At 27.7% G+C, this 57,671-nt stretch carries 52 protein-coding genes and 1 other annotated feature (2 of these 53 running past the window's edge); of the genes, 41 read left to right on the top strand and 11 right to left on the bottom strand.

The genetic code is table 11. From position 1 onward, the window contains the following. Positions 1-1,244: the 5' portion of a branched-chain amino acid transport system II carrier protein gene (gene brnQ, locus HCG76_RS00580; protein ID WP_221698405.1), read on the bottom strand. The gene continues 97 nt to the left of window position 1, outside the view; 1,244 of the gene's 1,341 nt are visible here — the first part of the coding sequence; its start codon is at positions 1,242-1,244; the stop codon falls past the left edge of the window. 184 nt (positions 1,245-1,428) lie between these two features. Then, positions 1,429-1,684: a binding site (T-box leader), on the bottom strand. 143 nt (positions 1,685-1,827) lie between these two features. On the opposite strand from brnQ, the gene HCG76_RS00585 reads away from it, so the two are divergent. From HCG76_RS00585 to HCG76_RS00595, 3 genes are all read left to right on the top strand, one after another. Continuing rightward, positions 1,828-2,577 carry a nuclease-related domain-containing protein gene (locus HCG76_RS00585; protein ID WP_221698539.1) on the top strand — a complete coding sequence of 250 codons (750 nt, stop codon included), beginning with the start codon at positions 1,828-1,830 and terminating at the stop codon, positions 2,575-2,577. A 17-nt stretch (positions 2,578-2,594) separates the two neighbouring features. Beyond that, complete coding sequence (locus HCG76_RS00590) at positions 2,595-3,536, top strand: ribonuclease Z (protein WP_221698406.1); 942 nt, start codon at positions 2,595-2,597, stop codon at positions 3,534-3,536. A gap of 324 nt (positions 3,537-3,860) precedes the next feature. Beyond that, complete coding sequence (locus HCG76_RS00595; protein WP_221698407.1) at positions 3,861-4,793, top strand: hypothetical protein; 933 nt, start codon at positions 3,861-3,863, stop codon at positions 4,791-4,793. A 119-nt stretch (positions 4,794-4,912) separates the two neighbouring features. On the opposite strand, the gene HCG76_RS00600 is transcribed toward HCG76_RS00595, so the two are convergent. Then, positions 4,913-6,295 (bottom strand): GTP pyrophosphokinase, encoded by a 1,383-nt coding sequence (locus HCG76_RS00600; protein ID WP_221698408.1) that lies wholly within the window; start codon positions 6,293-6,295, stop codon positions 4,913-4,915. A 163-nt stretch (positions 6,296-6,458) separates the two neighbouring features. Here HCG76_RS00600 and HCG76_RS00605 point away from each other — a divergent pair, with 163 nt between their 5' ends. The 3 genes from HCG76_RS00605 to HCG76_RS00615 all read left to right on the top strand — a co-directional run bounded on the left by HCG76_RS00605 (position 6,459) and on the right by HCG76_RS00615 (position 12,705). Next, positions 6,459-10,805 (top strand): PolC-type DNA polymerase III, encoded by a 4,347-nt coding sequence (locus HCG76_RS00605; protein ID WP_221698409.1) that lies wholly within the window; start codon positions 6,459-6,461, stop codon positions 10,803-10,805. Between the two features lie 109 nt (positions 10,806-10,914). Further along, positions 10,915-11,826 (top strand): AEC family transporter, encoded by a 912-nt coding sequence (locus tag HCG76_RS00610; RefSeq protein WP_221698410.1) that lies wholly within the window; start codon positions 10,915-10,917, stop codon positions 11,824-11,826. Between the two features lie 75 nt (positions 11,827-11,901). Next, the gene (locus tag HCG76_RS00615; protein ID WP_221698411.1) at positions 11,902-12,705 is read left to right on the top strand and encodes a class I SAM-dependent methyltransferase; all 804 of its coding nucleotides are present in this window, start codon (positions 11,902-11,904) and stop codon (positions 12,703-12,705) included. Between the two features lie 40 nt (positions 12,706-12,745). Here HCG76_RS00615 and HCG76_RS00620 read toward each other — a convergent pair whose 3' ends face one another. The 4 genes from HCG76_RS00620 to plsY all read right to left on the bottom strand — a co-directional run bounded on the left by HCG76_RS00620 (position 12,746) and on the right by plsY (position 14,632). Next, the gene (locus HCG76_RS00620; protein ID WP_221698412.1) at positions 12,746-12,895 is read right to left on the bottom strand and encodes a hypothetical protein; all 150 of its coding nucleotides are present in this window, start codon (positions 12,893-12,895) and stop codon (positions 12,746-12,748) included. 83 nt (positions 12,896-12,978) lie between these two features. After that, on the bottom strand, positions 12,979-13,401 hold the full coding sequence (locus HCG76_RS00625) for a zinc-ribbon domain-containing protein (RefSeq protein WP_221698413.1): 423 nt from the start codon (positions 13,399-13,401) through the stop codon (positions 12,979-12,981). Positions 13,402-13,721: 320 nt separating this feature from the next. Further along, on the bottom strand, positions 13,722-13,985 hold the full coding sequence (locus HCG76_RS00630; RefSeq protein ID WP_221698414.1) for a DUF1294 domain-containing protein: 264 nt from the start codon (positions 13,983-13,985) through the stop codon (positions 13,722-13,724). Between the two features lie 56 nt (positions 13,986-14,041). Beyond that, positions 14,042-14,632 (bottom strand): glycerol-3-phosphate 1-O-acyltransferase PlsY, encoded by a 591-nt coding sequence (plsY, locus tag HCG76_RS00635; RefSeq protein ID WP_221698415.1) that lies wholly within the window; start codon positions 14,630-14,632, stop codon positions 14,042-14,044. Positions 14,633-15,300: 668 nt separating this feature from the next. Here plsY and HCG76_RS00640 point away from each other — a divergent pair. The 27 genes from HCG76_RS00640 (at position 15,301) to HCG76_RS00770 (ending at position 42,441) form a co-directional block, all read left to right on the top strand. Next, positions 15,301-16,344, top strand: coding sequence for an ABC transporter ATP-binding protein (locus HCG76_RS00640; RefSeq protein ID WP_221698416.1), 1,044 nt, complete (start codon positions 15,301-15,303; stop codon positions 16,342-16,344). Beyond that, on the top strand, positions 16,338-17,210 hold the full coding sequence (locus HCG76_RS00645; RefSeq protein ID WP_221698417.1) for a carbohydrate ABC transporter permease: 873 nt from the start codon (positions 16,338-16,340) through the stop codon (positions 17,208-17,210). The genes HCG76_RS00640 and HCG76_RS00645 overlap by 7 nt, the downstream gene beginning before the upstream one ends. Before the next feature lie 11 nt (positions 17,211-17,221). Further along, complete coding sequence (locus HCG76_RS00650; protein WP_221698418.1) at positions 17,222-18,049, top strand: carbohydrate ABC transporter permease; 828 nt, start codon at positions 17,222-17,224, stop codon at positions 18,047-18,049. A 179-nt stretch (positions 18,050-18,228) separates the two neighbouring features. Further along, on the top strand, positions 18,229-19,557 hold the full coding sequence (locus HCG76_RS00655; RefSeq protein WP_221698419.1) for an extracellular solute-binding protein: 1,329 nt from the start codon (positions 18,229-18,231) through the stop codon (positions 19,555-19,557). 123 nt (positions 19,558-19,680) lie between these two features. After that, positions 19,681-20,643: a DHH family phosphoesterase gene (locus HCG76_RS00660; RefSeq protein ID WP_221698420.1), complete on the top strand. Its 963-nt coding sequence runs from the start codon at positions 19,681-19,683 to the stop codon at positions 20,641-20,643. Positions 20,644-20,827: 184 nt separating this feature from the next. After that, complete coding sequence (locus tag HCG76_RS00665; protein ID WP_221698421.1) at positions 20,828-21,994, top strand: iron-containing alcohol dehydrogenase; 1,167 nt, start codon at positions 20,828-20,830, stop codon at positions 21,992-21,994. A 158-nt stretch (positions 21,995-22,152) separates the two neighbouring features. Further along, the gene (locus HCG76_RS00670) at positions 22,153-23,043 is read left to right on the top strand and encodes a sulfide/dihydroorotate dehydrogenase-like FAD/NAD-binding protein (RefSeq protein WP_221698422.1); all 891 of its coding nucleotides are present in this window, start codon (positions 22,153-22,155) and stop codon (positions 23,041-23,043) included. After that, positions 23,043-24,440 carry an NADPH-dependent glutamate synthase gene (gltA, locus tag HCG76_RS00675; RefSeq protein WP_221698423.1) on the top strand — a complete coding sequence of 466 codons (1,398 nt, stop codon included), beginning with the start codon at positions 23,043-23,045 and terminating at the stop codon, positions 24,438-24,440. The genes HCG76_RS00670 and gltA overlap by 1 nt, the downstream gene beginning before the upstream one ends. Before the next feature lie 238 nt (positions 24,441-24,678). Beyond that, complete coding sequence (gene lexA, locus HCG76_RS00680) at positions 24,679-26,112, top strand: transcriptional repressor LexA (protein WP_221698424.1); 1,434 nt, start codon at positions 24,679-24,681, stop codon at positions 26,110-26,112. A 20-nt stretch (positions 26,113-26,132) separates the two neighbouring features. After that, entirely contained in the window at positions 26,133-27,320 is a 1,188-nt protein-coding gene (locus HCG76_RS00685) for a pyridoxal phosphate-dependent aminotransferase (protein ID WP_221698425.1), read from the top strand. Between the two features lie 236 nt (positions 27,321-27,556). Then, on the top strand, positions 27,557-28,015 hold the full coding sequence (gene rimP, locus HCG76_RS00690; protein WP_221698426.1) for a ribosome maturation factor RimP: 459 nt from the start codon (positions 27,557-27,559) through the stop codon (positions 28,013-28,015). 17 nt (positions 28,016-28,032) lie between these two features. After that, positions 28,033-29,091, top strand: coding sequence for a transcription termination factor NusA (nusA, locus tag HCG76_RS00695; protein WP_221698427.1), 1,059 nt, complete (start codon positions 28,033-28,035; stop codon positions 29,089-29,091). Positions 29,092-29,104: 13 nt separating this feature from the next. Continuing rightward, positions 29,105-29,371 carry an RNase P modulator RnpM gene (gene rnpM / locus HCG76_RS00700; protein ID WP_221698428.1) on the top strand — a complete coding sequence of 89 codons (267 nt, stop codon included), beginning with the start codon at positions 29,105-29,107 and terminating at the stop codon, positions 29,369-29,371. After that, positions 29,364-29,678: a ribosomal L7Ae/L30e/S12e/Gadd45 family protein gene (locus tag HCG76_RS00705; protein WP_195987779.1), complete on the top strand. Its 315-nt coding sequence runs from the start codon at positions 29,364-29,366 to the stop codon at positions 29,676-29,678. The genes rnpM and HCG76_RS00705 overlap by 8 nt, the downstream gene beginning before the upstream one ends. Positions 29,679-29,693: 15 nt before the next feature. Then, positions 29,694-31,757, top strand: coding sequence for a translation initiation factor IF-2 (gene infB, locus HCG76_RS00710; protein ID WP_221698429.1), 2,064 nt, complete (start codon positions 29,694-29,696; stop codon positions 31,755-31,757). 12 nt (positions 31,758-31,769) lie between these two features. Then, on the top strand, positions 31,770-32,120 hold the full coding sequence (gene rbfA, locus HCG76_RS00715; RefSeq protein WP_221698430.1) for a 30S ribosome-binding factor RbfA: 351 nt from the start codon (positions 31,770-31,772) through the stop codon (positions 32,118-32,120). 1 nt (position 32,121) lies between these two features. Next, positions 32,122-33,093, top strand: coding sequence for a DHH family phosphoesterase (locus tag HCG76_RS00720; RefSeq protein WP_221698431.1), 972 nt, complete (start codon positions 32,122-32,124; stop codon positions 33,091-33,093). A gap of 3 nt (positions 33,094-33,096) precedes the next feature. Next, the gene (gene truB / locus HCG76_RS00725; protein WP_221698432.1) at positions 33,097-33,975 is read left to right on the top strand and encodes a tRNA pseudouridine(55) synthase TruB; all 879 of its coding nucleotides are present in this window, start codon (positions 33,097-33,099) and stop codon (positions 33,973-33,975) included. A 10-nt stretch (positions 33,976-33,985) separates the two neighbouring features. Further along, positions 33,986-34,924, top strand: a complete 939-nt coding sequence (locus tag HCG76_RS00730) for a bifunctional riboflavin kinase/FAD synthetase (protein ID WP_221698433.1) — start codon at positions 33,986-33,988, stop codon at positions 34,922-34,924. A 165-nt stretch (positions 34,925-35,089) separates the two neighbouring features. Next, positions 35,090-35,353, top strand: a complete 264-nt coding sequence (gene rpsO, locus HCG76_RS00735) for a 30S ribosomal protein S15 (RefSeq protein WP_133014141.1) — start codon at positions 35,090-35,092, stop codon at positions 35,351-35,353. An 84-nt stretch (positions 35,354-35,437) separates the two neighbouring features. After that, positions 35,438-37,537 carry a polyribonucleotide nucleotidyltransferase gene (locus HCG76_RS00740; RefSeq protein WP_221698434.1) on the top strand — a complete coding sequence of 700 codons (2,100 nt, stop codon included), beginning with the start codon at positions 35,438-35,440 and terminating at the stop codon, positions 37,535-37,537. A 110-nt stretch (positions 37,538-37,647) separates the two neighbouring features. Next, the gene (locus tag HCG76_RS00745; protein ID WP_221698435.1) at positions 37,648-38,952 is read left to right on the top strand and encodes a M16 family metallopeptidase; all 1,305 of its coding nucleotides are present in this window, start codon (positions 37,648-37,650) and stop codon (positions 38,950-38,952) included. Positions 38,953-39,077: 125 nt separating this feature from the next. Next, positions 39,078-39,383 (top strand): YlmC/YmxH family sporulation protein, encoded by a 306-nt coding sequence (locus tag HCG76_RS00750; protein WP_221698436.1) that lies wholly within the window; start codon positions 39,078-39,080, stop codon positions 39,381-39,383. A gap of 21 nt (positions 39,384-39,404) precedes the next feature. Further along, complete coding sequence (gene dapG, locus HCG76_RS00755; RefSeq protein WP_221698437.1) at positions 39,405-40,607, top strand: aspartate kinase; 1,203 nt, start codon at positions 39,405-39,407, stop codon at positions 40,605-40,607. Between the two features lie 156 nt (positions 40,608-40,763). Continuing rightward, positions 40,764-41,039 (top strand): hypothetical protein, encoded by a 276-nt coding sequence (locus HCG76_RS00760; protein ID WP_221698438.1) that lies wholly within the window; start codon positions 40,764-40,766, stop codon positions 41,037-41,039. Positions 41,040-41,137: 98 nt separating this feature from the next. Then, positions 41,138-41,587 carry a DUF2383 domain-containing protein gene (locus HCG76_RS00765; RefSeq protein ID WP_221698439.1) on the top strand — a complete coding sequence of 150 codons (450 nt, stop codon included), beginning with the start codon at positions 41,138-41,140 and terminating at the stop codon, positions 41,585-41,587. Between the two features lie 62 nt (positions 41,588-41,649). Next, on the top strand, positions 41,650-42,441 hold the full coding sequence (locus tag HCG76_RS00770; protein WP_221698440.1) for a hypothetical protein: 792 nt from the start codon (positions 41,650-41,652) through the stop codon (positions 42,439-42,441). A 19-nt stretch (positions 42,442-42,460) separates the two neighbouring features. Here the strand turns inward: HCG76_RS00770 and HCG76_RS00775 are convergent, their stop codons facing one another. From HCG76_RS00775 to HCG76_RS00785, 3 genes are all read right to left on the bottom strand, one after another. After that, positions 42,461-43,369 (bottom strand): DUF5685 family protein, encoded by a 909-nt coding sequence (locus HCG76_RS00775; RefSeq protein ID WP_221698441.1) that lies wholly within the window; start codon positions 43,367-43,369, stop codon positions 42,461-42,463. Positions 43,370-43,411: 42 nt separating this feature from the next. Next, positions 43,412-44,233 carry a J domain-containing protein gene (locus tag HCG76_RS00780; RefSeq protein WP_221698442.1) on the bottom strand — a complete coding sequence of 274 codons (822 nt, stop codon included), beginning with the start codon at positions 44,231-44,233 and terminating at the stop codon, positions 43,412-43,414. Positions 44,234-44,325: 92 nt separating this feature from the next. Further along, positions 44,326-44,763 carry a molecular chaperone DnaJ gene (locus HCG76_RS00785; RefSeq protein ID WP_221698443.1) on the bottom strand — a complete coding sequence of 146 codons (438 nt, stop codon included), beginning with the start codon at positions 44,761-44,763 and terminating at the stop codon, positions 44,326-44,328. 186 nt (positions 44,764-44,949) lie between these two features. On the opposite strand from HCG76_RS00785, the gene HCG76_RS00790 reads away from it, so the two are divergent. Both HCG76_RS00790 and HCG76_RS00795 read left to right on the top strand, forming a co-directional pair. Further along, complete coding sequence (locus HCG76_RS00790; RefSeq protein ID WP_221698444.1) at positions 44,950-45,303, top strand: arsenate reductase family protein; 354 nt, start codon at positions 44,950-44,952, stop codon at positions 45,301-45,303. Positions 45,304-45,497: 194 nt separating this feature from the next. Then, on the top strand, positions 45,498-48,743 hold the full coding sequence (locus HCG76_RS00795; RefSeq protein WP_221698445.1) for a DEAD/DEAH box helicase: 3,246 nt from the start codon (positions 45,498-45,500) through the stop codon (positions 48,741-48,743). Between the two features lie 53 nt (positions 48,744-48,796). Here the strand turns inward: HCG76_RS00795 and HCG76_RS00800 are convergent, their stop codons facing one another. Then, complete coding sequence (locus tag HCG76_RS00800; RefSeq protein ID WP_221698446.1) at positions 48,797-48,964, bottom strand: hypothetical protein; 168 nt, start codon at positions 48,962-48,964, stop codon at positions 48,797-48,799. A 35-nt stretch (positions 48,965-48,999) separates the two neighbouring features. Then, positions 49,000-50,823 (bottom strand): glutamine--fructose-6-phosphate transaminase (isomerizing), encoded by a 1,824-nt coding sequence (gene glmS / locus HCG76_RS00805; RefSeq protein WP_221698447.1) that lies wholly within the window; start codon positions 50,821-50,823, stop codon positions 49,000-49,002. A gap of 817 nt (positions 50,824-51,640) precedes the next feature. Between glmS and HCG76_RS00810 the strand changes: the two genes are divergently transcribed. The 6 genes from HCG76_RS00810 to HCG76_RS00835 all read left to right on the top strand — a co-directional run. Then, the gene (locus HCG76_RS00810) at positions 51,641-52,246 is read left to right on the top strand and encodes a 50S ribosomal protein L25 (protein ID WP_221698448.1); all 606 of its coding nucleotides are present in this window, start codon (positions 51,641-51,643) and stop codon (positions 52,244-52,246) included. A 129-nt stretch (positions 52,247-52,375) separates the two neighbouring features. Next, complete coding sequence (locus tag HCG76_RS00815; protein ID WP_221698449.1) at positions 52,376-54,103, top strand: phospho-sugar mutase; 1,728 nt, start codon at positions 52,376-52,378, stop codon at positions 54,101-54,103. A 117-nt stretch (positions 54,104-54,220) separates the two neighbouring features. Next, entirely contained in the window at positions 54,221-55,312 is a 1,092-nt protein-coding gene (locus HCG76_RS00820) for a tetratricopeptide repeat protein (protein ID WP_221698450.1), read from the top strand. A 16-nt stretch (positions 55,313-55,328) separates the two neighbouring features. Further along, positions 55,329-56,075 carry a WecB/TagA/CpsF family glycosyltransferase gene (locus HCG76_RS00825; protein ID WP_221698451.1) on the top strand — a complete coding sequence of 249 codons (747 nt, stop codon included), beginning with the start codon at positions 55,329-55,331 and terminating at the stop codon, positions 56,073-56,075. A gap of 135 nt (positions 56,076-56,210) precedes the next feature. Next, on the top strand, positions 56,211-57,320 hold the full coding sequence (locus HCG76_RS00830; RefSeq protein ID WP_221698452.1) for a glycosyltransferase: 1,110 nt from the start codon (positions 56,211-56,213) through the stop codon (positions 57,318-57,320). A 46-nt stretch (positions 57,321-57,366) separates the two neighbouring features. Next, positions 57,367-57,671 carry the 5' portion of a lipopolysaccharide biosynthesis protein gene (locus HCG76_RS00835; RefSeq protein WP_221698453.1) on the top strand. Its footprint extends 1,198 nt past the window's final position, so 305 of the gene's 1,503 nt are visible here — the first part of the coding sequence; its start codon is at positions 57,367-57,369; its stop codon lies off the right edge, out of view.

Consider the following 57,671-nt stretch of genomic DNA (forward strand, 5'->3'; position numbering starts at 1 on the left):
CAAGAAAGTCCTTGAGAATAAAGTGGTAGTTTAGATAATAAATTATTTAAAAATTCTACATTTAATCCAACTTGCACTAAAGCATCTAAAACACTGATAACTCCTGTAAACAAAATAGTTAGTCCATATATAATTGAATTATCTTTGATATATTTATTTAAGATTCCAAGAACTATAAGCATTATTGCAACTGGATAAATTGCATTTAATACAGGTACTGAAATAGATAATATTTTATTTAAGCCCATATTAGCTAAAGTCATACTTGAAAGTGCTAAAATTCCAACCCAACTTTTATAGGAAATTTTTGAAGTTAAAGTACTAAAATATTGACTACAAGAAGTTATAAGACCAACTGATGTAGTTAAACAAGCTAAAGTAAATACAACTGCTAGTAAAACTAGACCAGGACCTCCAAAAATATGAGACATTACATTTGTTAAAGTTTCAGCACCATTTGAAGTAGAGCCATATATACTTCCACTAGTAGCACCAAGATGAGCAAGCATTGAATAAATTACAATTAATAATAATCCTGCAATTGAACCTGCTTTTATTGATGATGATATTACATATTTTTCATTAGTTATTCCACGAGATTTTATAGCAAGTGAAATTACAATACCAAAGTTTAATGCAGCAATAGTGTCCATAGTTAAGTATCCTTCCAAGAAACCTTTTAAAAATGGATTAGAAGAATATTCTACGGCAGAATCTCCATAAGATCCTAATGGCTTAAAGAATGAAGATATAAAAATTACAGCAATTAAAGTAAGTAGAGCAGGAGTCAATACTTTACCCATTCTATCTACTAATTTCGATGGAGATAAAGCAAGCCAATAAGCTACAGAGAAAAATACTAAAGTAAATAGAAATAGTGCTAAAGTTTTTGATACTCCTTCTGGAAGATAAGGTGATACTGCCATTTCAAAAGGTAAGCTTCCAGCTCTTGGTATTCCAAGTCCAGGACCAATTGATAAATATATTAAAGCAGTGAAAACTACTGCAAATAACGGATTAACTCTTTTAGATAGATTATATAATCCATCAGATTTAGCAACAGCAACAACACCTAAGATAGGAAAACCTACTGCTGTTATAAAGAATCCAGCCATAGCAACCCAAGTTGCATTTCCAGCAGACTGTCCTAAAAATGGTGGGAAGATTAAATTTCCAGCACCAAAGAATAATGAGAAAAGCATTAAGCTTACTAATAATAAATCTTTTTTAGATAAGTTTTTCATAATTTTTACCCCCAATAATTTAATTAATTTTGTTATAAGTAACAATTAGTATGTTTTTAATTTGTTTTATACTTCTTTCTTTTAATATCTATATCACTTTCTATACTCATGATATTACCCCCCCTTTTTATAACAAACTCAATTATGTTAATAAATTTTTAAATAAAAAAATCCGTCCCTTAAAATAAGGGACGGAATTAACCGCGTTACCACCCTAATTCTATAAAAAATTATAAAAATTCTTTATAGCACTTAGTTACATATCTAACAATATGACTTTCTTTTAACGGTGAAAGACTCCGACACCACTTACTAAAAAAGAGTTCAGTGATGCTTCTCAGAGATGATTTTCAGTAATATATTGAACATTGGCTTGCAGCAAAATACCAACTCTCTGTGGAACAATTATAGAACTTACTTTTTCTCTTCTCAGAATTTATTAACTAAATTGTTATATTTAGTATATAATTCGAAAATTAATCTGTCAATAAAAAAATGACAATATTATTATTAAATTTATAATAAATATTTACAATAATCACGGCAAATGGCAAAATAATTATATAAATTTAAGTAGAAAGATATGGAACATATGAATATAAAAATAATAATTGTAGCAGTAGTAATTTTAATTATTTCACTAAAACTATATAAATCTAAAATAAAAGGTTATATAGGTGAACGGTTAGTAGGTAAAAAACTAAAAAAATTAAATAAAAGAGAATATAAAGTAATAAATAATTTACTATTAAAAACAACAAAAGGAAGTACACAAATAGATCATATAGTAATATCAAAGTATGGTATATTTGTTATAGAAACAAAGAACTATAAAGGAATAATTAAAGGAAATGAATATGATGACAATTGGAATCAAATACTAATAAATAAAAGTGAAACTTTAAGAAATCCAATAAAACAAAATAATGGACATATTAAAGCCTTAAAAGATTTAATTCCAGAATTAAGATGTAAAAATATTAAATCAATAATTTTATTTACTAAAAGAGCTAAATTAAAAGTTAACTGTGAAACTAGCGTTACATATTTTAATAAAGTAAATAAAATAATAAAAAAATGCAGGAGTGAAGAATTTACAAAAGAAGATATTGAAAAAATTTATAATAAACTAAATGAATTGAATGTAAATTCATTCAAGGAAAGAAAAACACATGTTAAAAATGTAAAAAGAAATATTAAACAAGTAAAGAAAAGTATAAGAAAAAATATATGTCCAAGGTGTGGCGGTAAGCTAAAGAAAAAAAGAGGAAAGTATGGAAAGTTTAAAGGGTGTAAAAACTATCCACAATGTACTTTCAAAGTGAATTTATAGAAAGTTGGTGAAAAAACATGGTTGATTTATGTTTATTAGGTTGCGGTGGGAACATGCCAATGCCTTATAGGAACTTATCAGCAACTCTTTTAAATTATAAAGGAAGAAAGATTCTTATAGATTGTGGTGAAGGAACTCAAGTTTCCATGAGAATGGTTGGATGGGGATTTAAATCAATAGATGTAATTTGTATAACACATTGTCATGGAGACCACATTATTGGATTAACAGGGCTTTTATCAACTATAGCCAATAGTGGAAGAGAAAAACCACTTACAATTATAGGACCAGAAGGAATAACAGAAGTAGTAAAAGGGCTTACTGTTATTGCAAGATATCTTACATATGATGTTAAAATAATAGAAAATCCAAAGGAAGTTAATTTTAATGTAACTAATGAAAATATTGAAGTTGTAGATACAAATGGACAAATAAAGTTGTCTGTATTAGAAGTAGATCATTCATCACCATGTTTAGGTTATAGTTTATATTTTAATCGTGATAGAAAATTTTCTGTAGAAAAGGCAGAAGAAAATAATGTGCCTAAAATTTTATGGAATAAGCTACAAAAAGGGCAGGATGAAATAATAACATATGAAGGAAAAGAATATAAAAAGGAAATGCTTGTTGGAGATGAAAGAAGAGGGATAAAGGTAAGTTTAATAACTGATACAAGGCCATTAAAGAGTATTGTAAGTTTTATAAATCATAGTGATTTGTTTATTTGTGAAGGAAACTATGGAAGTGATGATGATTTAGATAAAGCAATAAGAAAAAAACATATGACATTTAGTGAAGCAGCTACTCTTGCAAAGGAAGGTAATTGTAAGGAACTATTATTAACTCATTTTACTCCAGGTATGCAAGAACCTAAAATTTATGAAAATAATGCAAAAGATATTTTTGAAAATACTATAATTGGTGAAGATAGATTAATAAAGAGTCTTAGTTTCTCTTAGAGGAAAGCTAAGACTTTTTGAAATTAAATATAAAACAACTTTTAAGAAATAGAAAATTTATTAATACTAATGGTTAAGGTAAAATTAGTAATAAAAAGGAATGTTAAACATTATTAAATCATAAGAGGAGGAAGACTAATGAATAAAAAATCAATTACTTGGTTAATTACAAGTATAGTAATTGTTATTTTAGTAGTAGTTATTTCATATTTTACCATTGGAAAGATTTCGATATAATTAAATGGAGATGGGATAATATGATTTTCTCTAATGATATAGGGGTTAGTTATAAAAGATATTACATAATTAGGGGGAAAGTAAAAAATGTTAGAAAAGTTAAATAGAAAAATTCAAAAGCTTAAAAATGATGTTACTTTAAAGAAAATATTAGATGAAGAAATATTAAGATTAGAAGAAAAAGTAAAATTAAATGAGGAAAAGTTATATAGCTTGGAAAGGCAACAGATAAAAGAAAAGAGAGATGTAGATAAGCTTAATAAAATTTCAATATCAAATATTATTGCCACTTTATTAAATAATAAAGAAGATAAGCTAGAAAAAGAAGAAAAGGAATATTTACTAGCTAAATTGAAATATGATGAATTATTATCTAGTATAAATATATTAAAGGAAGATTTAGCAAATGAAAAAAATAGATTGATTTCATTAGGCAATTGTGAAGAAGAATATAATGAATTAATTAAGGAAAAGGTTAATTTTATTAAAACATATGGAGATAAAGAGGTTAGAGAAAAGTTATCAAATATAGATAATGAAATTGATGATTTAATAAAAGAAAGTAAGGAAATTGAAGAAGCATATTCAGTAGGACGAAGGTTATTAATAGAAGTTAATGAAGCAGAAGAAGAGTTAAGAGGGGCTAAAAATTGGGGGATTTTTGACATTGCTGGAGGAGATCTTATATCAACGATAGCAAAGCACAATAAAATTAATAATGCTAATGATAAATTTGAGAAAATAGTACATTTAATAAGCAAGTTCAATAAAGAGCTAGGTGATATTAATTTAAATAATGTATCATTTTCTGCAGCTACTATGACTTTAGATTTATTTTTTGACAATATATTCACTGATATTTTAGTGCAAAATAAGATAAATGATTTAATTAATAATATGGAATCGTTAAAAAGAAGAGTAGAAAGCATTATGAGAAATTTACAAGAAAGATATGATAATTTAGAAAAAAAGCATGAAAGTCTTAATAAAGAGTATAGTTTAGTGATAGAAAAATTATAATCTTTAATATTTTTAATTTTAATAGGGTAAGAAAATTTTAAAAATGGAATATTAAATAGAGTGGTAGGACAATACAAAGAGTTATTTTTAGATAAGTTTTTGTATTGTCCTATAATATATTATTCTAAAGCTTCTAATATTTCATTGTGCAAGTGCAATAAAATAGCATCGGAATTTTTTACCCACTGTTCAATAGTGTTTATATTATCATAAATATATTTATAAATATATTCAACAGCATCATTAACTTCTTCAATAGAATATTCATAAACTATATTTATTTTATCAATAGATACTAGTGTTTTAGCTATTTGAGTCTTAATAGCTTCATCAATTATTAAGAAGTCATTACTAAATCTAGAAATTAAAACATCTTTTTGCCTATTTATATATTTTGATTCTGTATAACTAACTTTAAGATAAGATAAGAATTTTTCAAAATCACCTATATTATCTAAAGGCTCTAGTGTAAATAAAATTCTAAAGAATAAGTTCCAACTAAACTCACTGTTAATTACACTTTCAAAATATTCGCCAATAATTCTTTTAAATGAATCATCATAAATAATATTTCTTTCAAAATTTAGATAAGAATTAAAATCTAGTTTTTCATCTGAAATTAAGTTTATCCTATTCAGTGCATTTATTAAAACATTTGTATAATCATTATCAGTTGATATATTATTTTTAAAGAACACATATTCTACTATAGTTTCACAAGAATCCTTAAAATTAATACTCATATCAATAGATTCTTTCATTTTTGTAGAAAACATATCATATATAAATTTTGACACTATTTCCTGAAGGTTTCTTTTATTTGAAGCATTAGTTTTAGATTTTTTTGCTTCAACGTGGTTTAAAACAGTTAATAATTGGTTATCTATCATAGTTAAATTATTTTTTATAGAGTTCATAATATCTTTTAAAAATTTATCTTCAATAACATAATTAGAATTTTTATATATTATTTGATGCTCAATTTCACTCCAAAACATATTAGTTAAAGATTTAATTTGTAATTCAAAAGGAATTATTAAATTATTATAAGTGAATTTACCATCAATTCTATAAATTGTGAATCCATTTTTCTGTTTTTGTGGTTGTTTTCCAGAAAGTTTAAGAAAAATATTATTACTACTATCACTAAAGAAAAAATCATTATCTGATTTTTTATTAAAATATTTTTTTAAAAAACGATAAATCTTTTTTTCGTCATCACCAAATCTACATTCAATTCTTATGCCAATAAGATCACTTAATTTATATATAAGTTCATTAGCGTTTGGATAACGTTTATAATAATGATTTCTAAGTATTTTTTCACGTAAGCTTTCTATAGATTTAACTCTACAACTAATATTAGAAAACTCACAATAACTTTCGTCAAGAATGTTAAAAAATGATTTTTCTAAATCCATGGAAGCTTTAATTAATGCTTCATTATTATCTTTTAATTCATTTAATGCTATTTCTAAATAATCAAATTCTTTAATATTCAAAGCTACACCTCTGTTTATATACTAATATAATTATCATTATACAAATTAAAATTAAATATAGCTAGTTTTTACTAATAATTCACAGGCTATTAATAGTATTTCACAAAAATAAATTTATGCTATAATGGTGTAGTTGAAAATTTTAAGATATTGGGGGTAAAAGATGAGTGACGATATTATTAAAAAGCTAACCCTTGAGATAAACAAACATGAAAGCTTAGAAGATAAAGAGCTTAAGATAATAAAATTTCAACTTTTAAGAAAAAGTATGATTTTAAAGGTTGTTTTAAGAGGAAAAGAGAAATTAGCTCATGATGAAGAAGAATTAATTAAAAAAATTATTTGTAAAACTTTAATGATAAGAATTACTGTAGAAATAGTTTTTTATAGAGATGCTTCAGATATTACATTAGAAGAAGTAATTGAAAATCACTGGATTGAATGTATTTCTGAAACAATAAAAAAGACACCATTATGTAAAAGTCTTTTATTAAACTGTAGGAAGGAAGTTAATGGGAATAAAGTATCTGTATTTAATGGATATGATAAATTAACAGAACATTTAAAAGGTAAAAATGGCGAAAAGAGTTTAGAAAATACTGTTGAAGCAATGTTTGGAATAAGCTGTAGATTTGAAATAAAATATGATCCTAGTATGGAAGTTATAATAGATTATGCAGCAAGAGAAAAGGAAGAAAAAGAGTTACTAAATAAAGCTATGCAAGCTAGAGCTCAAGAAATGAGTAATGCTTCAAGTGGTGGAAGTAAACCCGTAGAGAAAAAGCCTGTTGAAAAGAAGACATATGAAAAGAGAGAAAATACTTATAAAAGAGAGGCAAAAGCTGAAAATGCTATATATGGAAGAAATATTTCTATTGAAGCTACTCCAATAAATGAAATAGATGAAAGATCAGGATATGTTGCAGTTTTAGGAGATGTATTCAAAGTTGAAACTATGGAAACTAAAACTGGTAAGATAATATTAACATTCTATATTACTGATTATACTAGTTCTATAACAGTTAAGTGCTTCTTAAAGCCTCAAGAGAAAGATGAAGTACTTGATAATGTTAAAAAAGGTCTTTACTGCAAAGTAAGAGGTGAAGCGGTATATGATACTTATCAAAGAGAAGTAGTTATAATGGGTAGAGATATCTTGAAGATGAAGAAGATGGAGAAGATGGATGGAGCTGAGGAAAAAAGAGTAGAGCTTCACTGCCATAGTACTATGAGTGCAATGGATGGTGTTACACCGGTTTCTAAAATTATAGAAAGAGCAGCAAAGTGGGGTCATCCAGCTATAGCAATTACAGATCATGGTGGAGTTCAAGCATTCCCTGATGCACAAATAGCTGCTAAGAAAAATAAAATTAAAGTTATTTATGGTGTGGAAGGATATTTAGTAGATGATGGTGTTCCATTAGCCTTAAATGAAAAAGGCCAGAATTTAGATGATACATATGTTGTATTTGATTTAGAAACAACAGGGTTCTCATCTAAAAATGATAAAATAATAGAAATTGGGGCAGTTAAAATTAAAAATGGTGTTATAGTAGATAACTTTAGTGAATTTGTTAATCCACGAAGACCTATACCTTATAAGATAATAGAGCTTACGGGTATAAATGATGATATGATAAGAGATGCACAATCTATAGAAGATATATTACCAAGATTTTTAGAATTTATAGGTGATTCAGTTGTAGTAGCACATAATGCAAACTTTGACTGTAGCTTTATATCTAAGAATTGTAATGATTTAGGACTAAAGTTTTCACCAACTATAGTTGATACAGTTCCGCTTTGTAGATTTTTATATCCAGAATTAAAGTCTGTAAAATTAAACCTTGTTGCAAAATATTTAGGAATTAAGCTTGATAGTCATCATAGAGCTGTAGATGATGCTAAAGCAACAGCAGATATTTTAGTAGAATGCTTTAAGAAGATAAAAGAAGAGTTAGAAATAGAAACTTTAGAAGAATTAAATAAAGTATTCTTAGAAAAGGTTGATATTAAAAAGCTACCAACTTATCACATAATAATTTTAGCAAAAACTCAAGCTGGAATTAGAAATTTATATAAGCTTGTATCAGAGGCACATATAGATAATTTCTTTAGAAGACCAAGAACTAAAAGATCTAGACTTATGGAGATGAGGGAAGGTCTTATAATTGGAGGAGCTTGTGAAGCTGGGGAAATATATAGATCAGTAGTTGGTGGAAAAAGTGATGAAGAGATAAAAGAAGTAATGAGCTTTTATGATTATGTAGAAATTCAGCCTATAGCAAATAATGCTTATATGATTGAAAAAGGTTCAGTAAAGGATGAGGATGAACTTAAAGATATAAATAGAAAAATTTATGATTTAGCAAGAGAAATTAATAAGCCAACTGTAGCAACTTGCGATGTACATTTCTTAGATCCACATGATGAGGCTTTTAGAAGAATAATTATGGCTGGCCAAGGATTTGGTGATGCAGATAATCAACCTCCGCTGTATTTAAGAACTACAGAGGAAATGCTAAAGGAATTTGCTTATTTAGGAAGTGAAGTTGCTAAGGAAGTAGTTATTAAAAATCCACAAGCAATAGCAAATTCAGTAGAAGAAAACTTAAAACCAATTCCTGATGAAACTTATCCTCCTAAAATTGAGGGAGCAGATGATGATATTAGAAATATGACAATGAATAAGGTACACTCCATTTATGGTGATCCTCTTCCAGAGGTAGTACAAAAAAGACTAGATAAAGAATTAAACTCTATTATAAACAATGGATATGCTGTACTTTATCTAATTGCACAAAAGCTAGTTGCAAAATCTTATTCAGATGGATATTTAGTTGGTTCAAGAGGATCTGTTGGATCATCCTTCGTTGCAACAATGTCAGATATAACAGAGGTTAATGGATTACCACCTCATTATGTTTGTCCTAAGTGCAAAAAGTCTCATTTCTTCTTAGATGGTTCCGTAAGTTCAGGGGCCGATTTAGAAGATAAGGATTGTCCAGATTGTGGAGTACCATATATAAAAGATGGGCATGATATTCCTTTCGAAACTTTCTTAGGCTTTGAAGGAGATAAAGAACCGGATATAGATTTAAACTTCTCTGGAGATAACCAAGGTGATATTCATAAATATACAGAGGTTTTATTCGGGAAAGGATATGTATTTAAGGCTGGAACAATAGGTACAGTTGCAGAAAAAACTGCTTATGGATTTGTTAAAAAATATTTAGACCAACATGAACAAGTTGTTTCACAAGCAGAAATTGAAAGACTTACTATTGGATGTACAGGTATAAAAAGAACTACTGGTCAGCATCCAGGAGGAATCATGGTTGTGCCTAACTATACTGATGTATATAATTTTACACCAATACAAAGACCAGCAGATGATTCAACATCTGATGTTACAACAACACACTTTGATTACCATTCAATTTCAGGTAGATTACTTAAGCTTGATATTCTGGGGCACGACGATCCGACAGTACTTAGAATGCTTCAAGATATAACAGGTTTAGATCCTAAGACTATACCTCTTAATGATAAAAAAGTACTGTCTTTATTTACATCACCTGAAGCTTTAGGTGTTACAAAAGAAGAATTAGAATGTGAAGTTGGTTCTTATGGTTTACCAGAGTTTGGAACAAAATTCGTTAGACAAATGCTTGTAGATACACAACCAAAAACATTTTCAGACTTAGTAAGAATATCTGGACTTTCACATGGTACAGACGTTTGGCTTAATAATGCTCAATATTTTATTAAGGAAGGTTATACTACCTTAAGAGATTGTATTGCAACGAGAGATGATATCATGGTTTATCTTATGTATAAAGGTGTTGCACCTAAAACGGCATTTACAATAATGGAAAGCGTAAGAAAAGGTAAAGGGCTAACAGAAGAGTTTGAAAAAACCATGAAAGAAAATAATGTTGAAGATTGGTATATTGAAAGTTGTAAAAGAATCAAGTACATGTTCCCTAAGGGGCATGCCGTTGCTTATGTTATGATGGCTGTTAGAGTAGCATATTATAAAGTGTATTATCCACTAGCATATTATGCAACATACTTTACTGTAAGAGGTGCTGATGATTTTGATGCAGATTTAATTTGTAAGGGTGAAACAGCTATTCATGCAAAGCTTCAAGAATTATATGCCCTTGGAAACCAAGCATCAGTTAAAGATAAAGGATTAATTACAGTTTTAGAACTTTCATTTGAAATGTTTAAGAGAGGATTTAAAATGCTGAAAGTTGATTTATATAAATCAGATGCAACTAAATTCCAAATTGTAGATAATGCATTAAGACCTCCATTAAGCTCACTTCAAGGAGTTGGAGTAAATGCAGCAAAATCTATTGCAGAAGCAAGAAAAGATGGAGAGTTTATTTCAAAAGAAGATTTAAGGTTAAGATCTAAGGTGTCAAAAACTGTAATAGAAACATTAAGCAATCATGGTTGTTTAGAAGGAATGTCAGAAACAAATCAATTATCATTATTCTAAAGTTAATATTTAAAAAGAGACTAATTATTTATGTAGAAACATTAAATATTAGTTTCTTTTTATTTTTGTAGTGTATAATTAAAATGATGGTAAAAAGTGGGGTGAATTAATGGATTTAACAGTAATAATAAATGGGGTAATAGCATTGTTTTTAATAATGCTTATAGGAGTCTATGGAAGCAAAAGAAAAATAATTACACCAACAATAAATAAAGGATTAACTAATATACTATTAGAGATTTCATTACCTTGTTTAGTAGTTTCATCATTTATATTTGATATGAATGATGATCTTAAGAGTAATATTATAAAATGCTTTATTTATAGTCCAATATCTTTGATAATTACAATGATAGTTTCTTATATTGCACTTTATCCAATAAAATCAGATAAAAAAATTATAATGCAATTTGCAAATGTTTTTTCAAATTGTGGATTTGTAGGATTTCCTATAATTTATAGTATATTTGGAAATGAAGGTATTATATATGCATCTATATTTAATATGTTTTTTACAATAGCAGTATGGACATATGGAGTTATGTTGTTTAATGGGAATATAGATAAAAAAGATTTAAAAAAGGTTTTATTAAATCCATCAATTATAGCTGTTATAATTGGACTTATTATAATGATATTTAAAATTAATATTCCGGATGTACTATATTCAACTTTAGAATTAGTTGGAGGGTTAACATCTCCATTATCAATGATAATAATAGGAGTAATTTTAGGAAATGCTAATATACTTAAATATTTAAAAGATTATACTATTTATTATAGTAGTTTATTAAAGTTAATTTTACTACCTTGTATACTAATTCTAGTATCGAGAATAATAAATGATACTTCTATGGTAAGCAAAACATTAATAATTATTACAGCAATGCCAGCAGCTGCAATGACATCAATTTTAGCAGAAAACTTTGATAAAGAAAAAGAGTATTCAGCTGTTATTGTATTTATTACAACTTTAATTTTTTTAGTAACATTTCCTATGCTACTTAAATTTATTTTATAAATTGAAATAAACAGGCGAACAATTATACTATAAATAACATAAGATATATCTAAGTAAGTATTAAAGGAGTTTAATGTGAGTTATAATTCAATTTATGATATTATTGGATTTAATAATGAAGTGAATAGACTTGAAACTCAGGCTAAATTAGGTTGGAAAAAAGAATTTAGAACATTAAAATGGCTAGGGTTAAAGGACGGAATGAGAATATTAGATGTTGGTTGTGGAACAGGGGTATATACAGAATTGTTATTAGAAAACTTACCACATACTTCAATAACAGCTTTGGAAGTTGATAAAAAATTAATAGATATTTCTAAAAAAAGATTAGATGAGTATATAGGTGATAGAGTAGATTTAAAATGTGGATCTATAATGAATAGTGGACTTAAAGAAGATAGCTTTGACTTTATAATTTGTAGGTTTGTATTCCAACATTTAGATAATCCAATGAATGCTGCTAGGGAAATATATAAATTATTAAAGCCAGGAGGAATAGTTGCAATTATTGATTCTGATAGGGGAATGCATGGAGTAAGTGATCCTGATATGCTATTTAAAAGTGGAAGAGGCTTTATAAATCAGTTAGAAAAAAAAGCAGGATGGAATAGGGAAATTGGACGTAAGCTTATAAAAATATTAAAATATAATGGATTTGAAAAATTAGATTTTGAAGCAGTAACTATTCATAGTGATTTAGTTGGTATAAAAAATATTATTGGAAATAATAATGTACCACCAGAAATAATAAAAATGGTTAGTAGAAATAATCCGAGATTAGCTAAAATTATGAAAATTTGTAGTGATAGCTCTGAAAGGGAGAAATGCACAATAATATTTTTGAATTTAATAGCAAAGGGGCAAAAGCCTAATAATTAACATATAAAATAAAAAAAGGGCCTTAAGCCCTTTTTTTATTTTAATTATCCCACCATCTTATAGATGTTTTCTTTTGTGGAGCTGTTATAGTTGTTGTATTAATATTCTTAATGTTATTTATATATATATCTAAATAACTACTAGATAAAGTAATAAATAGTAAAGGAATAATAAATAAATTTTTTTTCATTTTTATTACCTCCTATAAATATCAGTAATATGAATATTAATAATATTCCACATAATGAAATAATTATTTATGGTGGTTAAATATTAAGTTCTAAAATCAAATTTAGTTGAACACTTTTTACAAGTAACAACTATATTACCTTTACCTCTTGGAAGTCTAAGTTTTTGTTTACAGTTAGGGCATTTAGTAATTTTATATTTACGATATTCAGTATATTTTAACTTAATATTTTCAAAGATATAAGAAAAATTATTTAAATCATATACAGGTAAGTTATAAGGAATAGCTTTACCAAACTTTTTTAAAAATTTATTTGTATATGTATAAAACACATTATATTCATTTTTCCTTTTATATATTTTTTTTGAAAATGCTCTATATACAGCATAAATTAAAACAATTGTTCCTAAAATTCTAGTATAATCAAAAATATTAAGTATGCAAGAAAATAGAATTAATATTAATGATAATAAATCAAATCCATATGTGCCTTTTAAAAAGTTCACATAATCACCCCCGAATTAGTAAAATTAGTCTATTTAGTTTTAGGATAATTATAATATAAAATTTATGGTTGTACAATTTATTTTATATTAATAAATATGAATAAAAAATTAATAATTAGGATAACATAGTAGTGTAGTCACCGGGTTACAGAGTAATCCGAAAATGATTATGGGGCGTTGCAATAAAAAAATGCAACGTCTTTTGTTTTCTTCTAATTATAAAATAATGCATGTATATTACTGTTATAAATGTAACAAATCCTAAAGTAGATATTATATAAATATTTTTAGATAGAAAAATAGATAATGACTGAAGTTATTTATTGATTAAAAAATAATAATATAACTATTAATTGAAATACTATAATTATAGGAAATCCTAATGTGAATTTTAAATGTTTGGTTTTATGTCTAAAAGTATATATGCCAATTACTCCACCAATACCACCACCAAAAAGAGCTAATAAGAATAGTGTTTTTTCGCTTATTCGCCATTTCTTTAATTTTGCCTTTTCTTTATCTATTCCCATAAGAGAAAAAAGTAGTAAATTAATAAATACTATATAAATTAATATAAACTTCATAAAACCTCCTAAATAAAAAACACTGAAGTATAATTTCATCAGTGTTTTCATAAAATTTATTTTTCCTCACCCTTAATTAATCTAATAATGTTACTTTTGTGTCTCCAAAATACTAAAAGACAAGCAAAAAGTGTTGCATAGACATAATATTTGTTATAACCCAATAGAAGAGTCGATAAAAACAATGTAGCACCAGCTACTAAAGAACGAATTGAAACAATTTTTGTTACTAATTTTAAACCAAAGAAAATTACAGCTGTAATTAAAAAAGGTATAGGAATAACTATCATAAATGCTGCAGCAGAAGTAGCAACACCTTTACCACCTTTAAATTTCAAGAATATGGTATAGTTATGTCCTAAAATTGCAGCAATAGCAACTAAAGATAGGCTAAGGCTTTCGTTAGCTTGTAGTATATCAGTCCAAATTAAAATACGTGTTAATAATACTGGAATAATAGCTTTTAACATATCACAAATTGCAGTTATTTTTGAAAGTTTTTTCCCAGCCACTCTTTTTACATTTGTTGCTCCGATATTTCCGCTTCCGTAATCCCTTACATCTTTATTAAGTTTCTTTTTTACTAAAATATATCCACTAGGAATTGAACCCATAAGATATGAAAAAATAATCAGTAATGGTAACATGGATACCTCCTTATATATATCTTTACATAAATATAATATTTAACAATGTTAAATTATGCAAGGAATATTTATAAATAAAAATGATTAATCAACATAACTTTAATAACAATAATATATAAACACACATATAATATATGATGAATAAGGGAAAGGTAAATAGTGATATGGAAAAGTGGGATGAATTTGCTATTATAACTTTTATTACTTGTGATGCTATATTAGAAAATATTTATGAGATTAAATATTTTTATAAATATTTTCTGAAAAAAATTAAATTTGATGCTAAAGATATAATTAATAGGCTATTTAGATAACTATTTTTACAGATAATAATATATAAAAATAACAATAGAGAAAAAATGGTAAACATAAATTTTTTTAAATTAGGAAAGTATAGATAGTATAAAAGTTTTATTAGAAGCATTAGTTGGGAAAAGTATGAATAAAATTTAAAAAATAAGTTTATTTAACAAATAAAGCAATAAAAACATGGAAATAATGGAAAAAATTTAATATTATTAATAAAAAATTAAAATACAAAAAAGGATAGATTGGGAAAAATGTTGACAAATATAAAGTAATTGTCGTATTCTGTAATAGCGCGGAAAATTAGCGGTTTTTATATTTACATAGTAGACGGATTAAAAAAAGCATGAGGTGAATTATCAATGGGAATAAGACTAGAAAAACTAGTTGTAAAATTTGGAGATTTTAAGGCGCTTAATGAAGTTACGCTACAAATTCCGAAAGGAAAGTTAGTTTCATTATTAGGACCTTCAGGATCAGGGAAATCAACAACATTATTTACTATTTCAGGAATTCATAAACCACATAGTGGAAAGATTTACTTCGGAGATAGGGATGTAACTGGATTAGAACCAGAAGAGTTAGGAATAGGATTAGTATTCCAAAACTATGCATTATACCCACATATGACAGTTAGAGAAAATATATTATTTCCTTTAAAAAATTTAAAATGGGATAAGGCAGAGGCAGAAAAAAGAGCGGTAGAGGTTGCTAAAATCGTAAAGATTGAAAGTCAATTAGATAAAAAGCCATCTCAATTATCTGGAGGACAACAACAAAGAGTTGCTATAGCTAGAGCATTAGCTAAAAAGCCAGATATTTTACTTCTTGATGAACCTTTATCAAACTTAGATACAAAGTTAAGGGTTGAAACAAGACAAGAAATTAGAAGGATTCAAAAGGAAACAGGTGTTACAGCTATATTTGTAACTCATGACCAAGAAGAAGCTATGTCTATTTCAGATGAGATTGTATTAATGAAAGATGGTGCAATTCAACAAATTTCATCACCGAGTGATATATATATGAACCCAGTTAATAAATTTGTTGCATCTTTCATAGGAAGTCCAGAAATGAACTTTATAAACTTAGATTGTAAAGATGGAATGTCTGTTGTTGATTCATTAACAATAGAAAACTTACCTAAAGACAAATCAAAAGTTGTTTTAGGTGTAAGAGCAGAAGATTTTGAAGTAACAGATAAAGGTTTAAAAACTAAAGTTGTTACAGTAGAAATATTAGGTAGAGAAAGACTGTTAACATTAGATCATAACGGTGCTATATATAAAATGTTAGTTGATAAAGAGTTCTTTATTGATGAAGGTGCTGAACTAATGATTAAGCCAAAGACAGGAAAGAGTTATGTGTTTGATGCTGAAAGTGAGGAGTTCATAACAAAATGCTAAAGAAGAAAAATAAATTTAAGGGATATATATATTTACTACCTGCACTTGTAATACTAGGTATTTTTGTGTTTTATCCTATAATTAATACAATAATTTTTAGTTTTGATGAAACTAAAGCTAGTGGATTTGTTTTTGGATTTGGATCATATAAATATCTATTCCAAGATAAAAGATTTATACAATCTTTAATTAATACTGTAATTTATGCTGCTATAGTTCCAGCCTTATCAGTATTTATTTCTTTATTAATTGCTAATGCTTTAGCTAATATAAAAAATGAAAAAGTAAGAGGTGTATTCCAAAGTATTTACTTTTTACCTTACGTAACTTCATTAGTTGCTATAGGAATAGTATGGTCTTGGTTATTTAATTCTGAATATGGAATTATTAATTTCTTATTAGGAAAAATGGGGATAAATCCAATAAACTGGCTTAATGATCCTAAATATGCAATGATAGCATTAATAATATTTGCGGTTTGGAAGAGTTTGGCATTTAATACCTTAATATTAACGACAGGTATTGCATCAATAAATCCACAATATTATCAAGCTGCTAAGATTGACCAAGCAACAAGTGGAACTATATTTAGAAAAATAACTGTTAAGTTAGTTTCTCCTATGATTGCATATACATATGTTATTAGTTTAATAGCTGCTTTTAAAGTTTACACAGAGGTTTATGTTCTATTTGGAGGACGTACACTAGATGGTGCGGTTTCAACTGTTGTTAGATATATAATTGATAGATTCTACGGGGATCAAGATTTCCCATTAGCATTTGCTGCTTCAGTTGTTCTATTAATTATAATATTAACTGTTACTTTAGTGCAAAAAACAGTTGCTCGTAATAAGATTCATTACTAAGAGGTGTAAATATGAAAAATAAAAATAATTTTAAAGCATTCATTAAATACTTCTTATTAGTTGTATTTGCTATTGTAACGCTATTCCCATTTTATTGGATGATAGCATCGTCTTTAAAGTCAAGTTTTGAAGTTATTCAAACACCACCAACAATGGTTCCAGATAAATTTATGTGGAGTAACTTTAGTACTGCATTAGCAATGGCTCCTTTTGGAAGATATTTTATAAATACAATAATAGTTACAGCTTTAAGTATAATAAGTACAGTTGTAATTTCAATATTATCAGCTTTTGCTTTTTCTCATCTTGAGTTTAAGGGCAGAGATTTAATATTTGCTATTTTCCTAGCATCAATGATGATACCAGGAGAAGTATTAATAGTAACTAACTTTAAAACAATTTCATCTATGAATTTAATTGATAGTTATTCAGCATTATTTGTACCTTACATGGCAAATGTATTGTATATTTATATGCTTAGAGAATTCTTCTTAAAGATTCCAAAACAATTATATTACGCTGCAAAAATTGATGGTGCAAGCGATTGGAAATTCTTATGGAGAATAGTTGTGCCTATGGCAAAACCATCAATTATTACAATTTGTATATTAGTTGGAATAAATTCATGGAATGCATTCTTATGGCCATTACTTGTTACAAATAGTGATAACATGAGATTAGTTGCAAATGGATTAACTGCTTTCCAATCAGATGTAGGAAACCGATATGAATTATTAATGGCTGCTTCTACAATAATTACAATGCCAATAGTTGTAGTATATATGTTCTTACATAAAAAAATTATGAGTGGAATATCTATTGGTGGAATAAAAGGATAATATAAATAATTAGATATGTAGGGAAAGTGTGAATTAGAAGTTAAAATATTAATGCTTCAATTATTTATATAGAAGTTGTTATAAATGCTTTAATTATGTATATATAAAATTTAATACTTTATCTTTTGATCATCTTTTCTTAAATATATATATAAAATTAGGTTTTAGAGGTGAAACGAATGAAAAGAAGATTACTAGCATCTTTAATGACTGCAGTAGTTGCAGTTACAGCATTAACAGGCTGTTCAAGAAGTGATTCTACAAGCGAAAATATCGTTACAGAATTAAAAGAACCAGTTACAATTGAAATGTGGCACTATATGACTGGAAAACAAGCAGAAGTGTTACAAAGTATAGTTGATGACTTTAACAGTTCAAATACTCAAGGAATAACAGTTAAAGCTTCAGCACAAGGTAGTATTGTTGACCTAAACAAAAAGGTTATAGCTGCGTCACAATCAAATACTTTACCAGCTATAGTTAATGTTTATCCAGATGCGGCTACAGGTCTTATTAATGATGATAAGGTTGCGGACTTAACACCATATGTTAATGACAAAACTATAGGAATGGCAGAAGATATTAAAAACGACTTCATTCCAGATTTCATTAATGAATTATCACAATGGGGAGAAAATAAAATATATGGTCTTCCAATGACAAAATCTACAGAAGTTTTATATGTAAATAAAACTTTATTAGAGAAATTAGGATATACTGTTGATGATTTAAAAGATTTAACATTTGAAAAATTAGCAGAAATATCAGAAAAATCTCAAGCTCAATTAGGAATACCTGGATTTGGATTTGATTCAAGTTCAAACGCATTTATATCTAGTTTAAAAGAAGATGGAAAAGATTTCGTTCAACTAGATGGAAAAATAAATGTTGTTAATGATTGGTCTAAAGAATTCATGCAATTCTTCAGAAAAGAAACTCAAAGCGGAGCATTTAGAGTTCCTGGTGAAGATAAATTCTTATCAGGTCCATTCTCAAATCAAAAGCTTTTAGCTTATCAAGGTTCTTCAGCTGGATTCGCGCACATAAATACTAATGGTGCTTTTGAAATAGCTGTAGTAGAAGTTCCTCATTTTGAAGGAAAAGATAAAGCTGTTATTCAACAAGGTGCTTCTTTATTTATAACTAAAGATGTTACTGCAGAAGCTCAATATGCTGCTTATGAATTTGTTAAATTTGCAACTAACACTGAAAATACAGCTAAGTTTGCAACAGCTACTGGATATTTACCAGTTAGAAAATCAGCTCAAGATTCAACTATAGTTCAAGAAGTATTAGCTGATACTACTTCTCTATATGGAAAAATATATGATGTTGCTAAGCAATCTTTAGGATTTGCTTACTTTACTCCTGCAATAAACAATGCTCAATCAGCTAGAACAGTTGCAGAAGAAAAATATGCATCTTATGTAACAGGAACTTCAGATGATGTTGATGCTATGTTAAAAGAAATGGAATCTCAAGTTGAGACTTCAATAAGCCGTCAATAATACATTTAAGAGTATATAAAGATTTATACCCTGCTTAGCATTGCTAAGTAGGGGATTTTTTTATCAAATATATAATAAAATTAGTTAAAAATAAGTAATTAATTTATTTTAGGAGGTATTTAAATGAAAGAAGAATTAATGAAAAGTATAATAAATAAAATTGAAGAGTATGATACTATAGCAATATATCGTCATGTTTTTCCGGATCCGGATTCTTATAGCTCACAAACAGCTTTAAAAAGCATAATAAAAAATACATATCCTAATAAAAATGTAGTGATATTAGGTGAACATTCTAAAAATCTAGAATATATAAATGTTATGGATAAGGAAATAGAAATAAATAAAGATTGTTTAGCAATAATTGTAGATGTTGCTAATAAAGAAAGAGTTGATAATCAATCTTTTAATAATGCAGGTTATATAATGAAAATTGATCATCATAAACCTTTTGATGCTCCATTCGAAGATTTAACTTGGGTAGACACAGATTATTCTTCTTGTAGTGAAATGATTTTAGATTTATATTTAGCAAATGAGGATAAATTAAAAATAGATAAAAAGGGAAGAAAAGCTTTATTTACTGGTATAATTGGAGATACAGGAAGATTCTTATATATAGATAATCCAACAAAGTTATTTGAAAAGTTATATAAGATAACATTTGATTTAGAAACAAAAGAAATTTATGCAAATATGTATAGAAGAGAAGAAAGTGAATTAAAGTTCTTAGGATATATTTATAGTAATTATGTAACTACTAATAATGGAATGGCTTACTTAAAGGTAAAAAATGAAATTGCTAAAAAGTATGGATTAGAACCAATAAAAGCTGCTAGAATGGTAAATGCTCTTCAAGATACTGCAGGTATAATTAATTGGCATTTCTTTGTGGAAAAAGAAGATGGCTCAATTTTCTGTGAGTTTAGATCTAATGGTCCTAGAGTCAATGATATTGCATCTAGCTTTGGTGGCGGTGGTCATATGTTAGCAGCTGGTGCATCACTTGGAAATTGGGAAAAGGTTGATGAAATAATAAAAGCTTTTGATGAAAATTGTAAAAAATATAAAGAAAATAATAAATAAAATGTAAAAAAAAGTACCTAAGGATTAACTTTTTGTGAAAGTTGTCTTTGGGTACTTTTTTATTAGTTAAAAATATTTTAATTTAGTAATTTTATGGTATAATTAATTTATATTACTAATTAAGTAATATATAAACTATGTTTTATAAGGTAGAATTAATTGAGGATTTTGAGGAGGAGAAAATATGGCAAGATTTACATTACCAAGAGATATTTATCATGGTAAGGGTTCATTAGAAGTATTAAAAACACTAAAAGGGAAAAGAGCTGTAGTAGTTGTTGGTGGCGGATCAATGAAAAGATTCGGTTTCTTAGATAAAGTAGAAAGTTATTTAAAAGAAGCTGGAATAGAAGTTAAACTAATAGAAGGTGTAGAACCAGATCCATCAGTTGAAACAGTTATGAGTGGAGCAGCTGTAATGAGAGATTTTGAACCAGATTGGATAGTTGCTATGGGTGGGGGATCACCGATAGATGCAGCAAAAGCAATGTGGATTTTCTATGAATATCCTGATTTTACTTTTGAACAAGCTGTGGTACCTTTTGGATTACCAGAGTTAAGACAAAAAGCTAAGTTTGTAGCAATACCATCAACTTCAGGAACTGCTACAGAGGTAACTGCTTTCTCAGTAATTACAGATTATAAAGCTAAGATTAAATATCCTTTAGCAGATTTTAATATAACTCCAGATATTGCAATAGTTGATCCAGAGCTAGCACAAACAATGCCAGCTAAACTTGTTGCTCATACTGGAATGGATGCATTAACACATGCTATAGAAGCTTATACAGCTTCATTAAGATCGAATTTTTCTGATCCATTAGCTTTAAAAGCTATTGATATGGTTAATGAACATTTAGTTAAGTCTTTTGAAGGTGATGTAGAAGCAAGAAACTTAATGCACGAAGCTCAATGTTTAGCAGGTATGGCATTTAGTAATGCTTTATTAGGAATAGTACATTCAATGGCTCATAAGGTTGGAGCAGTATTCCATATTCCACATGGATGCGCAAATGCAATCTTCTTACCATATGTAATTCAATATAATAGAACAGAATGTGAAGGTAGATATGCTGATATAGCAAGAGTATTAAAGTTAGAAGGAAATACAGATGCTGAATTAACAGATTCATTAATAGCAAAAATAAATGAATTTAATGTAGCATTAAATATTCCATCATCAATGAAAGAATATGGAGTAACTGAAGAAGATTTCTTAGCTAATGTTAAACATATAGCTCATAATGCAGTTTTAGATGCGTGTACTGGATCTAATCCAAGAACAATTGATGATGAAACAATGGAAAAATTACTTTCATGCACATTCTATGGAAATAAAGTTAACTTTTAATATAAAATAATTGCAATATATTGAGTGAATTAAGAATGCATTTTCAAAGAGATATCTTTAAAAGTGCATTCTTAAACTTATAAGTAAAATTATAAAAATTAATTTATAAAATTAATTTATAAAAATATATAACATAAGAAAATATGGGGGTTATTAAGGTGTATAAGATAACAAGTAAAAAATTATTAACAGAAAACATATATTTAATGGATATAGAGGCTCCTAGAGTAGCTAAATCAGCTCAACCAGGGCAGTTCATTATTATTAAAAATAATGAAAAAGGTGAAAGAATTCCTTTAACTATTGCTGATTATGATAGAGAAAAGGGAACTGTAACAATAGTATTTCAAACAGTTGGATACGGCACTGAAGAGCTAGCTACTTTTGAAGTTGGAGACTATGTACAAGATTTTGTTGGACCATTAGGGCAACCTAGCGAATTTGTTCATGAAGATTTAAATGAACTTAAAAATAAGAAAGTCTTATTTGTAGCTGGAGGAGTTGGTGCTGCACCAGTTTATCCTCAAGTTAAATGGTTCCATGAAAATAATATAGATGTTGATGTTATTATTGGGGCAAGAAATAAAGAGTTAGTTATATTAGAAGAAGAAATGAAGAAGGTAGCTAAAAACTTATATATATCTACTGATGATGGTTCTTATGGCTTTAATGGTAGAGTAACAGATTGCTTATTAGATTTAGTAAATAATAAGGCTAAGAAATATGATCATGCTGTTGTTATAGGACCAATGATAATGATGAAATTTATGTCTATGCTTACTAAAGATCTTGGAATAAAGACTACTGTAAGTTTAAATCCTATTATGGTTGATGGTACAGGAATGTGTGGTGCTTGTAGAGTTACAGTAGGTGATGAAGTTAAGTTTGCATGTGTTGATGGACCAGAATTTGATGGTCATCTTGTAGATTTTGATGAAAGTATGAGAAGACAATCTCTTTATAAAAGTGAAGAAGGTAGAGCTATGCTTAAATTAGAAGAAGGCGACACACATCATAGAGAAGGTTGCGGATGCGGAGGACATAAATAATGAGTAGAGTAGTAGATAGAATGAAAAGAATACCTGTAAGAGAACAAGAAGCTAGCGTAAGAGCAAAGAATTTTGAAGAAGTTTGTTTAGGATATGATGAAGAAAGAGCTTTAGATGAAGCAAGCAGATGTTTAGGATGTAAAAATCCAAAGTGTGTAAGTGGATGTCCAGTATCAATAGACATACCAGGATTTATATCTCATGTTAAAGAAGGTAATTTTGAAGGTGCAGCAAAGGAAATTGCAAAGTATAGTGCGTTACCAGCTGTTTGTGGTAGAGTATGTCCTCAGGAATCACAATGTGAAGGTAAGTGTGTATTAGGAATAAAAGGTGAGCCAGTTGCAATTGGTAAACTAGAAAAATTCACAGCAGATTGGGCTAGAAAACATAACATTGATCTTTCAGATAAGGAAGAATCAAAAGGTAAAAATGTAGCTGTAATAGGTTCAGGGCCGGCAGGTCTTACTTGTGCAGGAGATTTAGCTAAAAAAGGATATGATGTTACTATCTTTGAAGCATTACATGAGGCTGGTGGGGTTTTAGTTTATGGTATACCAGAATTTAGATTACCAAAGGAAGAGGTAGTAAAATCTGAAATTGATAATATTAAAAAATTAGGTGTAAAAATTGAAACTAATGTAGTTGTAGGAAGAACTGTTACAATAGATTCACTAATTGAAGATGAAGGCTTTGATGCTGTATTTATTGGATCAGGAGCTGGACTTCCTAAGTTTATGGGAATACCAGGTGAAAATTCAAATGGAGTATTTTCAGCTAATGAATTCTTAACAAGAGTTAATTTAATGAAAGCATTTAAAGAAGAATATCATACACCAGTTAAAGTTGGTAAAAAGGTGGCTGTAGTTGGTGGTGGAAATGTTGCTATGGATGCTGCAAGAACAGCGTTAAGACTTGGTGCAGAAACTCATATTGTATATAGAAGAAGTGAATCAGAGCTTCCAGCAAGACTTGAGGAAGTTCATCATGCAAAAGAAGAAGGGGTAATATTTGATGTATTAACTAATCCTACAGAAATTTTAACAGATGAAAATGGATGGGTTACAGGAATGAAGTGTGTTAAAATGGAACTTGGAGAGCCTGATGCTTCTGGTAGAAGAAGACCAGTTGTTAAGGAAAATTCAGAGTTCGTTATGGATGTAGATACAGTTATAATGTCACTTGGAACTTCACCAAATCCTTTAATTTCTTCAACTACTAAAGGTTTAGAAATTAATAAATGGAAATGTATAGTTGCTGATGAAGAAAGTGGACTTACAACTAAAGAAGGAGTTTATGCCGGGGGAGATGCAGTTACAGGTGCTGCTACTGTTATATTAGCAATGGGAGCAGGTAAAAAAGCTGCAGCAGCTATTGATGAATATTTAAGTAATAAATAACGTGAATTTTAATTGACTTTTTTACAATAAATTAATAAAATTATTTTATAACTCCAAAGTTATTTTCTTTCTTTGGAGTTTTTCTTTATAAAAAAGGAAACTCCTTCGCCTAAATGTCAAATGAGTACACAGTGTGTGACTTCAAATGACCAAATTTAAATTTGGAGTTTCAATTAACTTTGATTAACTAAATTTAAATTTAGACTCTCATTTATGAGAGGTGACAGTAGGTGTAATTATGAAATTAACAAAGGTTCAAAATAGATTTATAAAAAATAAGAATATGGGCTTTTCATTAATGAAAGGAAAATCATTAACAGGAAAGACATTAGCAGCTTTACATAGAGTTATTAATTTAGAAAATAATTATTGCATTTATAATGAGGATAATATTTTATATTTATCTTCAAATTATGAAGAATTAGAAAAAAGTAAAAATTTATATAGAGAAAAAAGTAAAGTTAGTGAGTTTTATTCACTATTTAGTATGGATAAAGAAAGAGTAGAGTTTAATTTAGTAAAGACATTAATAAAAACTTTTTCGAAAAAATATATAAGTGAAAATAATTTAAAATTAAAGTTTATTTCTTTTGAAGAAGGATATAAATTTACAGAACATAAAGAATTTTATGATGAACTATCATCTTTTTGTAAAAAATCTAAGGTTATTAATAAGATTACAAGTGAAGATCTATATGATGAAATTATGTGGATAAAAGCATGTAATTTTACAAGAGAAGAATATAACGAAGTTGAAAGAAAAGGTAGAAAATATAGATTAATAAGAAATTCTTATACGAGAAATGCCATATATACACTTATGGAAATATATACATCAATATTAAGAGATAATGGATATTATGATTCTTATGATGAAGTATCCTTAGCTATAAAATATGGACAAAATTCTAAAGAAAAATATACTCATATAGTTTTAGATAATGTAGAATCTATGACTAAAGGTGAAATAGAGTTTGTAAAAAGTATTTACTGTAATAATTCTTATTCATCATTTATTTTTATCGTTAATAATGAAGTTTATAATGATAAAATGTGCTGGCTTATAAAAGGTAGAAAGCTTAAAAGTCTTGGAGCAGATTTTAAAGGAAAAACTTTTGCATTTAAAAAGGAATTTAAAGAAGAAAAAAATATTAATAAAAACTATATGAATACATTCCAATATGTAAATTTAAAATATAAAAACATAGTTGAATTTAATATTGATAGTTATTCCTCTAAAAAAGAAATTTATTTAGAGGATAATACTGTATTTAATGAAGAAGAACTAGTTGAAGTTGATGTTTATAACAATATAGCAGCTGGTAATCCTATTGAAATCAATGATGAGGTAGAAGGAAAGTTTAATTTACCTAAAAGTTGGTTAGAAAGAGGTAAGGACACTTTTATACTACATGTTAAAGGTGATAGTATGATTGATAAAAATATTGATGATGGAGATTTAGTTGTAATAAAAAGACAAAATACAGCATTAAATAATGATATTGTTGCAGCTAGCTTAGATGGAGAAGCAACTTTAAAGACTTTAAAGTTAAATGGTAAGGAACCTATGCTAGTTCCAGCAAACTCTAAATATAGTGAAATATATTTAGAAGGAAAAGAAGTAAATATATTAGGTGTGGCTATTGGGGTAATAAAAAATAAAGTAAATTAAGTATTAAGGGGGCTATAAAAATGATTTCAAGTAAAATGAAAGAGATGGTTTTAAACAGTTCTACTATTAGAGCTATGTTTGAAGAGGGGAAAAGATTATCAAAGATATATGGAGAAGAGAATGTTTTTGATTTTAGTATAGGTAACCCTAATGTAGAACCACCTAACGAAATTAAAGAAGTTATTAATAATATTATAAATGAAGAAAAACCTAACCTTATTCATGGATATATGAATAATTCGGGATATGAAGATGTAAGAGAAGCAATAGCTAATGATTTAATCAAAAAGTATAGTCTTAAATTAAAAAGTAAAAATATAGTTATGACTTGTGGTGCAGCTGGAGGATTAAATATAATTTTTAAAAGTATCTTAGATCCAGGAGACGAAGTTATTGTTTTTGCACCTTTCTTTGGGGAGTATATTAATTATGTAAAAAATTTTGATGGAGTAGTAACTGTTATATCGGCAGATACAGAAAATTTTCAGTTAAATTTAGAGGAATTGAAAAATAAAATATCAAATAAAACTAAAGCTGTAATTATTAATTCTCCTAATAATCCAAGTGGAGTTATATATAATGAAAAAACAATAAAAGAATTATCACAAATATTAAATGAAAAAGAACTAGAGTTTAATAAAGATATTTATTTAATTTCAGATGAGCCATATAGAGAAATAATATATGATAATACAACAGTTCCGTGTATATTAAATTATTATAAGAATTCATTTATAGGATATTCATATAGTAAATCATTATCTCTTCCAGGTGAAAGAATAGGTTATATTGTAATTAATCCTAAAATAAATACATTTGATGATATAGCATCAGCATTGAATATAGCAAATAGAATTTTAGGATTTGTTAATGCTCCTTCACTTTTTCAAAGAGTAATAAAAGAAAGTTTAAATTTAGAAGTAGATGTTAATATTTATAAGAAGAATAGAGATTTATTATATAATCATTTAACTTCTATAGGATTTGAATGTTTAAAGCCAGATGGAGCCTTTTATCTTTTTCCAAAATCACCAATAGATGATGATGTTAAGTTCTGTGAAGATGCTAAAAAGTTTAATATATTAGCTGTTCCCGGAAAAACTTTTGGATGTCCAGGATATTTTAGATTATCTTATTGCATAGCATATGATAAAATTGAAAAATCTTTAGAGGCTTTTGATGAGCTTATAAAATTATATATTGAATAAAAAAATGTAAATTTGGGCAAGTTTTAAATGGGGGAACTTAAATGTTGCTATAGCCCCTTGTATTTATTAGTAAAGTGTGCTAAGATGAATTAAGAAGTAATTTACTAATAGCTAGAAAATGAAGAGTGGGGCTTGTTCCCGCTCTTTCTATTTGAACGCAACTACTTTTTTAGTTGCGTTTTTACATACTATTTTTTAAATTGCTAAAAAACTGAATATTGCAAAGGAGGATAATTATGAAAATTGATGCCTTAGTTAATCAAATTTATGAAATGGTTAAACCCATAGCAGATGAACTTAACTATCAAATATATCATATTGAATATGTTAAGGAAAATGGAGAATATTATTTAAGAATATATATAGAAAAAGAAGGCGGAATTACTTTAAGTGATTGTGAAGCACTTTCAAGAAGAGTAAGTGATGTTATGGATGAAAAAGATCCAATAGCTGATCCTTATTTCTTAGAAGTTTCATCACCAGGTTTAAATAGAACTATATTTACTGAAGAACACTATAAGAGATTTATAGGTAGAGAAGTAATGGTTAGATTTACAAAAGCTATTGATGGAAAGAAAAATGCTAAGGGTATTTTAAAAGAAGTTAATGAAGATAATATAATAGTTGAAGCGGACACTTTAATAAGCATTCCAAAGGAAAAAATTAAAAGTGCAAATATTGAAGGGGAAATATAGTAAGGAGGATATTTAAGATGAACCAGGAGTTTATAGGTGCTCTTAAAGAAATCGTAAAAGACAAAGGTATTAGTGAAGATTTATTATTTACAACAATAGAGGATGCATTAGTTGCAGCTTATAAGAAAAATTATGCAGGACCAACATCTTCAGCACAAAATGTTAAAGTAACAATTGATAGAGAAAGTGGAGAAATTCATGTTTATTCTCAAAAAATTGTTGTTGAAGAAGTTTTTGATACAGTTACTGAAATTGGATTAGAAGAGGCTCAAGAAATAAAACCTACATATGATTTAGATGATGTAGTTGATTTTGAAGTTACTCCAAAGAATTTTGGAAGAGTTGCAGCACAGCTTGCAAAGGGAGTAGTAACTCAAAGAATAAGAGAAGCTGAAAGAAGTATCATATACAATGAATATAAAGAAAAAGAATATGATATTATTACTGGAACAGTTTTAAGAGAAGATAAAGGAAATGTTTTTGTTAATATTGGAAAGCTTGAAACAGCAATCGGTCCAAATGAACAAATTCCAAGAGAAAAATATAAGTTTAATGAAAAAATTAAATTATATGTTGTAGAAGTTAAAAATACTTCTAAAGGTGCTCAAATAATTGTATCTAGAACACATCCAGGATTAGTTAAGAGATTATTTGAATTAGAAGTTCCAGAAATATACGAAGGTGTTGTTGAAATAAAGAGCATTTCAAGAGAAGCTGGATCAAGAAGTAAAATTGCAGTAGTATCTCATGATGAAAATGTTGATCCTATGGGAGCTTGTGTTGGTCCTAAGGGAGCAAGAGTTCAAAATATCGTAAATGAACTTAAGGGTGAAAAGATAGATATAATTAAATGGAGTAAAAACCCAGAAGAATTTATAGCAAGTTCTTTAAGTCCAGCAAAAGTAGTAAGTGTAACAGTTGATGAAGATTCAAAATCAGCTAAGGTTATTGTAGATGATAATCAATTATCACTTGCTATTGGAAAAGAAGGTCAAAATGTAAGATTAGCTGCTAAGCTAACTAACTGGAAAATTGATATAAAGAGTAAGTCACAAGCTGAAGCAATAGAGGAATAAGGGGGATTTTTTTATGAAAGTAAAGAAAATACCTTTAAGAATGTGCACTGGCTGTATGGAAATGAAACCTAAAAAAGAGCTTATTAGAGTTGTAAAAAGTCAAGAGGGTGAAGTTTCTGTTGATTTAACAGGAAAGAAATCAGGTAGAGGTGCTTATATTTGTAAGAGCATTGAATGTTTAGAAAAGGCATTTAAGGCAAAGAGATTAAGTAGAAACCTTGATGTTGCAATAGATGAACAAATATACAACAGATTAAGGGAAGAGATAGTTAATGAATAAGTTTTTTAATTTTTTAGGTCTTGCTAAGAGATCAGGAAATTTAATAGAGGGGTATAGCAAATGTGATGAACAGCGAAATAGACGTAGTTTTTATCTTGTTATACTAAGTGATGATGCTTCTAATAGTACAAAAAAGAAGTTTAGAAATCATTGTGCTGAAAAGAAAATTCCTCTTATAGAAGGCTTTTCTAAGGAAGAACTAGGCAACCCAATTGGAAGAGAGGAAATAAAAGTTTTAGCTATAATAGATAAAAATATGGCTGAAAAGTTAATATCCTTGTACCAAAATGAAGAAGGAAGAAATTAACCGGGGGTGATTTTATTGTCAAAGATTAGAGTATATGAATTGGCAAAGGAGCTTAATGTGAGCTCAAAAGATTTAATAAATTTATTAATGGAAGAATTTGGTGTTGAAGTTAAAAATCATATGAGTGTAATAGAAGATGAAGACGCAACACTAATAAAAGAATTATTAGGTGATACAAACACTTCAGAAGAAGGTAAGAAAAGTTTAGTTGATGAATATGAAGACGAACTTGCTGAATCACTTAATAAAGGCGTAAGAAAAAAGAAAAAGACTAAAAAAGAATTAGAACAAGAAGAAGTTGAAAGAAATGCTGAAGCTGCATGTGGAGTAATTGAAATTGGTGAAACAATAACAGTTAAAGAATTATGCGAAAAGCTAGGTAAGCCAACAAATGATGTTATTAAGAATTTAATATTCATAGGTGTAATGGCTGGTGTTAACCAAGAGATAGACTTCGCTACAGCTGAAAAACTTTGTGAAAAGTATGAAGTTTTAGTTGAAAGAAAAGAAGAAGAAACTGAATTAGAAGCATTTGAAGAAGAAACAGATGTTGTTGAAGAAAACTTAGAAAAGAGACCACCAATAGTAACAATTATGGGTCACGTTGACCATGGTAAGACTTCACTTTTAGATGCTATAAGACATGCAAAAGTTACAGCAAGTGAAGCAGGTGGAATAACTCAACACATTGGTGCTTACACAGTATCATTAAATGGAGAAAAAATTACATTCTTAGATACTCCAGGACACGAAGCTTTCACTGCTATGAGAGCTAGAGGAGCTCAAGTTACTGATATAGTTATATTAGTTGTTGCAGCTGATGATGGTATAATGCCACAAACTAAAGAAGCTATAAACCACTGTAAGGCAGCAGAGGTTCCTATGATAGTTGCTATCAACAAAATTGATAGACCAGGAGCTAATATTGATAGAGTTAAACAAGAATTAACTGAGCATGGTTTAGTTTCAGAAGACTGGGGTGGAGATACTATTTGTGTTCCTGTTTCAGCTAAGACTGGTGAAAACCTAGAAAGCTTATTAGAAATGGTACTATTAACATCTGAAATGCAAGAGTTAAAAGCAGATCCAAATAGAAAAGCTAAGGGTACTGTAATTGAGGCTAAATTAGATAAGGGTAGAGGAGCTGTTGCATCACTACTTATTCAAAATGGTACTTTAAATGTAGGTGATTCTATCTTAGTTGGTTCTACTTACGGTAGAATAAGAGCTATGTTTGATGATAGAGGAAAGAAAATAAAGAGTGCTGGACCATCTATTCCAGTTGAAATATTAGGGCTTTCTGAAGTGCCAGCTGCTGGTGATAGATTTATAGTTTGTAAAGATGAAAAGACTGCAAGAAATATGGCTGAAGTTAGAAAGCAAAAGATTAAAGCTGATAGTCATCAGGCTTCTAATAGAGTATCTTTAGAAGATTTATACAGTCAAATTCAAGAAGGAAAAGTTAAAGAATTAGCTATAGTTGTTAAAGCGGACGTTCAAGGTTCTGTTGAAGCAATAAGACAATCTTTAGAGAAGTTATCTACTGATGACGTTAAGGTTAGAGTAATACATGGTGCTGTTGGTGCTATAACAGAAACAGACGTTACACTTGCTGCAGCTTCAAATGCTTTAGTTATTGGATTTAACGTAAGACCAGATTCAAATGCAACAGTTCAAGCAGAAAAAGAAAACATTGAAATAAAAACATATAGAATAATATATGATGCAATTGAAGATGTTAAATCTGCTATGATTGGTATGCTTGAACCAGAATATAAAGAAGTTATAAATGGTAAAGCAGAAGTAAGAATGACATATAAGATTTCAAATGTAGGAACTATAGCAGGTTGTTATGTTATAGATGGTAAAATTGTAAGAAATTCTGAAGTTAGAGTAATTAGAGATGGTATCGTAATATTCGAATCAACATTAGCTTCATTAAAGAGATTCAAAGATGATGCTAAAGAAGTAGCTAAAGGATATGAATGTGGTTTAAGTGTTGAAAAGTTCAACGATCTTAAAGAAGGCGATATTATAGAATCATTTACAATGGAAGCTATTAAAAGAAAAGAGCTTTAAGAGGTGTTTTAAATGGCTAACTATAGAGGCGGAAGAATAAACGAAGAAGTAAAAAGAGAAATTAGTAATATAATAAGAAATGAAATAAAGGATCCAAGACTTACTGCCATGGTATCAGTTACTGATGTAAAAGTAACTAAAGATTTAAGATATGCAAAGGTATTTGTAAGTATATTTGGAAAAGATGATGAAGAAAAGAACAATACATTTATTGCTCTAAAAAATGCTAGTGGATATATTAGAAAAGAAATAGGTCAAAGAATTAATTTAAGATACAATCCTCAAATAATATTTGAACTTGATGATTCAATCAATTATGGAATGCATATTGAAGAATTAATTCAAAAGGTAAAAGAAAAGTAATATGACATTAAGTCAAATTGCAAAGTTTATATTAGAAAGTAAAAAAATAGGCATTACCTACCATGTATCACCTGATGGTGATGCAGTAGGTAGTGTTCTTGCACTTTTTAACGCTTTAAAGAGTTTAAACAAGGATTGTTATATATTATCAAAGGATACATTATCAGATAATTTAAAATTCTTAAAAGGATCTGATGAAGTTACAGGAGAAATTACAGAACCTGACGATGAAACAGATATTGTAGTAGTTCTTGATTGTGGAAATTTAGAGAGAGTAAGTGCAAATTTTAAAAAATTCACTGGCACAATAGTAAATATAGATCATCACCTTTCAAATGATAAATATGGTGATATTAATTATATAGATTCAAATGCAGCGGCAACAGCTGAAATAGTATTTGAATTATTAAATTTAATGGGAATAAACTTTGATGAAGCAAATAGTGTTATTAAGGATATAGGAACTTGTATGTATACTTCAATAGTAACAGATACAGGTGGATACAGACATTCTAATGTAACTGAAAGAACACATAAAATATCTGCAACATTAAAGAAAATAGGTGTAGATAATACTTTTATTTATCAAAGTCTTTTTGATAATAAGGATTTTAGTAGAATAAAGCTAATAGGAAAAGCATTAAGCAATATGCAACTTATTTTAAATGGTAAAGTTGCATTATTAGAATTAGATAAAGCTTTTACAGAAGATTTAGGAATTGATATAGGTGATACATCAGATATAATATCTTATGGACTTCAAATTAAAGGTGTTGAAGTAACATTATTATTAAAAGAAGTTGAAGATGGTGTTAAAGCTAGCTTAAGAGCTAAGAGTTATGTTGATGTAAGAAAAATAGCAGAAGTTTTTGGTGGCGGTGGTCATATAAGAGCTTCTGGTATAAAAATTAAAAATATGTCAATGGAAGAAGCTAAATACGAAATATTAAATGAAATACAGAAAGAGTTGTAAGATATGAATGGTATTTTAAATATCTTTAAACCAAAAGGAATGTCATCTTTTGATGTTGTTAGAGTAGTAAAAAAAGTAGCTAAAACAGGAAAGGTTGGACATACTGGAACATTAGATCCAGAAGCCACAGGAGTATTGCCCGTATGCATTGGGAGAGCAACTAAAATAATAGATTATATTATGGATTCAGAAAAGGTATATGAAGTTACTTTTAAGTTAGGAATTAGGACAACTACTTATGATTTAGAAGGAGAAGTTTTAGAAGAAAAAGATACTTCTCATTTAAGTGATGATAATATATTAGCTGTAATAAAAGAGTTTATAGGGGAATATTCTCAAGTTCCACCTATGTATTCAGCATTAAAACAAAATGGTGTTAGACTTTATGAGTTAGCTAGAAAAGGAATAGAAGTAGAAAGAGAAGGAAGATTAATAAATATCTATAATATTGAAGATATTAAAATAAATAATCCATATGTTTCTATGAAAGTTACATGTTCTAAGGGAACTTATATAAGAAGTCTATGTTATGATATAGGAGAAAAATTAGGTGTTTTTGCAACTATGACAGAGTTAAATAGATCAAAAACATCTGTATTTGAACAAAGTAAATCAATTAACATTAATGATTTAACAGAAGAAAATATAGAACACTATATTGTAACTATGGAAGATGCGTTAAGTAAATATGAGGCTATTATAGTTCATGGAAAGTATGTAAAACTTCTTATAAATGGAGTAAGAGTTGCTGATAATAGATTTACTAAAGATAAGATTATTAATAATAGATTATATAGAGTATATGATGAAAATAATAATTTTATAGGCCTAGGTGAAAGAAATAATGCTGGCTTTAAAATAGAGAAGTTACTAATCACATAGGAGAAAAATAATGCTAATATATGATAACAAGGCTTTTGATGAAGAAAGTAGAAATAATTATATAGCTCTTGGTAGCTTTGATGGATTACATTTAGGACACTTGTCATTAGTGAGAAAAGTTAAAAATTTAGCGGCGAAAAATGGTGGTAAATCAGTTGTTTTTACTTTTAAAAATCATCCTAGAACATTTATAAATATTAATAACAAAATAGAATTGATTATGACTAATGAAGAAAAGATTGAAGTTTTACAAAAAGAAGGTATAGATATACTGGCATTTAAAGATTTTGATGAAAAAATAATGAAAATGATGCCAGATGACTTTATTAAATGGTTATGTAAAACTTACAATGTAAAAGGAATTGTCGTAGGATTTAATTTTAAATTTGGTTATAAAAACTTAGGTGATATTGAACTTTTAAAAAAGTTCGAGGAAAAATATAAGTATGAATTATATGTAATGGAACCTTGTAAAATTCAAGATGAAATAGTGAGTTCTACAACAATTAGGAAAGAGTTAATAGAAGGAAATGTAAGAAAAGCATTTAATATGTTATCTAGACCATATATGCTTTCTGGAAAAGTAATAGATGGTAAAAAACTAGGAAGAACTATAGGTTTTCCAACTGCCAATTTAGAGATTGATAAAGAAAAAGTTATTCCTAAAAAAGGAGTTTACTATACTAATGTAAAATTTAATGAAAAAATTTTTAAAGGAATTACTTCTGTAGGGAATAATCCTACTGTAAATGGGCAAGAATTAACTGTAGAAACCTATATCTTAGATTTTAGTAATGATATATATGGAAAAGAAATTAATATTTATTTTATTGATAGAATTAGAGATGAAATAAAATTTAATAATATTAATGAATTAATTGAACAATTAAAAAAAGATAAAAAATTTGCAGAGAAAAGTAGTGAAGTCATAGGTCAAAATAATATATAATTTTTTATTATTAGATAATAAAATCTAAATAAATTTAAAATTATAAATTATGTTTACAAGATAGACTTACTTTGCTATAATATTTCATGAAGAACCTACTTCTAAGATTTGAGGGTGATTTCTCTTTTCCTGGAAATAGGGGATAAATTAATTGGAGGTGTCATTATGGACGCAATAAGAAAGCAAGAATTAATCAAACAATACGGAAGACACGAAGGAGACACTGGTTCACCAGAAGTTCAAATCGCTCTTTTAACTGAAAGAATCAACTCATTAACTGGACACTTAAAAGTTCACAAAAAAGACCACCACTCAAGAAGAGGTCTTTTAATGATGGTTGGACAAAGAAGAGGTCTTTTAAATTACTTAGCTGAACAAGATATCGAAAGATACAGAGCTATAATAGCACAATTAGGCTTAAGAAGATAGTCTTTATAGAGCGGGTTTTATCCGCTCTATTATTTTAAAAAAATTAAATTAGTAGAACCGTAAAACCTGAAGGGAGGTTATTAAATGACTAATATACTAGAAAGAAATATAGCTGGTAGAAATATGAAAGTTGAGTTTGGTAGAGTTGGAATGTTATCAAATGCAGCTATTTTTATGAGCTATGGAGATACAGTAATATTAACAAATGTTAATGCTTCAGAAAAACCAAGAGAAGGAATAGATTTCTTCCCATTAAGTGTTGAATATGAAGAAAGATTATACGCAGTTGGTAAAATACCAGGTGGATTTATAAAAAGAGAAGGTAGACCTTCAGAAAATGCAATTCTTTTCGGAAGAGCTGTAGATAGACCATTAAGACCATTATTCCCTAAGGGATATAGAAATGATGTTCAAGTGGTTTGTACAGTTGTATCTGTAGAACAAGATAACTTACCAGAAATTCTAGCAATTAATGCAGCATCAATGGCATTATCTCTATCAAGTATTCCTTTTACAACTCCAGTTGCAGCAGTGCAAGTTGGATTAATCGATGGAAATTTTGTTTTAAACCCTACTTCAAAAGAAAGAGAAGAAAGTATTCTTCAATTAACTGTTTGTGCAACTAAAGAAAGAGTTATGATGATTGAAGCTGGTGGAAATGAAATACCAGAAGATACAATGATTAAAGCAATTGAATATGGTTTTGAAAAGTGTCAGGATATAGTTGCATTCCAAGAAGAAGCAATGGCTAAGTTTGGAAAGGAAAAGGATGAACCTGTTCTTTATAAACCAGATGCAGAACTTACAAAGGATATTCAAGAGTTCGCTGGTGAAATGATCAAAGAAGCTATGTGGATTACTGATAAAGATGAAAGAAATGCAGCAATGGATGTAGTAAACGATAAAATAACTGAAGAATTTGCAGAGAAGTATCCAGATACATTTGCAGATTCTAAAGAAATAGTTTATAACATGCAAAAAGAAGTAGTTAGAGATATGCTTTTAAACCATTCTAGAAGACCAGATGGAAGAGCTTTTGACGAAATAAGAAAGATTTCATGTGAAGTAGATTTACTTCCAAGAACTCATGGAACAGGTTTATTTACAAGAGGATTAACTCAAGTTATGACTGTAGCTACTTTAGGAGCTGTTGGAGACATTCAAATTATAGATGGTATAGGTGAAACAGAATCTAAGAGATATATGCATCACTATAACTTCCCTGCTTACTCTGTTGGTGAAGTAAAGCCATTAAGAGGTCCAGGTAGAAGAGAAATAGGTCATGGAGCTTTAGCAGAAAGAGCTTTAGAACCACTTATTCCTTCAGAAGAAGAATTCCCATATACAATTAGATTAGTTTCAGAAGTATTAAGCTCAAATGGTTCGACTTCTCAAGCTTCTGTTTGTGGATCTACATTAGCATTATTAGATGCAGGTGTTCCAATTAAGAGACCAGCAGCAGGTATTGCAATGGGGCTTATAACATCAGAAGATTTAAGCGAAGAAGAAGTTTTAACTGATATACAAGGAATCGAAGATTTCTTTGGAGATATGGACTTTAAAGTAGCTGGTACAACTGAAGGTATAACTTCAATTCAAGTTGATACTAAGATTAAGGGATTAAGCTTTAATGTAATTGAAAAAGCAATTAAAAATGCAAGAAAAGCTAGATTACACATTTTAGATAAAATTAACGAGTGTATACCAGCACCAAAATCAGAAGTATCTAAATTTGCACCAAAAACATCAACTATTTCTATCGATCCAGAAAAGATAAGAGATGTTATTGGAGCAGGTGGTAAGGTTATTAATAAGATAATAGCTGATACAGGTGTTAAGATTGATATTAAAGAAGATGGTACAGTATTTGTTTCTTCACCAGATCATGATGGAGTAAATGAAGCTATTAGAATTATTGAAGGATTAACTAAGGAAGTTCAAGCAGGTGAAGTTTACTTAGGAAAGGTAACTAAAATAGCTGCATTTGGTGCATTTATTGAAATCTTACCTAATAAAGAAGGACTTTGTCATATTTCTAAATTAGATAAGAAGAGAGTAGAAAAGGTTGAGGATGTTGTATCTGTTGGAGATGAAATTTTAGTTAAAGTAACTGAAATAGACTCTCAAGGAAGAATTAACCTTTCAAGAAAAGATGCTCTTCCACAAGATGAGGTAACTGAATAATAAAAATGTTAAAAGAGAATTTAAAATAATTCTCTTTTTTTTACTATATAGAATAAATATGATAAGATTAAAATAAACTAAAAGCAAATCGATAAAAAATGGAGGTAAATATGTTTAATTTATATACATTAGATAATGGCTTAAGGGTTGTAACAGAATATATTGAGCATGTTAATTCTATAAGTGTAGGAATAATGGTTCAAAATGGTTCAAGAAATGAAAGTAAAGATGTTAATGGTATTTCACATTTTATAGAGCATATGTTTTTTAAGGGGACAGATAAAAGAAGTGCAAAGGAAATAGTACAAGAAATAGAAAATATAGGTGGACAAATTAATGCTTATACAAGTAAAGAAACTACTTGTTATTATATAAAAGCATTAAATACTCATGTTGATTTATGTCTAGACGTAATTTCTGATATGATATTAAATTCAAAATTCGATGAAGAAGAAATTGAAAAAGAAAAAGGTGTAGTTATTGAAGAAATAAATATGAGTCAAGATAATCCAGAAGATGTATTAGACGAAATACATTCAGAAGCTATCTTTGGAAATAATTCTTTAGCATATCCTATTTTAGGGACACCTGATAGAATAAAATCTTTTAATAGAAAAAAGATTAAGGACTATATTAGAACACATTATACTCCTTATAATTCTGTTCTTAGTATTTGTGGAAAATTTGATGAAAAAGAACTAAAAAAGCTTATTGAAGAGAACTTCGGAAAATGGAGTAAGGATGATATATATAATCCAACATATGAAGCTATTTCTTTAAATCATGGAAGTAAATATTCAGAAAAGCAAATAGAACAAGTTCATATAAATTTAGGGTTAAATGGGTTACCATATGCTGATGATAAGTCATATTCGTTAGTATTATTAAATAATATATTTGGTGGTGGAGCATCATCAATACTTTTCCAAAAAGTTAGAGAAGAATTAGGTTTATGCTATAGCGTTTATTCTTATATGCAACCATATTTAGGAGTTGGAACATTAAATATATATACAGGATTAAGCAATAAATATTGTGATAAAGCAATAAGTGTTATTAATAAGCATTTATATGATTTTGCTGATAAAGGTATAAGTAAAGAGTTATTAGAGATTAATAAAGAAAAGATTAAAGCAAGTTATATTTTAGGCTTAGAAAGTACTTCGTCTAGAATGTTTGCTAATGCAAAGTGCTTCTTGTTACAAAATAAAATAAAGACTCAAGAAGACGTTATTAATAGAATTAACAAAATAGATAATGATGACATAAACTATGTATTGGAGAGATGTTTTAAGCCAGGAATAGTTAGTAGTGCTTTTGTAGGGCAAGGAGTAGAAGCTGATAAATTAAATTCAATTATCAATGATTCTAAAGTTGCATATAAGAGTTGTACTGATGAAAAATTCCTATTGTAAGTTTTGCTTATAGTTGATATATTATTTAAGGAGAGTAAAGTGCTAACTGGGTTTTAAGATTATATGTAAAGTAATATATTACCTATTGAATGCATAATATTATGTATAACAAGGAGGTAAGTATTATGAAGGATTTTGAATATTACGAAAAAAAGCCAGAAAGTCAACTTAGAGACTTAAGTGAGTTAGAAAGATATGAAATTTTTAACTTAGAAAGTGCAGAAAAGTATGACAGCGCTCAAAATATTGATTTTATAATTGACGAAGAAGGATATCTTAAATTCCTGGTTGTTGGTATTAGTACAAGTAAGTTTAGCTTCTTTGGTAGTAAGGAATATGTTGAAATACCATGGGAATGTGTAACAAAGGTTGGAACTAATGTCATAGTAATCTCTGCCGAGGAAGGAAAGATAAAAAGAGCGAGAGCTTAAAAAACTTAAGGGGGAGATTCCTTGAATATCATAGTGCAAAAGTTCGGAGGAACATCTGTATCTACAGAGGAAAGAAGAAAACAAGTAATAAAAAAAATAGGGAAGGCAATTGAAAATGGATTTAAGCCAGTAGTAGTAGTATCTGCTATGGGAAGAATGGGAGAACCATATGCTACGGACACCCTATTATCACTTGTAGATAGTAATTTTAAAAATAATAATAAAAGTGCTCAAGATTTATTAATGTGTTGTGGAGAAATAATAAGTTCAGTAGTTTTATGTAATGATTTATATAAGCATGGAATAACTGCAGTACCATTAACTGGAGGGCAAGCAGGAATTATAACAAATGAAGTTCATACTGATGCACAAGCTATTGATGTAGATACTCATAATATAATAAAGATTCTAGAAGCTGGAAAGGTACCAGTAGTAACAGGATTCCAAGGAGTTACTAGAAATGGATTCTTCACAACTTTAGGAAGAGGTGGAAGTGATACCTCAGCATGTATATTAGGAGTTGCATTAAAGGCTAAAGAGATAGATATATATACTGATGTTGATGGTATAATGACAGCAGATCCAAGAATGGTAGAAGATGCATCTCTTATAAATGAAATGACATATAATGAAGTGTTCCAATTAGCTGATCAAGGTGCAAAGGTTATTCATCCAAAAGCTGTTGCTTTAGCTAAAAAGGGTAATGTACCATTAGTTATTAAGAATACTATGAATGATTCAAAGGGTACTGTAATTAAGAGTAATGTTTCAGAAGAGGAAAAAAGATTAATTTCTGGAATAACTCATTTAAATAATAGAATACAAGTAAGAGTAAGATTATCAGAAAATAAAGGTAAAAGCTCTTACAGAAGTCTTTTAGAATTATTAGCTAAAAATCATATTAGTTTAGACTTAATAAACATTTTCCCAGAACATCAAATGTTTACTATTGATTCAAGTGAAAAAGACAAACTTTCAGAAATTATGAGTAAGGCGGATATTAAGTATACTACTATTGAAGAATGTAGTACTATAGCTGTTGTTGGAGCTGGAATGAATGGAGTACCAGGAGTTATGGCAAGAATAATAAATACTTTAACAAGTAATGAAATTGAAATATTACAAACAACAGATTCAAATATGACTATTTGGTGTTTAATTTATACTAAAAAAGTTCCTGACGCAATAAGATTACTTCATAAAGAGTTTGGTTTAGGTAAATAGTTAATAAAAAGGTTCTTTAGTAAAGTTTAATATATTTTACTAAAGAACCTTTTTGTTTTATTTTATATAATAAATAATTATTAAGTGTATTTTAATATATAAGAATTTTATATATAATATATATATATATTATTTACGTAAGAAGGAGTAAGAGTTATGGAAATAAATTTTAATGAAAAAGCAAAAGAAGCCTTAGAAAATTTAGTAAGAGAAAGTTCAGAAGAATATGTAAGAATAAAAGTCTTCTATGGATGTGGAAGACCTGGATATGAATTATATTGTGATTTTAAGAGCGATGATGACGTTGAAGAAGTAATAGAGGGAATTAAGTTTGTTGTAAATAAAAAAGATGTTAGAGCTTGTAATAAGCTTGAAATTAGATATGATAAAGAAGTTTATAATAAGGGATTTTATATTAAAGATTTAGATTAGTATAGAGGCTATGCAATTTTTTTGCATAGCTTTTAATTTTATAAATATTATTAAAAAAATTTGGGAAAAATAATGTAAAAAGGTTAGAGGTGAAAAATATGAGCGATAAAACAATTAAAGAATTAAATAAATTTCTAACAGGAATTCATATGGGAGGGGCTACTTTTAAAGATTATTTAGATAAAGCACAAAATTTAGAATTTAAAAGTACTTTAAAAAAAATTATAGAATCATTTAAAGTACATGAAGCAGCTATAACTCATAGAATAGAAGCATTAGGAGGAAATGCAAGTGATTCATTGGGGATAAGGGGAAATATAGTAGAAGCATTTGAAAAGATAAAACTTATACCTGTTGATACAGATGCTGAAGTTTGTGAACATGCAATAAAGGCTATTAATATGGGAATAAAAAATGCAAATAAATTTATGGAAGAAAATAAAAATATGGAACAAAATGTAATGAATGATATAAAAGGTGTAATAAAAGATTATGATGATCATTTAGCTGTTTTAAACAATTTAAAAACTAAATTATGCAAATATTAGTGAAATTTTTGAGGTTATGGTATATACTTATTAAGAGAAATTATAGATTGTGAGGAATTTTTATGAAAAAATTATTAAAAACATCTGGAATATTAGGAATTTTGACTATTTTTGTTTTAATTTGTTTTGGATGCAGTAAGAATGTCGAAATGGTAAGACCAGCTACAGCAGAAGAAGCAATGGATTTATTTAATAAGTATAACTTAGAAAATAATGTAGAAGAAATGGTTAAATTATATTCAAATGAATATATAGATTATCTTGGATATGATGCAAACCAAATAATAAAGGTAATGAAGAAAAATAGAAAAGAGCTTAATATAAAATCATCAACAACAAAAAGTATAGAAGATATAAATGAAAATTTAAAAAAAGCAGTAGTAACTATTTCAGCAGTAGTAGATGGTAATGATACGACTGAGGATTATGTATATGCAATAATTAAAGAAGATAATGGATGGGCAGTTTCACCAGATGGTATTACTGAATGCATAGATTTTGATGTTCCAATGGATAAGGAAAAAGAATTTAATTTAAACTTAGTTAAAGAAGCTGTTCAATTTGATGGTGCACTTATAAGAGTTAATTTATATAATGGTACTAGTAATTCTTATGTTTTTGGAACTGCAGATGAGAAAACAGAAATTGTAGTTGAAACAACAGAAGGAACATTTAAAAGTGTAGTAGAAGAACCACAAAAAATAGATAAAAAAGCAAGAAGTTACTTTATAGCAAAAATTCAAGATTTAAAAGGTGACATAACAAAAGTTACAGTAACTTCATTATTTGAGCTTGATAAAGATGGAAATCCAATTGTAGATACTAAACAAGATATAACAGCTTATAGTAAATAAAATAAATACCAGTAGCTTTTTAGCTACTGGTATTTATTTTATTATTTTCTATAGCAGGTATTTTATTTACAATTTCATAGTATTTATTTATCATTCCTAAATTTATTACATTTTCAATAATACTATAATGTTTTTTGAAAGGAATACCTTTAAGAAAATCACTACAATTTACAAGACAATTTGAAATATAAAAGTCAATCTCATTAATACAAGATAAAATTAATTCATCAAAGCTTAATGAATTTGAGTTAAATAATACATTATATGGATTGAAATTATTAGTATTAAGATCATCTTTCAAATCATCAAGAGCATCTATTAAATAAATCCATTTTCCTATAAAATATCCAAGGTTATATAGATTTTCTCGTAGAGTATTTGAGTCATCTTCAAATTCATATGGATAATCACTCAAAATACTTCCCATTACATCACTAAAAGGATGAGTTATTTCATCTAAGGAAGAAAAATTTTTTTCTCTTTCAAGATAAGATAATAGTTCTATATTTTTTGAAATTTTATTAGAAATATTGTCTAATTCAAGTAAGCTTTTTTTTGACGATGAAGAAAGGAGAAGTTTAAAAAGTTTACTTTTTACACTTTTATCATCCTTTATGTTATCTTTTAGTTTGTAATCAAAAAGGAGTATACTTAAATTAGCACAATAATTTAAAGCATTTGTTTTTTTTGTTATTATAATGTTTTTACTTGGGTGTCTTAAACATTTAATTGAATCAAAATTTAGAGGAGTACCATAAAGTCCATCTAATAAAAATCCTATAAAGGTTAAGTCGTAATTTAAACAGAATCTTGGAATATTTCCGTATTCTCTTTTAATTTCATTACATAAACCACAATAATAGCTTCTAAAGTATTCAAATTCTTTAAACTTTAGTTCGCTTTTAAGAGGTGTAACATAGCCAAACATTAAACTTCTCCTTTATTAAGGTAAAATATATTTAAATAAGAACTAGCACATTCCACCGCCGCCTGAATTTCCACACATATTCATTCCGTTTCCGCCACCCATTAAGCTTTGCATAAGCATATTTTGCATAGGATTACTACCTCCACCCATGCCACCCATCATGTTAGCTATATTACCCATAGGATTAGCATTGTTAGCAGCATTATTCATTCCATTAGCAGGATTAGAGTTATTCATAGGATTAGCGCCACCAGCAGGATTAGCTCCGCCCATTGGACTACCAGCAGAATTATTCATAAACATATTTAAAATATTAGGATCTATTCCGCCTCCACCACCGGAGCCACCGCACATATTGTTTGTTTGACCGCCGCCACCACACATATTATTGTTATTATTATTAGCACTGTTATATTGCATTGCTCTAGCATAATTTGCTTTCATTTGTCTAACTTTTTTTACAAGAATCATTAAAGCTTGTTGATATTCTTCATTATTAGGATTTAATTCAGCTGCTGTTTTTAAATGATTTACACCAGCTTGAAACCATCCTTTCTTTAATAAAACAAATCCTTGTAGATAATTCCATTCTGGGGAAGTCTTATCAGCTATTAGATTAAGCTCTGTTTCAGCTGATAAAAATTGCTGATTTTCGATTAAGCTTCTTATATCTTTATATTTTAGGTTATTAGTCAATAAAGTATAAGCCTGATTTATCTCCTCGAGTTTATCCTCTGCAAGGGGTTCTTCAATGGAATCATTAAAATTATTTACACTATAGGTATTAGCTAATGATTCGTAAGCATCTTTAATTTCGTTTAATGAAGCATTTGGTCTTATGCCAAGCACTTTATAAGGGTTCATATATAAATCTCCTTAGAAAAGATTACTGAATTATTATAATATATTCAGAGTAATCTAAATAAGTGCTTCATATAAATTCTTAGAATTAAAGATTAAATACAATCAATTAAATCTCCACCCATACATTCACAACATTGATCTAAGCATATTAAATCGCAGCAACTAAAATTACCACAGTCACAACAATCACAACAGTCATCGCAACAGCAGCAAGAACAGCCACGATTACGACGTCTATAGCCATTGTTATAATAATCATCAGAGTAATGTCTATGCCTACTCATTAAGCTAATAAGATGATTTTTATATAGTGTATTATTAGGAGAAAGAGAAACAGCTGTTTTTATATGACTTAAAGCTTCATCAAACCAAGCTTTTTTTTCTAATAATAAACTATAAAGATAATGATAATCAGCATTTTCGTTAGAATATGAATATAATAAGCTTTCAGCTGATAAAAAATCTCTTTTATTAATTAGATTAATAATTTTGATAAATGAATTATTGTTAATAGAATATGAACTATTCATAATAATCACTCCTTAAGATATAGTATATAAGTATTAATTAGTTAAAAGTAATATTGTATTTATTATATACAATATTAAGAAATAAATCATTATTTAGAAAAAACAAAAGAAAAATTTAAAGATAATATTTACTATTATATAATAATTATGTTAGAATTATAAAAAATAATTTAAAAGGAGATAATTATGGAAAAGTTATTTTTACAATATCCAAAATGTACTACTTGTAGGAAAGCTAAAAAGTTTTTAATAGAAAACAATGTAAGTTTTAATGATAGAGATATTACTATAGATAATCCAACAGTAGAAGAATTAGAAAGATGGATAGAGTTAAGTGGATTAGAAGTTAAGAAATTCTTTAATACTTCAGGTGTATTATATAGAGAGATGAATTTAAAAGACAAAATAAAAGAAATGTCAAAAGATGAAATGATAAAGCTTCTTGCAACTGATGGAAAGCTTCTTAAAAGACCACTTTTAATATGTGAAGATAAAGTATTAGTTGGTTTTAAGGAAGAACAATATAAAGAAATATTATAAAGTTAAAGAAAGTATATATAAAAATAATCTATTGGGTAATATTAATTCAATAGATTATTTTTTATTTTAAGAAGTCTATGTTATTGTGGTAAAATATTTATTAGTGGTTTTTTATTGATAATTTTATCTATATAAAAAGCATTAATAAGTATTTATATAATAAATACAAAGTTTATTTAATGAGGTGGAAGAAGTTGGACATAACACAATTAAATACTTTAATATTAAAAAAAGATACGAACAATCGTCTACATAAAGGGATGAGATGTTATAAGGAAGGATTAGTATTGGATGTTAAGTCTATGGCAGATAAAGATTATGGCTCTTTAGATATTTATGGAAAAGTAATGTCAACTACTGATATTAATGTTTATAATACTAACTTATCTTTTGATATAAAGAAGAACGATTTAATTTATACAGAATGTAATTGTATTGATTTTGAAAATAACTGTGATTTTAATTCTACATATATATGCAGGCATATTGGAGCCACATTTTACAAGTTTATTGAAGCTGTGGAAGAAAAGAAAAGGTTAAAAAATAAATCAGATATTGTTACAAATGAGAGAAAAAAATTAGATTATGCTGAAATTATTTTAAAGGAAATTGATAGAATTATTAGACATAAAAAAGAAAAGGTAAACTTAAAAATAAATATTAGTAAAAAAAGCTTAAGTAAATATGATTTTTATTATGAGTTAGATTTAAAGATAGGAACTAAAAAATATTATGTGGTAAAAAATATAGCTGATTTAATTAATGCTAGAAAAAATAATATAAGAATATCATATGGAAAAGAATTTAAATATGATCCTGTAATTCATTATTTTTCAGAGGATGATGAGAGAATTTTAAATTTTATTGAAGAATATGTATCATTAAGGCAACCTTTTGAAAAAGAGTATTCTGTGCAAAGGATAACTAATAATGTTTTTGGAAGTAATAAAACTTTATTTATTCCACAAAGTGCTTTAAGAAGATTTTTAAATAATATTAAAAGTGAAAGTATTTCAATTACTAATGAAAATCAGACTATTGAAGACATTGAGGTTGTTAAGAGTGATTTACCTATAAAGTTTAATATAAAAGAAGAGGAAAGTGAAATAAAATTATCATCTACTTCAGAGTTACCAAGATCTATGACTTATAAGGGCGATGTTTATTTATATAATAATAAATTATATTTACCATCATTAAAGCAAATAAAATATTATAAATCTATAAATAATATTTTAAATAAAGAAAGTGTTATTTCCTTTAAAAATAAAAATAAGCAAGAAGTAATTAATAAGGTAATACCATTATTAGAAATTATAAGTGATGATATATATATCGAGGATAGTTTAAGTAAAAATATAATTAAAGAAGATTTAAAAGTTGAAGTTTATTTTGATAGAGAAAGAAACAAAACTTGGGCTGAAGTTAAAGCTATTTATGGTGATTCGAACTTTAATATATTAAAGGGGCCTAAGGATAATGAGTATATAATCAGAAATATAAATGAAGAAGAAAAATTAGAAAAAGAATTAAATGATTTATCATTCTATAGAAATAATGAAAAATTTATTTTTAATGGAAGTGATGAAAAGCTTTTTGATTTACTTTCAGGAGATTTAAGAAGTCTTAAGGAAAAAGCTACAATTTTTTACTCTGATAGATTTAGAGAAAGAAAAATTTATGGTTCTACATCAATTAATGCAAAAATTTCAGAAGGAAGTGGGAACTATTTAGATTTTACATTTAGTATTGAAAATGTAAATGAAGATGAGTATAAGAAGATACTTCAAGCTTTTAAGGAAAATAGAAAGTTCTTTAAGTTAAAAGATGAAAGTTTTATTGATTTCAGAGATGAAGAAGTTAGAAAATTATTTAATCTTGTTGATAGTTTAAGTGATGATGTAAATATAAAGTCTAATGAGATAAAGGTTCATAAAAGTAAATCAATATTTTTAAATGAGTGTATAAAGGATAATAATTTATTATTTGTTGAAGGAAAGGATATTGTAAAGCATATTGCAAATAAAGTAGAAAACCTAGAGGAAATAGATTATAAAATTCCACAAGAATTAAAAGCAACTTTAAGAGATTATCAATTAACAGGGTTTAAATGGTTTAAAACATTAAGTCATTATGAGTTTGGTGGAATACTAGCTGATGAAATGGGATTAGGGAAAACAATACAAACTATTGCATTTTTATTATCAGAAAAAAATAAAAAAAGTATTATAATTACACCAACATCATTAATATATAATTGGAGAAGTGAATTCGAAAAGTTTGCACCTACAATGAAGATAAAAGTTGTTCATGGTAATAAAGAAGATAGAATATTTACAAAAGAAGAAATAGAAGAATTTGATGTATTATTAACTACCTATGGAACTTTACGAAATGATTACGATTTATATGAAAATATAAAATTTGATTTTTGTATAATAGATGAAGGGCAAAATATTAAAAATCCTTTATCACAAAGTAGTGAGGTAGTAAAGGAGTTAAATGCAAAAGTGAAATTTGCATTAACAGGTACTCCTATAGAAAATAATTTAATTGAGTTATGGTCATTATTTGATTATATTTTACCAGGATATCTTTATTCAAAAAGAAAGTTCCAAGATAAGTTTATTAAAGCAGAGAAGGGTTCAGAAGAGCTTAAAAAACTTATTAAGCCATTTATATTAAGAAGATTAAAAAGTGATGTAATGAGTGAACTACCAGATAAAATTGAAAAGAGATTTTTAATAGAAATGACAGAAGAACAAAAGAAGGTATATAAGGCTTATGTAGATGATGTTAAGATAAAAATGAAAGAGAAAGATTTTACTAAAGATAAAATAACAATTTTCTCTTATTTAACTAAGCTAAGACAGCTTACATTAGATCCTTCAATATTAATAGATGGATACACTGGTGGTAGTGGTAAGATAGATGTTACTGTAGAACTTGTAGAAAACTTTATAAAAGAAAATCATAAAATACTTCTATTTTCACAATTTACATCCGTACTTGATAGCATAAAAAATATATTGGAAGCTGAGGGAATAGAGTGTTTCTATTTAGATGGATCAACAAAGGCTTCAGAAAGAGTACAGTTAGTTAATGAATTTAATGCTTCAGATAAGGTAAAGATATTCTTAATTTCATTAAAGGCTGGAGGAACAGGGCTTAATTTAACATCAGCAGATGTAGTAATTCATTTTGATCCATGGTGGAATCCAGCAATTGAAGATCAAGCAACAGATAGAGCTCATAGATTTGGGCAAAAGAATGTTGTAGAAGTAATTAAGCTTATCTCAAAGGGGAGTATAGAAGAGAAAATAATAAAGCTTCAGGAAAGTAAAAAAGAAATAATAAATGAGATAATGAGTGGAAATTATACTAATGGAGGATTCCTTAGTAGCTTAAGTTCTGATGAAATAAAAGAGCTTTTTAATTAATATAAAAGAGCACTGAAAATATTAATTCAGTGCTCTTTTCATATTATATTAAATTAATTAGATTCTTTTAATAAATTTTCAAGGTCAGAAATAATAACTTTAACTAAATCCAACTTTCCTTTTGCATAATCAGGATCATTTAACCAATCTATGCCCATTGATAAACATTTTTCAGTTTCTTTATATTCACTTAATAATTTTAATATTATATCATTATTCATATAATTTCAGCCCCTCTTCATACTATAAAATTTAACTACTCAACAGTTACTGATTTTGCTAAGTTTCTTGGCTTATCAACATCGCAACCTTTTTGTTTTGCAATATAGTAAGAAATTAATTGAAGAGGAACAACACTTACAAGTGGAGTTAGTATATCAATAGTTTTTGGAATATAAACTATTGAATCAACAACTTCTTTAGAAGTAGTATCACCTTCATTTACAACAGCAAAGATATTTCCACCTCTTGTAGAAACTTCTCTTACATTACTAATCATCTTGTCTTTTAAAGCTTCTTGAGTTAAAAGTGTAATTACAGAAGTATTTTTTTCTATTAAAGCAATAGGACCATGTTTTAATTCTCCACCAGCATAAGCATCACAATGGATATAAGATATTTCTTTAAGTTTTAAAGAACCTTCCATAGCTACAGCATAATCAAGACCTCTTCCTAAGAAGTACATATCTTTGTGATTATAGTGAGAAGAAGCAAATTTTTGAAGTTCATCCTTCATACCTAAAGCTTTTTCAATTTTGTTTGGTATTTCTAATAATTCAGATTTAATTTCTTCGATTTCACCTTTTGACATAGTGTCTTTTAATGAAGCAAAGTATAATCCTAAAATATAAAATGCTGCTAATTGAGTAACATATGCTTTTGTTGAAGCAACTGCTATTTCAGGGCCTGCTAAAGTATAGAATACATCATCAGCTTCTCTTGAAACAGAAGAACCAACAACGTTAGTAATAGCTAAGACTCTAGCACCTTGTTTTTTAGCATCTCTAAGAACAGCTAAAGTATCAGCAGTTTCACCAGATTGAGATACAACTATTAATAATGTTTTATTTGTTATCATAGGATCTCTATATCTAAATTCAGATGCAATATCAATTTCAACTGGAATTTTAGCGAATTTTTCTATTACTGTCTTACCAACAACTCCAGCATGATAAGCAGTACCACAAGCTACTACATAGATTTTATCAAAGTTTTCTAACTGTTCTTTAGTAAATGTAATATTATCAAGTGTTATTTCTTTACCTAAAGCTATTTTACCAGCTAGAGTATCTTTAACAGCTTTTGGTTGTTCGTGAATTTCTTTTAACATGAAATCTTCAAAACCACCTTTTTCAGCTGCATCTATATTCCAAGTAACGTGATAAATTTCCTTTTCTATTTTTTCGCCTTCTTCATTTTTAAGTTCAATACCTTTTTCTGTAAGAATTGCAAATTCTTTATCTTCTAAAAGGTAAACTTCCCTAGTATGGTTTAAAACTGCAGGAATATCTGAAGCAATGAAGCTTTCATCAGTACCAAGCCCAACTATAAGAGGACTATCTTTTCTAACAGCAATTATTTTATCAGGTTCATTTTTAGCAATAACACCAATAGCAAAACTTCCTTCAAGTTTAGAAGTTGCTTTAACTACAGCTTCAAATAAATCACCTTCATAATAGTAATCAACTAAGTTTGGTATAACTTCAGTATCTGTTTCAGAGAAGAAAGTATAACCTTTTGAAGTTAACCATTCTCTTAATTTCATATAGTTTTCTATTATACCATTGTGAACAACACTAATTGTAGCATTCTCTGTAGTATGAGGGTGAGAGTTAACATCAGATGGCTCACCGTGAGTAGCCCATCTTGTGTGTCCAATTCCTATATGACCTTCAATAGGATTTTCAATTAAGCTAGTAGCTAAATTATTTAAACGACCTTTAAATTTTCTAACATTAATTCCGTTATTAAGAATTGCAACTCCAGCAGAGTCATAACCTCTATATTCTAATTTTGATAAACCTTCTACTAATAAAGTAGATGCTTGTCTCTTTCCAACATAACCAACTATTCCGCACATAAATAAATCTTCCTTCCAAATTTTAAATTATTTTTTATGATTTTATTGTGAGAAGATATTCTAGTATTTAAAAAAGGGTATACTAATACTAGGACATCAAAAAACACAATGAAGGTTTTAACACCAGACTAGGATTGTCCTACAAATCACTTCATAGTTTTACTAGTCGCTAACGGTAGTGCGATACCGTGGGGCACCCGCCGAAGAATTCGATTCTCCCCATCCTCGTCAACTTAAGTGAGCCTCTAAATCTTCGATTTAGTCAGGCGAACTTACTCAGCGGAAGCTGAGTTTCCTTAGGGTTAGGCAAATTTATTTTTAATTACTAAAATTATAATTATATTTTGCCCAATTAAGGATTATAAATTCACTTAAGTTCTGGCGCTTTTATGAAATTATTTTCTGGCATTTTACTATAATAATCACTTCCTTTATCAATTATTTAGTATACCACCACATCATTTTACCATAAAAATAAAATTTGTCTACAGTGAAACTAAAAAATGGGATACAATCCTTAAATTGTAACAATATGCAATATTAATATATGCAAAAAAGAAAATAAAGTAGATAAAAATAATAAAATCAGGAAAAATGAAAAAGTTTTTTTGAGTAAATGTTTTCTATAATATATAGAAAGTAAAGTTAAAAGAATAATTTTATTAATAGTAAATTTAAAATTATTAATATTTAATTATATAAGAAGTTTTTGAAAAAATAATATTTTTATGGATAAAGAGTAAATGTAATGTATAAATTCAATAATATTTGTCAACAATACATAAGAGAATTTTAAAAACATTGGAGGTAATGTGAAGTGTCAAATTTAGAAATGAATAAAAGACCTATAGATGTTCCCAATAGTGCAAAGAAAGCAAGAAGAAATGGGAAGGTTCCAGGTGTATTATACGGTAAGAAGATTAATAACTTATTGTTTGAAGTTGGAGAATTAGAATTATGCCATGAAATAGGTGTTAATGGAGAACATGGTGTATTAGAATTTAACTTAGATGGAGAAACTCATAAGGGATTAATAAAGGAAGTACAAAGAGATCCAGTTACTAATAAAATAATTCACTTAGACTTAGAAGAGTTAAAAGGTAAGAATAAAATAGTTTCAGCAGTTCCTATTCATTATATAGGAGAAGAATATTTAAATAAAAAAGGAATTGTATTACAAAAAGAAAAAGATAGTGTAAAGGTAGAATGTTCAATAGAATCATTGCCTAAATATATTGATTTTAATATCGGAACTGGAAATGTTGGATCAGTTTATAAATTTGGTGATTTAGAAGTTGCATCAGAAATATCTGTTTTAGATGATTTAAATTCAGTTATTGCTTCAGTAAGTTATGAACGTAAAACTGTTCAAGAAGATATGGAATTAGCACAAGAACAGGATACAAAAGGTATAGCAGAATAGAAAAAAATAAACTAAAAATAATAGATATAGATAATTTTCTCTGTATCTATTATTTTTTTATTTAAATTTTTTAAAGTTTGGTATATAATAACTAAAGTATGGATAGTGAAAATGTTTAGGAGGGATAATATGGATTACAAAGAGAGATATAATGAGTGGTTAAACTCAAAGGTAATATCAGAAGCAATAAAAGATGAGTTAAGAAACATTAGTGATGAAAAGGAAATTGAGGATAGATTCTATAAAGAATTAGATTTTGGTACTGGTGGATTAAGAGGTGTAATTGGAGCTGGAACTAACAGAATGAATGTATATACAGTTTCAAAGGCGACACAAGGATTTGCAAACTATTTAAATAAATCTTTTGAATCACCAAAGGTAGCTATTGCATATGATTCAAGAAATATGTCAAAGGAATTTGCAGAAGCGGCTGCATTAACTCTTTGTGCAAATAATATAAAGGTATTTTTATATGAAAGTTTAAGACCAACTCCAGTACTTTCATTTGCAGCAAGACATTTAAAGTGCCAAGGTGGAATAGTAATAACTGCTTCACACAATCCAAAGATATACAATGGATATAAGGTTTATGATGAATTTGGTGGTCAAGTTACAGATGAAAAAGCAGGTATAATAATTGGAGAAGTTAATAGCATAGTAAATTATGAAGATATAAAATCTATTTCTGTTGAAGATGCTTTAAAGGATAATCTTTTAGAGTATATTGGAGAAGAAGTAGACAAAGCATATATTGAAGAAGTTAAAGGACTTACAATAAGAACCGAATTAGTAAAAGAAAAAGCTGAAGACTTAAAAGTTATATATACTCCAATACATGGTAGTGGTAATATGCCAGTAAGAAGAGTATTAGCTGAATTAGGATACACAAATGTAGAAGTTGTTAAGGAACAAGAAATGCCAGATGGTAACTTCCCAACAGCATCTTATCCAAATCCAGAAAATCCACAAGTTTTTGAGTTAGCTTTAGAAATGGCTAAAACAAGCAATCCAGATATAATTTTTGGAACAGACCCAGACTGTGATAGAATTGGTGTTGTAGTAAAAGAAAACAGTGGAGAATATAAAGTTTTAACTGGTAACCAAACAGGACTTTTATTAACAGATTATATGTTATCAGCACTTAAAGAAGAAGGTAAATTACCTTCAAATGGAGTTGTAATCAAAACTATAGTTACAACTGAAGGTGCAAGAGCTATAGCTAACTACTATGGTGTTGAAATAATGGATGTTTTAACTGGATTCAAGTACATTGGAGAAAAGATAAGACAATTCCAAGAAGCTGGAGATAAAAAGTATTTATTCGGTTTCGAAGAAAGTTATGGATACTTAGCTGGAGAATTCGTAAGAGATAAAGATGCTGTAATAGCATCAATGTTAATAGCTGAAATGACTCTTTACTACAAAGAACAAGGAAAGAGCTTATATGAAGCATTAATAGATCTTTACAATAGAATTGGATTCTTTAAAGAAGACTTAATTTCAATTGAGTTACAAGGTAAAGAAGGACAAGAAAAGATTGGTAAGTGCTTAGAATCATTAAGAAGTACAGCATTAACAGAAGTTGATGGAGTTAAGGTTGCTACTAAGCTTGACTATAAGTTAAGTAAAGAAGAAAACTTAATTAATAATACTGAAAGTGTTATCAATTTACCTACATCAAATGTATTAAAATATATATTAGAAGATGGTTCTTCATTTGTTGTTAGACCTTCAGGTACTGAACCAAAAATGAAGATCTACTCAGCAGTTAAAGGTGAAAGCTTAGTAAATGCTGAAGAAAAGCTAGCAAGATTTAATGAAAAAGTTATGGAAATAATAAACGAAAAGTTAGCATAATATAAGAAAAAGCTATCGGGATGCCGATAGCTTTTATTATTTTAGTATTTAAATTGAAAGTTTTATGTTAATACTGTATTATGAATAATGAAATAATTTACTAAAGGAGTGTAACTTATGGATTATAAGGTAAAAATTAAAGAAAGATTAGGTAAGTTATTATTTTTAGAAATGAATAAGGATGGGTTTAAAGAAAATATAGGAATACCATCATATGTAGCTTTTAAAAATAAAGATTTATATTTACCAATTAGTTCCGAATATATTAGTTCTAATATAAATGATGAAATAAAAATCAAGAATCTTCCAATATATTATTTTATAGAAGGTATGTTCATTGTAATTGGAAGTGATGAAAATTTAAGATTTAATGATGACTATGAGCTTATATTAGATTACATTAAGGATACTGAAACTTGTATAAAATCTTTAATAAGCAAAAGAATAGAAGAAAAGAGATATTTAGATGCATATCTTCTATTAAAAGGTTATTATACATATTCTAAAGATTTAGAAGTTATGAAAAAAATATTACTTGTAGGGGAGACTATTAAGGAGGAAGAAGCAAGTTTTAAAGATATATTACTTGAAGATATAGACTATTGTATATCAAATAAGTTAAAAATTGCTGATCCATATTTATATAAGGCTATACTTTTAAAAGATGATGGTGATTTTAAAGGAGCTAAGGTTGCAATAAATGAGTACTTCAATAATGGTGGAAAGGTAACACCAGAGATTGAAATAATAAATAATGATATAAATAATATATCAGATTATGAAAAGGCAATAGAACTATTAGCAGAAGAGCCAGCTAAAAGTATAGAAATATTACTTAGATTAGGTGAAGAGTTTGAAGAAAACCCACTTATTTTCTATTATTTAGGAATAGCTTTTAGAAAATTAGAAAATTATCATAAAGCTATTTATTACTTAAAGGAAAGTATAAAGAGAGAAAGTGGAATTCTTGAAGTTATAGTTGAATTAGGATTAAATTATGCATGTATTGGTGAATTTGAAGAGGCTATTAAATATTTTAAGAAGGCCTTTGAAGCTTCAAGAGATGTTGAAATATGTACTAATATTATTATGTGCTACTTAAATCTTAATGATATAGAAAATGCTAAATTACATTTAGATATAGCAAAAAAATTAGATCCTGAAGATGAAATAGTTAAACAATTAGAAGCTATGATAAATAAGGGATAATAAAGGATGAGTTTATATGGGGAAAAAAGAAAAGTTCAAAACTATAAATATATTAGGTTATAATATATTTTCAGAGAATATAGAAAAATGTGTAAAAACTATATTTTCTTATGATAAGGTGCATGTTGTATCTGGAAATCCTGAGGTTTTATATACAGGATTAAATAATAAGGAATTATATGATAACTTTACAGCAAAGTCATCTTTAATAATACCAGATGGTGTAGGAACACAAATTAGTGGTAAAATTTTAAAAACACCTGTTGAAGAAAAGATTGCTGGAATTGAACTTATGAAAAGAATAATAAATGAATGTGAAAAAAGTGGTGAAGGAATTTATTTATTAGGAGCAAGTGAAGAAAATTTAAAAGTTTGTGCAGCTAATATATTAAGAGATTATCCTAAGATTAATATTGCTGGATATCATAATGGTTTTTTTGATTTAGAAAATCCAAAAGAAATATTAGAAGAGATAAAAAGTAAAAAGCCACTTGCTTTATTTGTTGCAATGGGATGTCCAAGGCAAGAAAGATTTATAGCAAAATATATGAATGAGCTTCCATGTAAAATATTTATGGGAGTTGGTGGAAGTTTTGACGTAATTGCTGAAAAAGTAAATAGAGCTCCAAGATGGATGATCAATATAGGTATGGAATGGGCTTATAGGGTAGCTAAAGAACCATGGAGAATTAAAAGACTTGGAAGTATTCCTAAGTTTATATGGATTGTTATAAAAAGTAGGGGAAAGAATAAAAAGAAGTAAAGATTTAATTGTTGTTTTAGGCAATAATTATATCAATTTAAAGTATATTGATAAAAGTTTAGTTATAAACAATAGAGCTTATATAAATGTATACATTGTATATTTTAATATAAGCGTATAGAAGGGATGATGAGAGTGGAAAAAGTAAGTATAATCATACCTGTATATAATGTAGAAAAATATTTAAAAAAATGTTTAGACTCAATAACAAATCAAAGTTATAAAAACTTAGAAATAATAATAATAGATGATGGATCTACAGATAATAGTTTAGAAATCGCAAAAGGGTTTGAAAAAAATGATAGTAGGATAAAATTATTAACACAAAAGAACTCTGGTGTAAGTGAAGCTAGAAATGTAGGAATAAAAACTGCTACAGGAAAATACATAACTTTTGTTGATAGTGATGATTGGTTAGAGCTAGATATGTATGAAAAGTTAATGGAGAGAATTGAAAATCCATATAAGTATTTAAAACCTGATATTATGTTAGAGGGTAAAGATGAATGTGATTATAGTAGCAATGAAATTGATTCTATAATTTATAGTTTCACAAGAGAATATAAGGATAGAAGTGAAGCAGAGGTAATTCCTTTTGACAAGAATGTAATTTTAGTAGATGAAGAAATATATAGTAAGTGGATTCTAAATTTAATATCAGGCGAAGATGAGAGAGAAAGCTATATAATGGCTAGTATTTGGAGATGTATTTATAGAAAGGATATAATTGATAGGTATAATATTTTATTTGATAAAGAATTATCTTATGCTGAAGATTTAGTATTCAATTTAAAGTATTTCATTAACTCAAAAAAAATATATATATACAATGAAGCTTTATATCATTATAGATTTAACACAAATTCTGCAGTAACTAAATATGATAATGAACTTTGGAAGAAGAATTTAAAAGTAAATGAAGTTATTGATGATATTTTCAATAAAAATGAAGATAGAGCTAATAATGATATTAAAATTAATAATGATTTAAAAGAAAGAATTAATAGTAGGTTAATTTCTGTATGTGTTGGATCATTAGTTAATATATTTCATGAAGATAATAAAGAATCGTTAAATATTAAGTATAAAAAGGTGAAAGATATACTAAATGATAAAAAACTGGTAGATGTTAAGAAAAACTATAATATTAAAAATAAAAAATATAAGCTTTTAACTAGTAATATTCCAATTATACCAATAGCCATTATTAATTTGAATAAGATAAAAAAGAGCTTAATAAAATAAAAAGTCATTTGTAAGTATTTTTAAGTTAAATATAAAAGGAGAAAAAATGAGAACTAAAAAGGCATTAATTAATTCAAGCACAAATATATTATGTTTTATTATTGCGTTTATACCTAGCTTAGTTATTAGAAAGATTTTTTTAGATACATTAGGAAATGATATTTTGGGATTAAACTCTTTATTTACTAATATAATAGGGTGGCTTTCTATAGTAGAGTTAGGCGTTGGAACTGCAATTGTCTATTCGCTTTATAAGCCTTTTGCAGATAATGATAGAAGTCAGATAAGAGCGTATATAAGGTTCTATGGAAAGTTCTATAGAAGTATAGGTTTTGTTATATTAATAATAGG

Origin of the sequence: Clostridium sp. K13 (genome assembly GCF_019734195.1) — a bacterium.
GTDB lineage: Bacteria > Bacillota > Clostridia > Clostridiales > Clostridiaceae > Clostridium.

Excerpts from the sequence above, each read along its gene's own strand:
- HCG76_RS00585 (WP_221698539.1), top strand. The coding sequence starts at position 1,828 with ATGGAACATATGAATATAAAAATAATAATTGTAGCAGTAGTAATTTTA.
- HCG76_RS00590 (WP_221698406.1), top strand. The coding sequence starts at position 2,595 with ATGGTTGATTTATGTTTATTAGGTTGCGGTGGGAACATGCCAATGCCT.
- HCG76_RS00595 (WP_221698407.1), top strand. The coding sequence starts at position 3,861 with ATGTTAGAAAAGTTAAATAGAAAAATTCAAAAGCTTAAAAATGATGTT.
- HCG76_RS00605 (WP_221698409.1), top strand. The coding sequence starts at position 6,459 with ATGAGTGACGATATTATTAAAAAGCTAACCCTTGAGATAAACAAACAT.
- HCG76_RS00610 (WP_221698410.1), top strand. The coding sequence starts at position 10,915 with ATGGATTTAACAGTAATAATAAATGGGGTAATAGCATTGTTTTTAATA.
- HCG76_RS00620 (WP_221698412.1), bottom strand. The coding sequence starts at position 12,895 with ATGAAAAAAAATTTATTTATTATTCCTTTACTATTTATTACTTTATCT.
- HCG76_RS00630 (WP_221698414.1), bottom strand. The coding sequence starts at position 13,985 with ATGAAGTTTATATTAATTTATATAGTATTTATTAATTTACTACTTTTT.
- plsY (WP_221698415.1), bottom strand. The coding sequence starts at position 14,632 with ATGTTACCATTACTGATTATTTTTTCATATCTTATGGGTTCAATTCCT.
- HCG76_RS00640 (WP_221698416.1), top strand. The coding sequence starts at position 15,301 with ATGGGAATAAGACTAGAAAAACTAGTTGTAAAATTTGGAGATTTTAAG.
- HCG76_RS00645 (WP_221698417.1), top strand. The coding sequence starts at position 16,338 with ATGCTAAAGAAGAAAAATAAATTTAAGGGATATATATATTTACTACCT.
- HCG76_RS00650 (WP_221698418.1), top strand. The coding sequence starts at position 17,222 with ATGAAAAATAAAAATAATTTTAAAGCATTCATTAAATACTTCTTATTA.
- HCG76_RS00655 (WP_221698419.1), top strand. The coding sequence starts at position 18,229 with ATGAAAAGAAGATTACTAGCATCTTTAATGACTGCAGTAGTTGCAGTT.
- HCG76_RS00660 (WP_221698420.1), top strand. The coding sequence starts at position 19,681 with ATGAAAGAAGAATTAATGAAAAGTATAATAAATAAAATTGAAGAGTAT.
- HCG76_RS00665 (WP_221698421.1), top strand. The coding sequence starts at position 20,828 with ATGGCAAGATTTACATTACCAAGAGATATTTATCATGGTAAGGGTTCA.
- gltA (WP_221698423.1), top strand. The coding sequence starts at position 23,043 with ATGAGTAGAGTAGTAGATAGAATGAAAAGAATACCTGTAAGAGAACAA.
- lexA (WP_221698424.1), top strand. The coding sequence starts at position 24,679 with ATGAAATTAACAAAGGTTCAAAATAGATTTATAAAAAATAAGAATATG.
- HCG76_RS00685 (WP_221698425.1), top strand. The coding sequence starts at position 26,133 with ATGATTTCAAGTAAAATGAAAGAGATGGTTTTAAACAGTTCTACTATT.
- rimP (WP_221698426.1), top strand. The coding sequence starts at position 27,557 with ATGAAAATTGATGCCTTAGTTAATCAAATTTATGAAATGGTTAAACCC.
- nusA (WP_221698427.1), top strand. The coding sequence starts at position 28,033 with ATGAACCAGGAGTTTATAGGTGCTCTTAAAGAAATCGTAAAAGACAAA.
- rnpM (WP_221698428.1), top strand. The coding sequence starts at position 29,105 with ATGAAAGTAAAGAAAATACCTTTAAGAATGTGCACTGGCTGTATGGAA.
- HCG76_RS00705 (WP_195987779.1), top strand. The coding sequence starts at position 29,364 with ATGAATAAGTTTTTTAATTTTTTAGGTCTTGCTAAGAGATCAGGAAAT.
- rbfA (WP_221698430.1), top strand. The coding sequence starts at position 31,770 with ATGGCTAACTATAGAGGCGGAAGAATAAACGAAGAAGTAAAAAGAGAA.
- HCG76_RS00720 (WP_221698431.1), top strand. The coding sequence starts at position 32,122 with ATGACATTAAGTCAAATTGCAAAGTTTATATTAGAAAGTAAAAAAATA.
- truB (WP_221698432.1), top strand. The coding sequence starts at position 33,097 with ATGAATGGTATTTTAAATATCTTTAAACCAAAAGGAATGTCATCTTTT.
- HCG76_RS00730 (WP_221698433.1), top strand. The coding sequence starts at position 33,986 with ATGCTAATATATGATAACAAGGCTTTTGATGAAGAAAGTAGAAATAAT.
- rpsO (WP_133014141.1), top strand. The coding sequence starts at position 35,090 with ATGGACGCAATAAGAAAGCAAGAATTAATCAAACAATACGGAAGACAC.
- HCG76_RS00740 (WP_221698434.1), top strand. The coding sequence starts at position 35,438 with ATGACTAATATACTAGAAAGAAATATAGCTGGTAGAAATATGAAAGTT.
- HCG76_RS00745 (WP_221698435.1), top strand. The coding sequence starts at position 37,648 with ATGTTTAATTTATATACATTAGATAATGGCTTAAGGGTTGTAACAGAA.
- HCG76_RS00750 (WP_221698436.1), top strand. The coding sequence starts at position 39,078 with ATGAAGGATTTTGAATATTACGAAAAAAAGCCAGAAAGTCAACTTAGA.
- HCG76_RS00760 (WP_221698438.1), top strand. The coding sequence starts at position 40,764 with ATGGAAATAAATTTTAATGAAAAAGCAAAAGAAGCCTTAGAAAATTTA.
- HCG76_RS00765 (WP_221698439.1), top strand. The coding sequence starts at position 41,138 with ATGAGCGATAAAACAATTAAAGAATTAAATAAATTTCTAACAGGAATT.
- HCG76_RS00770 (WP_221698440.1), top strand. The coding sequence starts at position 41,650 with ATGAAAAAATTATTAAAAACATCTGGAATATTAGGAATTTTGACTATT.
- HCG76_RS00775 (WP_221698441.1), bottom strand. The coding sequence starts at position 43,369 with ATGTTTGGCTATGTTACACCTCTTAAAAGCGAACTAAAGTTTAAAGAA.
- HCG76_RS00780 (WP_221698442.1), bottom strand. The coding sequence starts at position 44,233 with ATGAACCCTTATAAAGTGCTTGGCATAAGACCAAATGCTTCATTAAAC.
- HCG76_RS00785 (WP_221698443.1), bottom strand. The coding sequence starts at position 44,763 with ATGAATAGTTCATATTCTATTAACAATAATTCATTTATCAAAATTATT.
- HCG76_RS00790 (WP_221698444.1), top strand. The coding sequence starts at position 44,950 with ATGGAAAAGTTATTTTTACAATATCCAAAATGTACTACTTGTAGGAAA.
- HCG76_RS00800 (WP_221698446.1), bottom strand. The coding sequence starts at position 48,964 with ATGAATAATGATATAATATTAAAATTATTAAGTGAATATAAAGAAACT.
- glmS (WP_221698447.1), bottom strand. The coding sequence starts at position 50,823 with ATGTGCGGAATAGTTGGTTATGTTGGAAAGAGACAAGCATCTACTTTA.
- HCG76_RS00815 (WP_221698449.1), top strand. The coding sequence starts at position 52,376 with ATGGATTACAAAGAGAGATATAATGAGTGGTTAAACTCAAAGGTAATA.
- HCG76_RS00820 (WP_221698450.1), top strand. The coding sequence starts at position 54,221 with ATGGATTATAAGGTAAAAATTAAAGAAAGATTAGGTAAGTTATTATTT.
- HCG76_RS00825 (WP_221698451.1), top strand. The coding sequence starts at position 55,329 with ATGGGGAAAAAAGAAAAGTTCAAAACTATAAATATATTAGGTTATAAT.